General features: G+C 43.7%; 54 protein-coding genes and 2 pseudogenes (2 of these 56 cut by a window edge). 29 read left to right on the forward strand and 27 right to left on the reverse strand.

The genetic code is table 11. The features are described 5' to 3' along the window. The 4 genes in view from AC1DUD_RS15155 to AC1DUD_RS15170 are tightly spaced (at most 44 nt apart) and all read left to right on the forward strand, a layout consistent with a single transcriptional unit that may run on beyond the window. Positions 1-1,765, forward strand: the 3' portion of a protein-coding gene (locus AC1DUD_RS15155) for a DUF4175 family protein (protein WP_477375721.1). Its footprint begins 1,565 nt before the window's first position; only the last 1,765 of its 3,330 coding nucleotides appear in the window; its start codon lies off the left edge, out of view; its stop codon occupies positions 1,763-1,765. A 1-nt stretch (position 1,766) separates the two neighbouring features. Continuing rightward, on the forward strand, positions 1,767-2,189 hold the full coding sequence (locus tag AC1DUD_RS15160; RefSeq protein ID WP_477375723.1) for an ATP-binding protein: 423 nt from the start codon (positions 1,767-1,769) through the stop codon (positions 2,187-2,189). Further along, positions 2,189-2,614: an rRNA maturation RNase YbeY gene (gene ybeY, locus AC1DUD_RS15165; protein ID WP_121232805.1), complete on the forward strand. Its 426-nt coding sequence runs from the start codon at positions 2,189-2,191 to the stop codon at positions 2,612-2,614. Before AC1DUD_RS15160 ends, ybeY begins: the two co-directional genes overlap by 1 nt. Positions 2,615-2,658: 44 nt before the next feature. Further along, the gene (locus AC1DUD_RS15170) at positions 2,659-3,174 is read left to right on the forward strand and encodes a glutathione peroxidase (RefSeq protein ID WP_477375725.1); all 516 of its coding nucleotides are present in this window, start codon (positions 2,659-2,661) and stop codon (positions 3,172-3,174) included. A 448-nt stretch (positions 3,175-3,622) separates the two neighbouring features. Here the strand turns inward: AC1DUD_RS15170 and map are convergent, their stop codons facing one another. Continuing rightward, on the reverse strand, positions 3,623-4,387 hold the full coding sequence (map, locus tag AC1DUD_RS15175) for a type I methionyl aminopeptidase (protein ID WP_477375727.1): 765 nt from the start codon (positions 4,385-4,387) through the stop codon (positions 3,623-3,625). Between the two features lie 366 nt (positions 4,388-4,753). Here map and AC1DUD_RS15180 point away from each other — a divergent pair, with 366 nt between their 5' ends. Continuing rightward, complete coding sequence (locus AC1DUD_RS15180) at positions 4,754-5,626, forward strand: DMT family transporter (protein ID WP_477375729.1); 873 nt, start codon at positions 4,754-4,756, stop codon at positions 5,624-5,626. Positions 5,627-5,729: 103 nt separating this feature from the next. On the opposite strand, the gene AC1DUD_RS15185 is transcribed toward AC1DUD_RS15180, so the two are convergent. Beyond that, positions 5,730-6,173, reverse strand: a complete 444-nt coding sequence (locus tag AC1DUD_RS15185; RefSeq protein WP_477375731.1) for a nuclear transport factor 2 family protein — start codon at positions 6,171-6,173, stop codon at positions 5,730-5,732. A 124-nt stretch (positions 6,174-6,297) separates the two neighbouring features. Between AC1DUD_RS15185 and epsC the strand changes: the two genes are divergently transcribed. Beyond that, on the forward strand, positions 6,298-7,128 hold the full coding sequence (gene epsC, locus AC1DUD_RS15190; protein ID WP_330857730.1) for a serine O-acetyltransferase EpsC: 831 nt from the start codon (positions 6,298-6,300) through the stop codon (positions 7,126-7,128). Positions 7,129-7,152: 24 nt separating this feature from the next. Next, positions 7,153-8,025, forward strand: a complete 873-nt coding sequence (cysM, locus tag AC1DUD_RS15195; protein WP_477375733.1) for a cysteine synthase CysM — start codon at positions 7,153-7,155, stop codon at positions 8,023-8,025. A 404-nt stretch (positions 8,026-8,429) separates the two neighbouring features. On the opposite strand, the gene AC1DUD_RS15200 is transcribed toward cysM, so the two are convergent. From AC1DUD_RS15200 to thrA, 5 genes are all read right to left on the reverse strand, one after another. Further along, positions 8,430-9,035 (reverse strand): HAD family hydrolase, encoded by a 606-nt coding sequence (locus AC1DUD_RS15200; RefSeq protein WP_477375735.1) that lies wholly within the window; start codon positions 9,033-9,035, stop codon positions 8,430-8,432. Beyond that, positions 9,032-9,391, reverse strand: a complete 360-nt coding sequence (locus tag AC1DUD_RS15205; protein ID WP_477375737.1) for a hypothetical protein — start codon at positions 9,389-9,391, stop codon at positions 9,032-9,034. The genes AC1DUD_RS15200 and AC1DUD_RS15205 overlap by 4 nt, the downstream gene beginning before the upstream one ends. A 166-nt stretch (positions 9,392-9,557) precedes the next feature. Next, positions 9,558-10,868 (reverse strand): threonine synthase, encoded by a 1,311-nt coding sequence (gene thrC / locus AC1DUD_RS15210; protein ID WP_477375739.1) that lies wholly within the window; start codon positions 10,866-10,868, stop codon positions 9,558-9,560. A 187-nt stretch (positions 10,869-11,055) separates the two neighbouring features. Next, the gene (locus AC1DUD_RS15215) at positions 11,056-12,054 is read right to left on the reverse strand and encodes a homoserine kinase (protein WP_477375741.1); all 999 of its coding nucleotides are present in this window, start codon (positions 12,052-12,054) and stop codon (positions 11,056-11,058) included. Between the two features lie 49 nt (positions 12,055-12,103). After that, positions 12,104-14,554, reverse strand: coding sequence for a bifunctional aspartate kinase/homoserine dehydrogenase I (thrA, locus tag AC1DUD_RS15220; RefSeq protein WP_477375743.1), 2,451 nt, complete (start codon positions 14,552-14,554; stop codon positions 12,104-12,106). A gap of 538 nt (positions 14,555-15,092) precedes the next feature. Here thrA and rsgA point away from each other — a divergent pair. Next, complete coding sequence (gene rsgA, locus AC1DUD_RS15225) at positions 15,093-16,013, forward strand: ribosome small subunit-dependent GTPase A (RefSeq protein WP_477375745.1); 921 nt, start codon at positions 15,093-15,095, stop codon at positions 16,011-16,013. Positions 16,014-16,206: 193 nt separating this feature from the next. Here rsgA and AC1DUD_RS15230 read toward each other — a convergent pair whose 3' ends face one another. Continuing rightward, a complete protein-coding gene (locus AC1DUD_RS15230) occupies positions 16,207-17,400 on the reverse strand; it encodes a serine hydrolase domain-containing protein (protein ID WP_477375747.1) in 1,194 nt (397 codons plus the stop codon). A gap of 111 nt (positions 17,401-17,511) precedes the next feature. Then, a complete protein-coding gene (locus AC1DUD_RS15235; RefSeq protein WP_477375749.1) occupies positions 17,512-18,750 on the reverse strand; it encodes a cystathionine gamma-synthase family protein in 1,239 nt (412 codons plus the stop codon). Positions 18,751-18,981: 231 nt separating this feature from the next. Between AC1DUD_RS15235 and dtd the strand changes: the two genes are divergently transcribed. Next, a complete protein-coding gene (gene dtd / locus AC1DUD_RS15240; protein ID WP_477375751.1) occupies positions 18,982-19,440 on the forward strand; it encodes a D-aminoacyl-tRNA deacylase in 459 nt (152 codons plus the stop codon). 263 nt (positions 19,441-19,703) lie between these two features. Here the strand turns inward: dtd and AC1DUD_RS15245 are convergent, their stop codons facing one another. Together AC1DUD_RS15245 and AC1DUD_RS15250 are read right to left on the reverse strand one after the other, a co-directional pair. After that, positions 19,704-19,979, reverse strand: a complete 276-nt coding sequence (locus AC1DUD_RS15245; RefSeq protein ID WP_477375753.1) for a hypothetical protein — start codon at positions 19,977-19,979, stop codon at positions 19,704-19,706. A 1-nt stretch (position 19,980) separates the two neighbouring features. After that, on the reverse strand, positions 19,981-20,556 hold the full coding sequence (locus AC1DUD_RS15250; protein WP_477375754.1) for a sigma-70 family RNA polymerase sigma factor: 576 nt from the start codon (positions 20,554-20,556) through the stop codon (positions 19,981-19,983). Between the two features lie 251 nt (positions 20,557-20,807). Between AC1DUD_RS15250 and AC1DUD_RS15255 the strand changes: the two genes are divergently transcribed. Genes AC1DUD_RS15255 through AC1DUD_RS15270 form a run of 4 tightly spaced genes read left to right on the forward strand, consistent with a single transcriptional unit; the run spans position 20,808 to position 24,576 of the window. After that, on the forward strand, positions 20,808-21,644 hold the full coding sequence (locus tag AC1DUD_RS15255) for a DUF1223 domain-containing protein (protein ID WP_477375756.1): 837 nt from the start codon (positions 20,808-20,810) through the stop codon (positions 21,642-21,644). A 38-nt stretch (positions 21,645-21,682) separates the two neighbouring features. Beyond that, positions 21,683-22,390, forward strand: a complete 708-nt coding sequence (locus AC1DUD_RS15260) for a cytochrome b/b6 domain-containing protein (RefSeq protein ID WP_477375758.1) — start codon at positions 21,683-21,685, stop codon at positions 22,388-22,390. Further along, positions 22,362-23,174, forward strand: a complete 813-nt coding sequence (locus AC1DUD_RS15265) for a molybdopterin-dependent oxidoreductase (RefSeq protein WP_477375760.1) — start codon at positions 22,362-22,364, stop codon at positions 23,172-23,174. The genes AC1DUD_RS15260 and AC1DUD_RS15265 overlap by 29 nt, the downstream gene beginning before the upstream one ends. Positions 23,175-23,229: 55 nt before the next feature. Next, positions 23,230-24,576, forward strand: coding sequence for an MFS transporter (locus tag AC1DUD_RS15270; RefSeq protein WP_477375763.1), 1,347 nt, complete (start codon positions 23,230-23,232; stop codon positions 24,574-24,576). A 210-nt stretch (positions 24,577-24,786) separates the two neighbouring features. Here AC1DUD_RS15270 and AC1DUD_RS15275 read toward each other — a convergent pair whose 3' ends face one another. From AC1DUD_RS15275 to AC1DUD_RS15295, 5 genes are all read right to left on the reverse strand, one after another. Next, positions 24,787-25,923, reverse strand: a complete 1,137-nt coding sequence (locus AC1DUD_RS15275; protein ID WP_477375765.1) for an alpha/beta hydrolase fold domain-containing protein — start codon at positions 25,921-25,923, stop codon at positions 24,787-24,789. 290 nt (positions 25,924-26,213) lie between these two features. Further along, the gene (locus tag AC1DUD_RS15280) at positions 26,214-26,744 is read right to left on the reverse strand and encodes a peroxiredoxin (RefSeq protein ID WP_477375767.1); all 531 of its coding nucleotides are present in this window, start codon (positions 26,742-26,744) and stop codon (positions 26,214-26,216) included. 122 nt (positions 26,745-26,866) lie between these two features. Next, a complete protein-coding gene (locus AC1DUD_RS15285; protein ID WP_477375769.1) occupies positions 26,867-27,751 on the reverse strand; it encodes a sugar phosphate isomerase/epimerase family protein in 885 nt (294 codons plus the stop codon). 424 nt (positions 27,752-28,175) lie between these two features. Next, entirely contained in the window at positions 28,176-28,748 is a 573-nt protein-coding gene (gene def, locus AC1DUD_RS15290; RefSeq protein WP_121232833.1) for a peptide deformylase, read from the reverse strand. A gap of 17 nt (positions 28,749-28,765) precedes the next feature. Further along, entirely contained in the window at positions 28,766-29,995 is a 1,230-nt protein-coding gene (locus tag AC1DUD_RS15295; RefSeq protein WP_477376253.1) for a M16 family metallopeptidase, read from the reverse strand. Positions 29,996-30,146: 151 nt separating this feature from the next. Here AC1DUD_RS15295 and hpt point away from each other — a divergent pair, with 151 nt between their 5' ends. From hpt to AC1DUD_RS15315, 4 genes are all read left to right on the forward strand, one after another. Further along, positions 30,147-30,686 carry a hypoxanthine phosphoribosyltransferase gene (hpt, locus tag AC1DUD_RS15300; protein ID WP_477375772.1) on the forward strand — a complete coding sequence of 180 codons (540 nt, stop codon included), beginning with the start codon at positions 30,147-30,149 and terminating at the stop codon, positions 30,684-30,686. A 114-nt stretch (positions 30,687-30,800) separates the two neighbouring features. Beyond that, the gene (locus AC1DUD_RS15305; RefSeq protein WP_477375774.1) at positions 30,801-31,301 is read left to right on the forward strand and encodes a hypothetical protein; all 501 of its coding nucleotides are present in this window, start codon (positions 30,801-30,803) and stop codon (positions 31,299-31,301) included. Between the two features lie 106 nt (positions 31,302-31,407). Continuing rightward, positions 31,408-31,938 carry a hypothetical protein gene (locus AC1DUD_RS15310; protein WP_477375776.1) on the forward strand — a complete coding sequence of 177 codons (531 nt, stop codon included), beginning with the start codon at positions 31,408-31,410 and terminating at the stop codon, positions 31,936-31,938. A gap of 180 nt (positions 31,939-32,118) precedes the next feature. Next, positions 32,119-32,442 carry a transposase gene (locus AC1DUD_RS15315; protein ID WP_477375778.1) on the forward strand — a complete coding sequence of 108 codons (324 nt, stop codon included), beginning with the start codon at positions 32,119-32,121 and terminating at the stop codon, positions 32,440-32,442. Positions 32,443-32,820: 378 nt separating this feature from the next. Here the strand turns inward: AC1DUD_RS15315 and mfd are convergent, their stop codons facing one another. Beyond that, positions 32,821-36,168, reverse strand: a complete 3,348-nt coding sequence (mfd, locus tag AC1DUD_RS15320; protein ID WP_477375780.1) for a transcription-repair coupling factor — start codon at positions 36,166-36,168, stop codon at positions 32,821-32,823. Positions 36,169-36,324: 156 nt separating this feature from the next. On the opposite strand from mfd, the gene AC1DUD_RS15325 reads away from it, so the two are divergent. The 3 genes from AC1DUD_RS15325 to AC1DUD_RS15335 all read left to right on the forward strand — a co-directional run bounded on the left by AC1DUD_RS15325 (position 36,325) and on the right by AC1DUD_RS15335 (position 37,606). Continuing rightward, on the forward strand, positions 36,325-36,735 hold the full coding sequence (locus AC1DUD_RS15325; RefSeq protein WP_477375782.1) for a DUF4199 domain-containing protein: 411 nt from the start codon (positions 36,325-36,327) through the stop codon (positions 36,733-36,735). After that, positions 36,728-37,033 carry a DUF2752 domain-containing protein gene (locus AC1DUD_RS15330; RefSeq protein WP_477375784.1) on the forward strand — a complete coding sequence of 102 codons (306 nt, stop codon included), beginning with the start codon at positions 36,728-36,730 and terminating at the stop codon, positions 37,031-37,033. Before AC1DUD_RS15325 ends, AC1DUD_RS15330 begins: the two co-directional genes overlap by 8 nt. Before the next feature lie 210 nt (positions 37,034-37,243). Then, positions 37,244-37,606: a TM2 domain-containing protein gene (locus AC1DUD_RS15335; protein ID WP_022830459.1), complete on the forward strand. Its 363-nt coding sequence runs from the start codon at positions 37,244-37,246 to the stop codon at positions 37,604-37,606. 197 nt (positions 37,607-37,803) lie between these two features. Here AC1DUD_RS15335 and AC1DUD_RS15340 read toward each other — a convergent pair whose 3' ends face one another. The 5 genes and pseudogenes from AC1DUD_RS15340 to AC1DUD_RS15360 all read right to left on the reverse strand — a co-directional run bounded on the left by AC1DUD_RS15340 (position 37,804) and on the right by AC1DUD_RS15360 (position 43,415). Next, positions 37,804-39,450 (reverse strand): M28 family metallopeptidase, encoded by a 1,647-nt coding sequence (locus AC1DUD_RS15340; RefSeq protein ID WP_477375786.1) that lies wholly within the window; start codon positions 39,448-39,450, stop codon positions 37,804-37,806. Positions 39,451-39,628: 178 nt separating this feature from the next. Continuing rightward, entirely contained in the window at positions 39,629-40,957 is a 1,329-nt protein-coding gene (locus AC1DUD_RS15345) for an APC family permease (protein ID WP_477375788.1), read from the reverse strand. 263 nt (positions 40,958-41,220) lie between these two features. Then, a pseudogene (locus tag AC1DUD_RS15350) lies at positions 41,221-41,349 on the reverse strand (type II toxin-antitoxin system YoeB family toxin); the annotation flags it as partial. A gap of 24 nt (positions 41,350-41,373) precedes the next feature. Continuing rightward, the gene (locus AC1DUD_RS15355; RefSeq protein WP_477375790.1) at positions 41,374-41,577 is read right to left on the reverse strand and encodes a DUF2683 family protein; all 204 of its coding nucleotides are present in this window, start codon (positions 41,575-41,577) and stop codon (positions 41,374-41,376) included. A gap of 83 nt (positions 41,578-41,660) precedes the next feature. Then, on the reverse strand, positions 41,661-43,415 hold the full coding sequence (locus AC1DUD_RS15360; RefSeq protein ID WP_477375792.1) for a M61 family metallopeptidase: 1,755 nt from the start codon (positions 43,413-43,415) through the stop codon (positions 41,661-41,663). A gap of 182 nt (positions 43,416-43,597) precedes the next feature. Between AC1DUD_RS15360 and AC1DUD_RS15365 the strand changes: the two genes are divergently transcribed. From AC1DUD_RS15365 to AC1DUD_RS15400, 8 genes are all read left to right on the forward strand, one after another. Continuing rightward, positions 43,598-44,065, forward strand: coding sequence for a MarR family winged helix-turn-helix transcriptional regulator (locus AC1DUD_RS15365; protein WP_477375794.1), 468 nt, complete (start codon positions 43,598-43,600; stop codon positions 44,063-44,065). Between the two features lie 7 nt (positions 44,066-44,072). Continuing rightward, positions 44,073-45,155 (forward strand): efflux RND transporter periplasmic adaptor subunit, encoded by a 1,083-nt coding sequence (locus AC1DUD_RS15370; protein ID WP_477375796.1) that lies wholly within the window; start codon positions 44,073-44,075, stop codon positions 45,153-45,155. A gap of 6 nt (positions 45,156-45,161) precedes the next feature. Next, entirely contained in the window at positions 45,162-48,314 is a 3,153-nt protein-coding gene (locus tag AC1DUD_RS15375) for an efflux RND transporter permease subunit (RefSeq protein ID WP_477375798.1), read from the forward strand. Between the two features lie 9 nt (positions 48,315-48,323). Further along, on the forward strand, positions 48,324-49,643 hold the full coding sequence (locus AC1DUD_RS15380; protein WP_477375800.1) for a TolC family protein: 1,320 nt from the start codon (positions 48,324-48,326) through the stop codon (positions 49,641-49,643). A gap of 41 nt (positions 49,644-49,684) precedes the next feature. Continuing rightward, entirely contained in the window at positions 49,685-50,065 is a 381-nt protein-coding gene (locus AC1DUD_RS15385) for a response regulator (RefSeq protein WP_477375802.1), read from the forward strand. Further along, positions 50,062-50,928 carry a BadF/BadG/BcrA/BcrD ATPase family protein gene (locus AC1DUD_RS15390; protein WP_477375804.1) on the forward strand — a complete coding sequence of 289 codons (867 nt, stop codon included), beginning with the start codon at positions 50,062-50,064 and terminating at the stop codon, positions 50,926-50,928. Before AC1DUD_RS15385 ends, AC1DUD_RS15390 begins: the two co-directional genes overlap by 4 nt. Positions 50,929-51,273: 345 nt before the next feature. Beyond that, positions 51,274-52,023, forward strand: coding sequence for an SDR family NAD(P)-dependent oxidoreductase (locus AC1DUD_RS15395; RefSeq protein ID WP_477375806.1), 750 nt, complete (start codon positions 51,274-51,276; stop codon positions 52,021-52,023). 106 nt (positions 52,024-52,129) lie between these two features. Further along, positions 52,130-52,711 carry a TetR/AcrR family transcriptional regulator gene (locus AC1DUD_RS15400; RefSeq protein ID WP_477375808.1) on the forward strand — a complete coding sequence of 194 codons (582 nt, stop codon included), beginning with the start codon at positions 52,130-52,132 and terminating at the stop codon, positions 52,709-52,711. A gap of 19 nt (positions 52,712-52,730) precedes the next feature. Here AC1DUD_RS15400 and lnt read toward each other — a convergent pair whose 3' ends face one another. The 4 genes from lnt to rsmI form a co-directional block, all read right to left on the reverse strand. After that, positions 52,731-54,365, reverse strand: a complete 1,635-nt coding sequence (gene lnt / locus AC1DUD_RS15405; RefSeq protein ID WP_477375810.1) for an apolipoprotein N-acyltransferase — start codon at positions 54,363-54,365, stop codon at positions 52,731-52,733. Between the two features lie 35 nt (positions 54,366-54,400). Continuing rightward, positions 54,401-54,691 carry a type II toxin-antitoxin system RelE/ParE family toxin gene (locus tag AC1DUD_RS15410; protein WP_477375812.1) on the reverse strand — a complete coding sequence of 97 codons (291 nt, stop codon included), beginning with the start codon at positions 54,689-54,691 and terminating at the stop codon, positions 54,401-54,403. Further along, the gene (locus AC1DUD_RS15415) at positions 54,685-54,900 is read right to left on the reverse strand and encodes a hypothetical protein (RefSeq protein ID WP_477375814.1); all 216 of its coding nucleotides are present in this window, start codon (positions 54,898-54,900) and stop codon (positions 54,685-54,687) included. Before AC1DUD_RS15415 ends, AC1DUD_RS15410 begins: the two co-directional genes overlap by 7 nt. A gap of 94 nt (positions 54,901-54,994) precedes the next feature. Further along, on the reverse strand, positions 54,995-55,723 hold the full coding sequence (gene rsmI, locus AC1DUD_RS15420; RefSeq protein ID WP_477375816.1) for a 16S rRNA (cytidine(1402)-2'-O)-methyltransferase: 729 nt from the start codon (positions 55,721-55,723) through the stop codon (positions 54,995-54,997). 141 nt (positions 55,724-55,864) lie between these two features. On the opposite strand from rsmI, the gene serS reads away from it, so the two are divergent. After that, positions 55,865-57,136, forward strand: a complete 1,272-nt coding sequence (serS, locus tag AC1DUD_RS15425) for a serine--tRNA ligase (RefSeq protein ID WP_477375818.1) — start codon at positions 55,865-55,867, stop codon at positions 57,134-57,136. 142 nt (positions 57,137-57,278) lie between these two features. Here the strand turns inward: serS and AC1DUD_RS15430 are convergent. Beyond that, a pseudogene (locus AC1DUD_RS15430) lies at positions 57,279-57,671 on the reverse strand (nitrilase family protein) (it continues 570 nt past the right edge of the window).

Here is a 57,671-nt window from a genome sequence, read left to right on the forward strand (position 1 = left end):
CATTAAGCTGGCTGGGCAGGTTGAACGCGATGCGCAGAAGCTAAACCAAAATCTGCTGAACAAAAATACCCTCTCTTTCGATGAGAAAAAACAGGTAGAAGACCTGATGCAAAAACGGAAGGATTTGGAAGATCTGGTAAAAGATATCCAGGCCGATAACAAAAAGAATTTATACAACCGCCAGGAAAATCAGAAGCAAACCGACGAGATCATGGCCAAACAAAAACAGATAGAAGACCTGTTTAATAATGTGCTTGATCAAAAAACAAAAGAGCTGCTTCAAAACCTGCAGCAAATGCTAAATGAGCAGCAAAAGGATGCTACCCGCGACGAGTTGTCCAAAATGCAGATGGATAATAAATCCTTAAAAAAAGAACTCGACCGAGTGCTGGAATTGTACAAGAAGCTGGAGTTTGAACAAAAACTCAATCAAAATCTTGATCAGTTAAATAAGCTGGCCGATCAGCAGCAAAAGCTATCAGAACAAACCAAACAACCGGGGGCCGATCAAAAGAACCTGCAGCAACAGCAGGATAAACTGAAGCAGGATTTTCAGGATGTGAAGAAAGGCTTTGACGAACTACAGAAAACCAACGATCAGGCTGAGCGTAAATCCGACTATCAAAACCCCGAAAAGGAGACAAAAGATATTGAGCAGCAGATGGATCAAAGCGCCGGCGATCTGCAGAAAAAGGATAATTCAAAGGCCTCAAAATCACAGCAGCAGGCAGCCAAACAAATGAAGGAGCTTGCCGCCAAAATGCAAAAGGATAGTGACGAAGGCGAATCAAAGGAGAATGCCGTTGACGCGCAGCAGCTGAGGGAATTGTTAAAAAGCTTGGTTAACAGCTCATTTAACCAGGAAAAGCTGATGCAAACGCTGAAGAACACCAATCCTACGGATCCGTCGTACGTTACTTTATCGCAAAGCCAGAAGGATATCAAAGACAACCTGAAAACGGCCGAAGACAGCCTGTACGCCATCAGCAGGAGGGTGCCGCAGATCCAGTCGACAGTGAACAAGGAGATTGCCAGTATCAACGAGCATATTGACCAGGCCCTTGAGTTTTTGGGCGACAGGCGTACGCTGGAAGCCAACCGCAATCAGCAATATGCCATGACATCTATGAATAACCTGGCCCTGATGCTGAGCGAAGCGCTTGAGCAAATGCAAAAAATGATGAACAAGGGCGGTAAAGGGGGCAAGGGGAAACAGCAGTCGATATCACAACTGGCAAAAATGCAGCAACAGCTTAATCAAAATATGCAGAAGGCCCGAGAGCAGATGCAGCAGCAGGGAAACCAGGGTAAAGGCCAGCAGGGCAATAGCGGCAATATGAGTGAGCAGTTTGCTAAAATGGCACGTCAGCAGCAGATGATCCGTCAGGCTTTGCAACAAATTGACAGGGACGAAAACAAAGACGGGACAGGCGGGTTAGGCAATTTGGATAAAATTTCGAAAGAAATGGAACAAACCGAACGTGATCTCGTAAACAGGAAGATAACAGATGACGCGCTAAAAAGGCAGCAGCAAATACAAACCCGGTTATTGGAGGCTGAAAAGGCCGAGCAGCAACGAGATCAGGATCAGCAAAGAGAGAGTAATGCGGGTAAGGATTTGCCGCCGGGATACATAAAGGCACTGCAGGGGTACCAGCAACAAAAAGCAAAACAAACGGAGCAGATCAGAACGGTATCTCCGGCACTTAATTTGTATTATAAACAAAAAATTAAATCTTACTTTGATCAACTTAATGCCAAATAATATGGAAGAGGCAAATGTTCAAACCAGCGAGCTATATACGTTGCAGCTGCCGTCAAAACCGGAGAGCATAGCGTTGCTTGAGCAGCTGATAGAAGAAATTGCTGATAAATATCATGTTGAAGAAGATACTTTCGCCAACATGATGACCTGTCTTAACGAAGCGGTTATCAATGCCATTATGCATGGTAATAAACAGGACGAGACTAAAAAGGTGATTGTTAATGCTGAAGTTGAGCCCAAGCGTATTATCTGGACTGTTACCGATGAAGGTCCGGGCTTTGACTATAATAACCTTGTCGACCCCACAGCTCCCGAAAACCTCGAGAACCTGACAGGCCGCGGTGTATTTATCATTAAACACCTTGCCGATCAGTGCATCTTTAACGCATCGGGTAACGAAATTGAACTTCACTTTAAGATCTGATGCCCGCTATTAATTTTTTTGAAGAAGACACTACCTTTAAGCCCAAACAAAAAGCACAGTTAAGACAGTGGATCAAGGATACCGTAGTTGCCGAAGGTTTTAAGCTGAAAGAGCTTAATTACATTTTTTGCTCGGATGCTTATCTGCTGCAAATAAACCAGCAATATCTTGATCATGATACGTATACCGATATCGTAACTTTTGATAATTCAGAAGTTGAGGGGGATATTGTTGGCGATATTTTTATTTCGGTAGACCGCATCCGCGAAAACGGCGCCAAATTTAAAACCGGCGAAACCGATGAACTGCACCGCGTTATCATTCACGGGGCCCTGCACCTTTTGGGCTATACAGATAAAAGTGTTGTTACAAAACAAAAAATGACACAAAAAGAAGATGAGTACTTAGCTAAAAGAAATTTTTAGCTTTACTTTTATACTGGATTATTAAAAATCAATTGTAAAAAACCATGAAAACACTGGCACTCATCATCGCCTTATTATTTGCCACCGCACCTTCTTCAGTATATGAATTTAAACTGAAAACTATCGATGGCAAAGATTTTAGCTTAGCTAAATACAAAGGCAAAAAAGTATTGATCGTAAACACAGCTTCAAAATGCGGCTTTACCAAGCAATACGCTGATCTGGAAAAATTGTCTGAGCAATACAAAGGTAAACTGGTAGTTGTAGGTTTCCCGGCCAATAACTTTGGCGGCCAGGAGCCGGGCACTAACCAGGACATCAAAACTTTTTGCAAAGAAAACTTTAATGTTAAATTCCCGATGAGCGGTAAGGTAAGCGTTTTAGGTTTGGATATCGATCCGTTGTTCCAATACTTAACAACAGCTCCAAACCCTGAATTTACCGGCGATATCAAATGGAATTTCGAAAAATTCCTGGTAGACGAGAATGGCAAACTGATCCACCGTTTCAGGTCACAAACCACTCCGTTGTCTGAAGATATCACTAAATATCTGAACTAAGAATATTGTTATTTAATATGAAAGCCCCGGCAATTTGCCGGGGCTTTTTTGTTTGCAAAAGGGTCAATGTTATTAAGTTAAAAGATTTGCAGATTGCACCAGAGGTGCAAAAGGTTTGTAGGAATAAAAACAAATGAATTTTTAGTGTGCCAGAGAAGTTTCTAAAAAAATGTCATTTCGATAGAGCGGCGTAGGCTTAGGCATGGGGGCGAAAGAGAAATCTTGTACGCCCTGTAAAACAGTTTTGCAGGGTTTAGAGCTGAATGTATAAGATTTCTCCTCACCACATCCGCACATTTCCTCACCGGTTCGTTCGAAATGATATCTTCTTTTATTCATGATAATAATTAAAAGATGTGTTTACACGGTTCCCCCTCTGGGGGATTTCCCTTAACTTAATGACAGGTTAGTATTATACCTTCAATAAGGCTCATGCCAAGGGCGATAATTAATCCCAAACACCGTTTTGCGAGGTGAATATCACCGGCTCGCCGCCGGTTACCATAATGGTATGTTCATGCTGTGCAACGAAGCCTCCTTTATTGCCAAGCAGCGTCCAGCCATCAGCTTGTGTCTCGGCGATTGTCGACCGTGTTGAAATGAATGTCTCTATAGCTACTACCGAGTTCTTCTTGAAACGTGCAGTGTTATACCTGTCGCAGAAGTTCGCTATCTCGTGCGGTTCTTCGTGCAGGCTGCGACCAACGCCATGCCCGGTAAGGTTTTTTATTACGGTGTAACCGGCTTTTTTGGCTTCGGTCTCGATCAGTTTGCCTATCTCAGATATTCTGACACCGCCTTTAATGTTGCTGATCGCTTTCCTCAGGATCTCTTTCGACGCTTCTACCAGTTTGCCGTGGCCATGGATATCTTCGCCCAATATAAATGAACCGCCATTGTCGGCCCAATAGCCATTTAATTCTGCAGATACATCAATATTTATCAAATCACCCTCTTTCAGGATTTTGTCCGCAGACGGGATGCCGTGTGCTACTTCCTCGTTAATACTGATACAGGTATACCCGGGGAAACCATAGGTTAATTTAGGTGCAGAATTTGCGCCCATCTGTTCCAGCAATGCGCTGCCGTACTCGTCAAGCTCCTTTGTTGAAATGCCCGGTTTGGCAAACTCACGCATTTTTTTAAGCGTGATAGCAACAGCATCGCTTGCCTGCTGCATTCCGCTTTTTTCGTCTTCGGTTGTTATAGACATTTTAAATATTATCTACAGCAAAATTAACAATTATGCAGATATTGTATATCATGCCCGTGTCTAAGTTGCCGGATGCTTAGATAATCGGAACCTATTAGTCAAAGAAAACTTTTTTCTATCTTTGGCTCAAATGATAACAGGCATTAAATATGGCAACAATGAAAACATCAAATCCCTCATGAGGGTATTTCTTGTTTCGGAGCCCTTTTTTAATGATCCACCATTCTCTCCTTTTTGCTAAGTAAAAAGTACTTCTTTCAGATTTGCTTTTTGGTTCTTCAACATTATTTTCAAAACAATTTATTAAATGCGGGCAGTTTTATAACGCATAGTTATAGGTTGCCCAACCTGTCTTTTTAGCAAAAAATGAAAAAAACATTTGTTCTATTACATATAGCCGTATTGCTTGCCGGGTTTACCGGCGTATTTGGAAAGCTCATTTCTTTAAATGAGTATCTGCTCACCTGTTACCGCACTTTGTTCTCTTTTCTGTTCCTGCTTGTTATTGTTTGGATCAGGAAGCCACAATTTAACCGTTCCTGGGGTGGCATTTGGGAAATGGGTAAAGCGGGCTTATTAATATCCTTGCACTGGGTATTCTTTTATGCCAGTATCAAATACTCTAATGTTTCTGTGGGGGTAGTTTGTTATTGTCTTACCAGTTTTTTTACAGCATTTCTGGCCCCGCTTATTAACAAAAAGCCGTTTAACGTAACCGAACTGCTGTTAAGTACACTCACGCTTGCCGGCATCGGGCTGATCTTTCATTTTGATACTTCATTCCGTACAGGGATCATTCTTGGGGTGATATCATCTTTCCTGGCATCGCTTTACACGATCTTTAACGAACGGTTAGTTAAAAAATACGAATCAACCGTTATCAACATGTATCAAATGCTGGCCGGATGTATTGCATTAATTATAATGCTGCCGGTATATCTTTATTTTTTTCCTGCACAGACAATATTACCGGGAGTTACCGATACGCTTTATCTCCTGCTTTTGGCGCTTTTTTGCACTGTTGGGCTTTATGTGCTGGTTGCAGAAACTTTAAAAAAGATCTCTGCCTTTACGGTTAATCTAACTTTTAATCTGGAGCCCATTTACAGTATTTTACTGGCGATGGTTTTATTCAACGAATCCCGGCAGCTTAATTTATCTTTTTATGCGGGCCTTTTTGTGATCATCATATCGGTTGTTTTACAAGCTGGGATAAGCCGGAGGAAAAGGTTAGGATAAACTATTTGTTTATAACCATGTCATTGAGCGCAGCGCGGCAATCGCACGGAAGCATAGCCGCTCTGTATAGCATGCGATTGCCGCGCTGCGCTCGATGACATCATTAATTTCTCTGTTCAGAAACTCTTGCTGCCGCCTGCGCAGGTAAATCCATATTACCATCCTGCTTAATGAGGTTGAGCTTATGTTTGGTGATGATCCATTTGCTATCGGTTTCAATGAGCTCGGTATCGTAAGTTCCCTCCACAATCCATAGCTCATCGCCAATAAAATGATCGGCTTTGCCATAGTAATGTACAAGCGCTACTGAGCCGTTTTGCATCACATAAAAGTCGGTCAGTTGATGTTGCGTTTTGTCGAAGCCGGGCAAAAAGCCGCGCCAGGCCGTAATGATATTTTCTGAGGATACAAGGCTTGCCGGATTACCGGTCATAGAACTATAATCAAGCTCAACATTTTCGGCAAGGGCGTTTTTAACTTTGGTCCAGTCGCGCTCATCGGCTCCGCCGAACAAGGCAGTTACGGTTTCAATTATTTGGTCCTTCATGAGTTTGATAGAGATGTTTTATAGCTAAATATCAACAATCCGGTTCATTTTACATATAAACAACAATCTTTTATATAAACTTGTACTGTTATTGGTTGTTTTCCCAAAACGGCCGCCATAAAACATGAGTCAGGATTTTTACCAACATATTTTTGCTAAACAGCAAAACCTGGAGGCTGTGCCTTCAAACAGGGAAATTACGGCCTGGGCACTAAAAGTGATCCATTTGCTGTACCCCGAACAAACCGGGCAGCAGTATGCCTCAGTAGAGGAACTAAAGGATGAGTTTTTAAGACTGGAGAACGACCTTTGCGAAATTATGCATGCCACAAAAGCCTGCAGTAATTGTGATACCTCAAAGCTGGCCAAAAAATTCTTTGAAGGCCTTCCCGAGTTGTTCCGCATCCTGAACACGGATATCCAGGCCATTTTTAACGGTGATCCTGCCGCGCGGAGTGAGTTTGAAGTGATCCGTACTTACCCGGGGTTTCATGCTATTTCGCTTTATCGTGTGGCCCATAGTCTTTATATTGATGATATTCCTTTGCTGCCGAGGATACTTACAGAATATGCCCATTCAAAAACGGGGATAGACATTCATCCTGCTGCCAAAATAGACGAGTATTTCTATATAGATCATGGTACCGGTATTGTTATTGGCGAAAGCTGTACAATAGGAAAGCACGTAAAACTTTACCAGGGGGTTACCTTAGGCGCGTTGAGCGTAGATAAAAGTATGGCGAATACCAAACGTCATCCAACAGTTGAGGATAACGTGGTGATCTATTCGGGCGCAACCATTTTGGGCGGCGAAACCATCATTGGGCACAACAGTGTGGTAGGAGGGAACGTTTGGCTTACCAAAAGCCTGCCGCCAAATTCAAGGGTATATCATACCCCCAATCACCGGATATTGAAAAGGCTGAGCATTAAACTGTTCGGCGGAAAAAGATAAAGCATTTACCTAATAAAAAATATAATGGCTGGATTGATAGACCTGATAGGCAACACGCCTATGGTAGAAATAAAAAAGCTTAACCCGAATCCGAACGTACGGATCTTTGCCAAACTGGAAGGGAACAATCCCGGCGGCAGCGTGAAAGACCGTGCATCGCTTAATATGATCAGGAGCGCCATTGAACGCGGTGATATTAAACCAGGTACTAAACTTATTGAAGCCACCAGCGGCAATACCGGCATTGCACTGGCTATGATTGCAAGGCTGTTTGATCTGGAGATAGAACTGGTGATGCCATCCAACTCTACCCGCGAGCGTACACTTACCATGGAAGCTTTTGGCGCTAAAGTTACTCTGCTGGAAGGGATAGAACTTTGCCGTGACTACGCTGAAGAGAAAGCCGCCACCGGCGAATTCTTTCTGTTAAACCAATTTGCCAATCCGGATAACTACATGGCCCACGTAAAAAGCACGGGCCCCGAAATTTGGCGCGATACTGAAGGAAAGATCACCCATTTTGTAAGCGCCATGGGCACCACAGGTACCATTATGGGCTGTTCAAGATATTTGAAGGAGCAAAACGCTGATGTGCAAATTATAGGCTGCCAACCGGTTGAAGGCTCTTCTATCCCCGGTATTCGCAGATGGCCTGAAGAATACCTACCCAAGATCTTTGATGCGACAAGGGTTGACAGGGTAATGGATATCTCACAGGAAGAAGCTACCCAAATGGCCCGCCAGATGGCTAAAGTTGAAGGCGTGTTTGCCGGTATGAGTAGCGGCGGCGCGTTATCCGCCGCGATAAGGCTGGCACAGGAGTTGGAAGAGGGCGTTATTGTATTTATTTGCTGCGACAGGGGAGACAGGTATTTGAGCAGTGAGTTGTTTGGGTAAAACCTAACCACCACGTCATTGCTGTAACCATCAGGGAAGCCCTGAAAAAAACCGTGATGACGTATAAAACATATTTTGGCAACGGTGTGCGAGGGCCGCGTTAGGGATTGCAGTGAAAAGCCCACAGCGAGCGCTGGGTTAGCGTGCAGGCAAAGCGAGGACTTGTAACGGAAAGCCCGGGCCGCAGGCAACGCCCATGTTATAAAATTGATCCCAAAAACACACTTAATAATCAATAGCTTACGGTCACGTCATTATAAGGTACGAAGCAATGACGAACTATACAGAGCGGCTCTGCCTATCGGGGATTATTAATAATTATAATTTGTTTTTTATGGGTATTAATGAGCTCACTTCGGTCGGTTGTCTTCGTACCTCGCAATGACGTGGTGGATAATAGCATGTTACAATACCTCCAACCCTTTTAACTCTTCTTCCAATGCCTCTGCCGAAGTAAAGTGAATGCTTTTAATCCCCATCTTTTCCGCTGCTAAAATATTACGATAGTTATCATCTATAAATAAAGCTTCGGCAGCTTTTACGTCATAACGATCAAGCAAGAGCTGGTAAAAAGCAGGAGCAGGCTTACGCATTTTTTCGGCGCCAGACATTACAATGCCATCAAACCAGTTTAAAAAATCGTAGCGCTCTAAAGCGAAGGGAAAAGTTTCGGCCGACCAATTGGTTAATGCATAGATCTTATACTTGCCGCTTACTTTCAATTGCCTAAAGAGCTCTAAAGTACCATGCAACGGCTCGCCAAGCATCTCTACCCACCGAGAATAAAAGGCGCGGATATTAGCCTCATGTTCCGGATATTGAGCTACAAGCAGGTCTGTCCCATACTGTAAGGCCCGGCCCGCGTCCTGTTCCTCGTTCCAGTCGGAAGTGCAGATATTGGTCAGGAAGTCTTTCATTTCCTGCTCATCGGTAAACAGGCTGCGGTATAGGTAATGCGGGTTCCAGTCAATTAAAACGGCCCCCAAGTCAAATATTATAGTGTTGATCATTTCTTCTTAGCATGTATCTCGTGCACTTCGGCCTTAGTAACTACCGAATCTTTCAGGAAGATAACGAGGCTTGATGATGAGATCAACGTACCTGCTTTGTACTGACGGTCAAGATCATACACCATACTGTCCTTACTGCTTAATTGCGGCCGGTGAAGCAGGTGGATCACCTTTTGATATTTAAGACCATTGAGTTGCTTGCTGGCGATAAGATCTTCAACCATACCGGGGCGGTAGGCAAAGGTAAGTCCATCACCATCGTCCCATTTATCACGATCAAACTTTTGTTTACGGCTGCAGGCAGTTAGGCAAACTGCCACAAGGCAGGTAAATATCAATGAGGTTTTGTTGAGCATTTTATGTTTCGGTATTGAAAGCTATAAAACCACGTTTAATCCACCCGTCATTGCGAGGTACGAAGCAATCCCCGATCAGCAGGTTCGCTCTGTATAGTTCGCGATTGCTTCGTACCTCGCAATTACGTGGTGGTTTGTGGTTTTCCAGCATCTAAAAATACTGAAATTAATCTACCCCTAAAAGGTAGCCTTTAAAATCAGCAAAATCTTTACTGATGGCTACAGCTTGTTTGGTTTTTGATTCCAGTTCTTTTACCTGTTCGGGCACTTCAATTTTGGCTGCTACCTCATCGCTGAAAACATCAGGGAATTTACAAGGGTGCGCAGTTGAAAGGAATACACCGGCAGTATCAACAGCAGCATGGTCCTGTTTGTAATCGGTTAGGGCCTGCCAGGCTATAGCGGTATGAGGGCATGCCACATAATTATAATTATCAAATACCCAGTTGATGGCTTTTACTGTTTCTTCGTCATCATATTTAAAACCAACTACGAGCTCTTTCAGCGCTTCGGTATCGTTTTTAAACAGATCAGCAATGCGTACCCAGTTGCTTGGGTTACCAACATCCATTGCGTTAGATAGCGTTGCTACCGATGGTTTTGGCTGGTAAACGCCGGTTTTTAAAAACTCTGGCACGGTATCATTAACGTTGGTGGCCGCGATAAATTTTTCGACAGGTAAGCCCATTTTCCAGGCTAACAGGCCAGCGCCGATATTACCGAAGTTACCGCTTGGTACCGAGAATACTACTTTTTTGATGCCCTGCCTTAACAGTTGGGCATAAGCATTAAAGTAATAAAAAGTTTGCGGAACCAATCGTGCTATATTGATGGAGTTTGCCGATGTAAGACGGAATTTTTCGTTCAGTTCTTCATCAACAAAAGCCTGTTTCACCAGTGCCTGGCAATCGTCGAAAGTGCCGTCTACCTCAAGTGCACGGATGTTTTGGCCGTTGGTGGTTAGCTGCTGTTCCTGCACGCCGCTCACTTTGCCTTTAGGGTAAAGGATAGTAACACGGGTATTAGGTACGCCCAAAAAGCCAAGGGCTACGGCACCGCCTGTATCGCCGCTGGTGGCAACCAATACGTCAAGCTGTTTTTCACCGGCTTCAAGGAAATAGCTCATTACACGGCTCATAAAACGGGCGCCAAAATCCTTGAATGCCAGCGATGGGCCGTGGAACAACTCCAGTACATAAACATTGTCTTCCAGCTTTACGATGGGGGCCGGGAAATTAATAGCATCATCAATCAGTGCTTTCAGATCAGCTTCTGGAATAGAATCACCAAGCAGGTTTTGGGCTACTTTGAAAGCAATTTCGGGCAAGTTATATTTATCAAGGTTATTGATAAAATCATCATCCAAGCGGGGGATGCTATAGGGCATATACAAGCCTTTATCCTGCGGCATGCTGTTAAAAACGGCGTCTTTAAAAGATACTTCGGATAAGGTGTTATTGGTACTGTAGAGTTTCATTTTTGATTTCGGATTTCGGAATTTCGATTTCGGATTTATTTTTTCTGCACCCGTCATTGCGAGGTACGAAGCAATCGCGAACTATACAGGGCGGACCTGCTTATCGGGGATTGCTTCGTGCCTCGCAATGACGTGCTTTTTATAGTTTTTGACTTAAAACATTCGGCTCCTAACTTCAGACTCAGGACTATCCCAAAACCTTTGGCCCCGCGTCATTGATAGTTGATACGTAACTGTTGGAGCCAATTTTTAAACCGGTTAAATGCTGCTGTAATTTTTGAGTAATGCTTCGGGCTGTTGCTTCATCTCTGGTGAATGCAAAAACAGATGGGCCTGAGCCGGAGATTCCAAAGCTTACTGCGCCAAGTTCCATAGCCATTTCGCGCATTTTATAAAAATCGGGGATCAGCATGGAGCGTACCGGTTCAACAAGTACATCCTTCATGCTGCGACCGATCAGGTCGATATCCTGCATGAACAAGCCACTTACCAAGCCGGCAATATTACCCCACTGGGTTACGGCATCCTTCATCTGGATGTTTTTGCGGATGATCTGGCGGGCTTCCCTTGTAGGTACATCTACATCCGGAAATACAATAGCGCACCACAGGTTTTTAGGGTGCGGCAACCTTACCACATCAAGCGGCTCATAACTGCGGATCAACACAAAACCACCGAACAGGGCAGGGGCAACGTTATCAGCATGACCATGACCGCAAGCCATTTCTTCGCCCTTCATAGCAAAAGGTAACAGTTTTATTGGGTCGGAATCATCGCCCAATAAAGTTTTGATGGCAAACAACCCCGCAACCGTACTGGCCGAGCTTGAACCCAAACCACTGCCTATTGGCATTTTTTTATGCAACTCGATATCTAAACCAATATCAGCACGGCCAACGCTTTGCAGGTAATGCTGTACGCTAACACTCACGGTATTTTTTGCCGGATCAAGTGGCAGGCGACCGTCATCGCCTGTAATTTTACTAATAGTGATGCCAGGTTTGCCGGTCACACGCATGATCACCTCGTCGCCGGGTTCATCAACCGCAAAGCCCAGCACATCAAAACCGCAAACCACGTTGGCTACAGTTGCCGGAGCAAAAACGTGGATGCTGTCGCGCCCCCTGTTCCCCGAAAGGGGAGCCGCTTGCGGGGCTGCTTTTAATTCCTCTAAATTATTTTCCATGTTAAAAATATCAAACTATTGTTCCCTCTTTAGGGGGTTAGGGGGCAACTTAATTCGCGCCTACATTTATTAAATCAGCAAATACGCCTGCGGCGGTTACTTCGGCACCTGCGCCGGGGCCTTTTACAACCAGTGGGCGCTCGCGGTACCTGTCGGTAGTGAATGATATGATATTATCACTGCCCGATAGCATGTAGAACGGGTGATTTTCATCAACCATTTGCAGGGTGATAGTCACCTTGCCGTTTTCCAGTTTGCCAATGTAGCGCAATACCTTTCCGTCTTTTTCGGCCGCATCTTTTAGTTTGGCAAAATGCGCGTCTTCGGTTTTTAATGTTGCGTAAAAATCTTCAACGGTTTTGGCTTCAAGGCTGGCTTTTGGCAATACGCTTTCTATTTCAACGTCGGCTTCTTCCATTGGGTAACCAGCATCGCGGGCAAGGATGAGCATTTTGCGCATAAAATCCTTACCGCTCAGGTCATCGCGTGGATCGGGTTCGGTATAGCCTTTTTCCTGGGCCTCTTTAACCACATCGTGGAAACTGGCATCACCCTTAAAGTTATTAAAAATGAACGAAATAGTGCCCGAAAGTATTGCCTCGATCCGTTGTACCCTGTCGCCGCTGTTCATCAGGTTTTTAAGGGTATTGATGATAGGCAGACCGGCACCAACGTTGGTTTCATAAAAGAAATCAACACCATGCGCACGTGCGGTATCTTTAAATGTGCGGTATTGTTTGTAACTGCCCGAGTTGCCTATTTTATTACAGGTGATCACCGAGATGTTGGCTTTAAAGATCTCCTCATAAAAACCTATTGGAACCGGACTTGCCGTATTATCAATGAACACACAGTTGGGCAGGTTCATTTCTTTCATCCGGTTGATGAACGATTGCAGATCGGCCTCGTAAGGAGACGATTGTATGTCATCCTGCCAGGTATCTAAAGAAATACCATCACTGTTAAAAGTCATTTTGCGGGTATTGCTGATGCCGGCTATTTTAACCTGGATGCCGTTATTATCTTTTAAGTAATCGCTGTGGGCATTTAATTGGTTGAACAACGTTTTGCCAATGTTACCGGTACCTAAGCAAAATGCATGCAGGGTTTTGGTAAGCTGTACAAAGAAGGCATCATGCACGGCGTTCAGTGCTTTTGAAAGATCATTTGCGGAGATGATCACCGAGATATTATATTCTGACGAGCCCTGTGCTATAGCTCTTACGTTAACACCATTACGGCCAAGCGCGTGGAACAACTTGCCCGACATACCCGGCGTTTGTTTCATGTTTTCGCCTACTATAGCGAGGATAGCAAGGCTTTTTTCGATAACCAGATGCTCCAGTTTTTTGGCAGCAAGCTCCAGTTCAAATTCCTGTTCTATAACCTGCTTTGCACGTTCTGTATCCTGCGGTTGTACCGCGAAGGTAATGCTATGTTCAGATGATGATTGGGTGATCAGGATCACGTTGATCTGCTCGCGGGCAAGTAGGGAGAACAGCCTGCCGCTAAAGCCCGATTTACCAACCATGCCGCTGCCCTCTAAGTTGAGGATGCTGATATTGTTGATAGATGAAATCCCTTTGATTGGCAGGGTAGAGGCCTTGCAATCATGACGGATCACGGTACCTTCAAACTCCGGCTCGAAGGTGTTTTTGATCACGATAGGAATTTTCTTTAAAAATGCCGGGATCATGGTTGGCGGATAGATCACCTTGGCACCGAAGTAGGATAGTTCCATCGCTTCGGTATAAGTAAGCTCAGTTAACGAGAACGCTTTTTTTACCATGCGGGGATCGGCAGTCATCATACCGTTAACGTCTGTCCAGATCTGGATTTCCTGGGCGTTTAATGCAGCGCCGAAAATGGCAGCAGTATAATCTGAACCACCACGACCTAAAGTGGTGGTTTGTCCGGCATCATTACCTGCAATAAAACCAGTAACAATGAGGGTTTTGCCTTTGTTTTCTGTGTAAAGGCCTTGTATCAGTCTTTCTGAAAGTTCGGTGTTTACTTTGGCGTTGCCGAAGGCACTGTCGGTTTTGATCACATCGGCGGCATCAACAAAAAGTACATCGCCAAAATGCTGGGCCGCAATTTTGCTCACCATCAGGGTTGAGCAGCGCTCGCCAAAGGCCAGCACCTGGTCGCGTGTTTTCGGGGTAAGCTCGCGGAGCGTAAGTACGCCCTGCAGCAATTCTTCCAGTTGGTTGAAGTGAATTTTCAAGCGGGTGAGGGCCGGGTTTTGATTTTGCACATCAAGCAAAGCTTTCACGGCATCAAAATGGCGTTTTTCAAGCTCGGCAAGCCCGGCGGTAAATTCAATACCGTTGGCTGCGTCTTCGGCCATAGCCGAGAGCAGATTGGTTACACCGCCCATGGCAGATAATACCACCACTGGTTTTTCATCATTTTTTACTTCATCCTTCAGGATGCTTAACAGGGTTTGGATGCTGCTTACAGATCCAACGGAAGTACCTCCGAATTTTAAAACTTTCATTTATGGGTTTAGTATCAAGCTATAACAAAAAAGCCTTCCTCTTTGCGGAGGAAGGCTTTCATCTGGTTTTCATTTTTTATGTTTTACACCATACGATTATCTTCCTCCGAGGTTTATGCCGGTGGTAATAATAGTTGTAATAATGGTGTTGTTAATTGTCATATATAATGTCTGTAAAGTAAGTAGATTATTTTTGAATACGCAAGGATTATTTTACAAATTATGATTTTCGCAATAATTATCAGGCGACCGGGTGGGTAAATGATGGGTTTGATAATGAGGAGAATAAGTAAAAGGTTTTATCAGTAGCCGTATATTTAAGGCTTACGAAATTTAAAAAGCTTCGTAAGTCTGGATTCTAATTAAAAAATAGAATCGTCATTGCAAGGCACGAAGCAATCCCCGACTGTACAGAGCGAACCTGTATAGTGGCTCTGCCTATTGGGGATTGCTTCGTGCCTCGCAATGACGGTAGAATAAGTGTCTGATGCCAAAAATCCGCAATGAATTTAATTTGCTACTTTTGAACCTTGATAATATGCACGGACTAATAACAAAATCAACCGGAAGCTGGTACCAGGTACAAACACCCGATGGGCAAAAGATAGATTGCCGCATCAAGGGCAAGTTTCGTATAAAAGGTATCACCACCACCAATCCTATTGCTGTTGGCGATATCGTTGATTTTGAAATGGAGCCTGATCGCGAAGATGGTATTATCACCAACCTGCATCAACGCAAAAACTATATCATTCGCAAGTCTATTAACCTGAGCAAGCAGGCGCAAATCATTGCCGCCAATCTTGATCAGGCCATTCTGGTAGTTACGCTGGCCTCGCCACGTACCTCCCTTGGTTTTATCGACCGCTTTTTGGTTACTGCCGAAGCTTACGATATCCCTGCAAGATTAGTATTTAATAAACTTGACTTGTTCAGCGATGAAGGCCTGGAAGTATTGGCCGATTATAAAGCTATTTATGAAGATATCGGCTATCCCTGCTTTGAGGTATCGGCCATTGAGGGTACTAATATCAGCCAGGTACAGGATTTGTTGAAGGATAAGGTAACCCTGTTCTCCGGTCACTCGGGCGTAGGCAAATCAAGCCTGATCAACGCGCTGTTGCCCGAACTGGAACTGCGCACCAATATGGTATCCGACTGGAGCGATAAGGGCATGCACACCACCACCTTTGCCGAAATGTTCGAATTGCCGCAAGGCGGTTTCATCATCGATACCCCCGGCATCCGCGAACTGGGTGTTATCGACATTGAGAAACAGGAGCTTGGCCATTTCTTCCCCGAAATGCGCGAACGCATGAACCAATGCCGTTTTAACAATTGCCGCCACATCAATGAGCCCGGCTGCGCCGTGCTCGAAGCTTTGGAAGAAGGAGAGATAACCCTGTCCCGCTATGAAAGTTACCTGAGCATTTATCATGGTAATGATACAAGAGCCTAAGTAAGAGTCAAGACTTTTAGAATCAGGAGACAAGAAAAAACGCAACTCTTGTCATTTCGATAGAGCAGAGGTGGATAGTGTGTCGGAGCGAAAGAGAAATCTTATACACCATGTAAACCGACTGTATAGTTCGCTCAGCATGATGCATAAGATTTCTCCCGATGGTCGAAATGACAAATTTTTATTGATACTCTTACTTCTTCGCCGCTTCCTTTACCAGCACATCAACAATAGCCTGTTTATTAGGTAAATACTTATTGCATAAAAACAAGCCGCCTTTACCTGTGGTCGTGTTAAAGAATAAATAAGTACCAACACCCGGATCATCACCGTCATGCCCTATAGTACCATTGGTGTATAAATTCCAGAAAATGCCTTTATTGCGGTAGCTTAAATTAATGTTTTTAGGTGGATGTTCTTTGCTGAACTGCGCGGTAAACATAGCCTGGTACGAAGCTTCGGTCAGCAACTTTTTATCATGCCTGCTGATGGCCACTAAATATTTGCTCAAATCTTCGGGCGAAGTTTTTAAGCCGCCATCGGGATAGGTAACCAGGTCATATAATGGGAATCGGTTTTTTGGGTCAAGATATAAATAGGCGTGTTTCTTTAAATCTATATCTGAAATATGCCAGCCTGAATGATCCATCTTTAACGGTTTCAGAATATATTTTTGGGTAAAATCCGCGTACGAAAGTCCGGATTTGAGCTCGATCAGATAAGCAACCAGTGCCGAACCAATATTACTGTATGATGAAGTGCCACCTGCCGGCCCGTCGCCAAAATTGGCCTTGCTGTAATATTGGCCTTGCGGAGCCAGGTAATTGTACATGAACTGCGCTACGGTAGTATCCTTTAGTTTATCGCCAAAGCCCATCTGGTTTAGGGTGCTTATTGATACACTGTCGTACGCTCGTAGTTTAGGGTAAAAATGGTAACAATAGCGATAAATTTCAGGGTTATCGATAATACCCGATGTGTGGTTGGTTAATTCCCTGATGGTTATTTTGCCATTTGGGTCGTTCGGGTTGTTTACTTTGAAAGGCAAAACGTCATTAATATCGGTTTCTAAAGTAAAATATTTTAGTTCGATGGCTTTCATCAATGCAACGGCAATAAATGTTTTACTTACCGAGCCAATGTTTTGAATTGTACTTGCCGAATAGGGAACCTGGCCAGCAATATCAGCATAACCAAAACTATGTGAATAGGTAGTTTTGCCGGCATCGGTCATGATTACATACATGCCGGGGAGGCTTTCCTGCGTAAATGCCTGTTGTAGTTTAATGGTTAATGAATCCGAGGTGGTTTGCGCTTTAATGGCGTTTGATAACAGCGCGAAGGTTACAGCTAAAAGAAGTGTTTTCAAGGTTTTATAGGTTTTCATATATCTATATTACAACAAAGAATATATAAACCCCTATTGATCAATCAAAATTATGTTTTTAAAGTTCCTTTAAATAAAAAAGGCCTTGTGATATTCACAAGGCCCTGATACTTATTCGCCTAAAGCGGTCTTGAAATCCTCAAGCAAATCCTCAAGGTCTTCAATTCCAATAGACAGACGGATCATGCTTTCGGGGATGCCCATTTCGGCGCGGCGCTCGGCACCAAGCTCAAAGAAAATGGTTTGCGCAACTGGGATAGCCAGCGTACGGGTATCGCCAAGGTTACTTGATTTCACAACCAGTTTCAGCTTGTTTAAAAATGCCAGGCAATCAATACTTTCGTCAAGCTCGATGCTCATGAGTCCACCATAACGAGAAAACAGCTCGCCTGCCAACGCATGCTGCGGGTGCGATTCAACACCAGGATAAAATACTTTTTTCACTTTTGGGTGATTGTCGAAATATTTAGCCAGCGCCAATGCGTTGCTGCAAGCGCGGTCAAGGCGCAGTGCCAGTGTTTCGGCTCCAACAGAAATGCTGTGCGCAGCTTCTGGCGATAAAGTACCGCCGGCATCACGCAAGCCCTTCTTGCGGATCTGGGTCATGCCCAGGGCATCGGGTTTTACGGTTGCTTTGAAGCCGGGAAAAATGTTGGGATAATTTGACCAATCAAACAAGCCTGTATTGGTTACAGCACCACCAAGGGCATTGCCGTGACCGCCAATATATTTAGTTAACGAGTTAATAACCAAACTGGCTTTCACGTTAACCGGATTAAATAGGTATGGTGAGGTCATGGTATTATCAACCACGTATAAAATTCCTTTTTCCTCGCACAGGTCGCCAAGGTTTTTAAGATCGGCAATTTGAGTGGCGGGGTTGGCAATGGTTTCAACAAACACCATGCGGGTGTTTTCTTTTATTGCTGCGCGTACATTATCAACAGAGGTAGCATCAACAAAATCAATGCTGATACCCATATCAATAAACGTTTGAAAAATGCTGCGGCTGTTACCAAACAGGAACGAGCTGGCCACAATATGGTCGGTACCTTTAATAAGTGCCATTACCGTTGCCGAAATAGCGGCCATACCGGTTGAGAAAGCGATGCTGGATACACCATGTTCCATTTGGGTTACCTTTTGCTCCAAAGCGGTAACGGTAGGGTTACCCTGGCGCGAATAAGCATAACCGCTCTTTTTGTTCTGGAAAATATCAACCAAATCCTGTACATCTTCGTGCCCGTAGGTTACCGAAGTGTGGATAGGTTTGTGTAATGAACCATGCTCGGGTTTGCCAAGGCGGTCGGCATGTAATATGGTAGTAGTGAAGCCTCTTTTGGTACTCATTTTTTATCCTATTAATTAGATATACATAATAGCGGTTGCGAACTTAATTAATTACACACTAATTACACGAATGGAATTGACACTAATTGCACGAATGATATCGATTTGACACGAATGCTTTTATGAGGGTTACAATATGATCCGATCACACAAAATATATTGCATCAGAGATGGGATTGGTGAAATTCACCTAAATTGTGGCCGATATAAATGGAATTCGTGTAAAAATATATGAGAGCTGTACTACAACGTGTTACCCAGGCAAGCTGTACTGTTGATGGAAATGTCACAGGTGAAATAGCCGCCGGCTTTTTGGTGTTATTGGGAATTGAAGATGCCGACACCGCAGAAGATCTGCAATGGCTGGCCAATAAAATAGTTGGTATGCGGATTTTTGGCGATGAGAACGGCCTCATGAACAAAGCCCTTGCCGATGTTGACGGGAGTATATTGCTGATTTCCCAGTTTACCCTTTTCGCACAGACCAAAAAAGGAAATCGTCCGTCTTTTTTAAGGGCCGCTAAGCCTGATAAGGCTATTCCCATATATGAGCAGATGATCCAAACGCTTGAAACATTAACCGGCAAAAAAGTGGCCACAGGTATTTTTGGTGCGGATATGAAGATCAATTTATTGAATGACGGGCCGGTAACTATTATAATGGATACGAAGGATAGGGATAATCATTAGCATTTTTAACGAGATGTTTTTAGATGGTTGTTGTCATTCTGAGGAACAAAGGATCTTCTTCGATAAGCAGAGCTGTTATAGAAGGGAAAGAAGAAACTTCGTTCAATTAAAAATGGGTGTCATGCTGAGCCTGTCGAAGCATGGTGGGCAGGGCCTCTGTGCGCGACCCTTCGACAGACTCAGGGTGACAGGCCGTTTTTTGTCATTCATCTTCCGAGACCAACGTATTTAAACAACTCGCACGACAGCTGCTTTTAACCAATCTACTTACTACCCAACCCCTCTTCAATCCTCGCTTGCAAATCAGCTTTAAAAGCATCATCCAATTTCAACTCATTCTTCAGCGAATCCTGAAATAGTTGCTGCACCATATGATTAATAACACGGCTTTGCTTGTTGTATAATACGCACATACCACAACCGGCCAGGTGAATCCTCAGTTCCATTTCCTCGCGAAAGCTAAGTCGGTCAAGCTGCTTTTTTTCGATCAGGAAAGTAGCTTTCTTGCAGTTATATATGATTTTATTTAAGTAGCTCATTTTAATTCCAGTTTTTTTGAAGGCATGCCCTCAGGTTAACCTTTGCCCGGTGAATGATAACCCAAAAGTTGGCCTGGGTAACATGCAGTTCGGTGCAGATATTTTCGGTAGCCACATCATCAATGTGTTTCATGGTAAAAACCGCGTTCCATAGCGCAGGTAGCTTTTGCAGGCACTTTTGAAGTATGCCGTTCAATTCTTTTTTTAATAAGGGATCCTGCTCATCCATCCCGGCAATTGGTTGCGGAGCGTACGCTGCTTTCCAGTGACCGTTATCTTCCTCAAAAAACTCATCCTGCTCCTGCGCCGCTTTGCTGGCCGAAGCTATAGCCAAACCCGATGACTTTTTGCGGTATACATCTACAATTTTGTTTTTAAGGATGGCGGTAAGCCACGTTCGTTCGGTGCTTTTGCCCTCAAACCTGTCAACCTTTTCAAGTGCCGCCAGGAAAGTTTCCTGCACAAGGTCTTTAGCTATGTCCTTGTCATTAATACGCACAATGGCGTACATGTACAGGTAATCGGCGTAGGAGGACACCCATTTATGAGGGTTTAATACGGTAGTTTCGGTTGTCATGAAATGTAGTATGCCATTATAATAGCTTTGTTAGTCGGGCGCAAGTCTTAATCCTTACAAAAATAAGCTCAGAAGGAGCATTTTTTTTAAAAAGATGCCTTTATATTAATGATGAATTTGCATTATATGTGTTGATAATGAGATTATTGTGTAGGTATTTATATCAGCCAAGAAAAAGTTAAATTTGTTGTAAGGTTATCCCCATAAACCCGACAAAGGCATAAAAATGTATATCATTCAATCTGGATAAAATGAAAAAGATCAAGTTATTGGCACTTGTGCTGTTTTTTATATGTTCGATAATTATTTCAGCGGCTTTTATTAGCTGTAAAAGTGCGGCTAAAAACGGTAAAGAAGATGATTTTAAATACAATAATAAAGGCTTCGCGCTGGTTGAATTATTTACTTCCGAGGGTTGTTCAAGCTGCCCGCCGGCAGACGAGCTGGTAGCTAAAGTTCAGAAAGAAGCTGGCGATAAACCCATTTACATTTTGGCCTATCATGTTGATTACTGGGACCGCCTTGGCTGGAAAGATGCTTTTAGCAGTGCCGATTATTCAAAGCGGCAAAATGAATACGCCCGATGGCTAAAGCTGTCGCAGGTTTACACGCCGCAGATAGTGGTTAATGGTAAAACAGAATTTGTAGGCTCGCAGGAGGGCGCTTTGCGGAACGCTATCAAAAATAACTTACTGGTAAACAGTAATGTTCGGTTAAATCTTAGTATTATCCACAATGCCAATAATACCACATTAGTACAATACAGAACTGAAGGAAATGTCGGAAACGCACATAGCGTAATATCACTGGCCCTGGTACAAAAACAAGCGGTGATAAAAGTTAAAGGCGGTGAAAATGGCGGCCGCACACTTATCCATGCACAAATCGTTCGTAACCTGCAAACTTTGCCACTGATCAAAAGCACCGGCAGCGCAACTATTATCTTGCCGGCAGGGTTTGATGGTCCGGGTTGGGAAGTAATAGGCTTTATTCAAAACACTGATAACGGTGTAGTGTTGGCCGCATCAAAAAGTCAGTTTGAAGTGGCAGCAGCCGGGAGCCAACAGGAAGCTAAAAACATACAATAATTAAAACTGTCTGTGCCGAACAGCATAAGATCAATTAAATGAAAGCAATTAAAGAAAAACACCCCCTGTTAATGCGCTGGACGCATTGGGTAAATTTCCCAATCCTAACCATTATGATCTGGAGCGGGCTGCTCATTTACTGGGCTAATGATACTTATACGTTTACCATTTTCGGCGTTACATTTATCCGGTTTTTTCCGCAGGGTTTTTATGACGCGTTGCATATTCCCAGGCGGCTGGCCGAGGGTATGGCCTTCCATTTTTTGTTTATGTGGTTTTTTGCGCTCAACGGCTTTTTATATGTAATGTACACCATTATATCAGGCCAGTGGCGTGAGCTGGTACCAAACAGGCATTCGTTTAAAGAAGCCTGGCTGGTTGTACTGCATGACCTGCACATCCGCAAAATGGCGCCTCCTCAAAATAAATATAACGCGGCCCAGCGTATCGCTTATACGGCCATTATAATAATGGGCTTTGGCTCGCTGATAACCGGGCTGGCTATTTACAAACCGGTACAGTTTAATTATCTGGCATGGATCTGCGGAGGGTACCACCTGGCCCGCATCTGGCATTTTGTGCTCACTATTGGCTATGTGCTGTTTTTCTTGGTTCATGTTGTTCAGGTAGTACTTGCCGGCTGGAATAATTTCAAATCGGTGATCTCTGGTTTTGAGGTAATTGATGAAAAGTCACAACCCCTTATTCAAATTCAAAATGATGAAACTAACCAAAAAGCCGAGTAAGGTTTTTAGTAAAAATAAAGCTCCTAAAAAGGAGCTTACTGTTGAACAGAAGATCAGCCGCCGCAATTTTATCTCTTTCGGCAGTTTCCTTGCGCTGGGAAGTGCCGCTTATGGCGGATGGCGATGGCTTTACACCTCGCCGGAGGAAGTGCCAGGTATCACGGCAGAGGCACACAGGCCGTTACGTGCCGTGCTTAATGCCAATGAAAAGGTGGTACGGCAGTTATACAGCAATAAAAACCTGGTAAAAACCTATCCTAAAGAAATGGCCGCTAAAGTAGTGCGCCATAACAGTGATATCGGTTCGGAGGGGTTGATTGATGTAGATGCCTGGAAACTGTCTGTCAAAAAAAACAATGGCGAAATATTGCACATCAGTATTGACGAGATAAGAAAACTTCCCAAAACAGAGATCATTTATGATTTTAAGTGTGTAGAAGGCTGGGACCAGATTTCGCACTGGGGCGGCGTAAAATTCAGCGATTTTATTACGCACTTTAAGCTCGATGCGGAGACGGAGTTTGGATATGTGGGCATGGAAACCCCGGATAAAGAATATTACGTTGGCGTTGATATGCCAAGTGCTATGCACCCGCAAACCCTGCTGGCTTATGAGGTAAATGAAAAGCCTTTGCCGCCAAAACACGGCGCGCCGCTGCGGCTTATTATCCCGGTTAAATATGGAATTAAGAATTTAAAGCGGATAGGGAGCATCAACTTTAGCAATATCCGCCCCCGCGACTACTGGGCCGAGCAAGGGTATGATTATTATGCAGGGTTGTAAAAATTGAGGTTGAGAACAGCATTATATGTAATGTAATATTTGCATATTGCATTAGATGCCAGCCGACAAACTACCACTTTCCAAACAGCTTGCTTATGCCTGCGGAATGATAGGGTGGAGCATCATGACCAATATTATCATCGTGATGTTGCCTTACTTTTACCTGCCGCCAAACAATGCAGGGCTTACACCGCTGGTACCTCAACTGTTACTTTTTGGTCTGTTCAACATCATGTCTGTAATTACAGCTTCCGGCCGTTTGGTGGATGCTTTTTTTGACCCCTTTATTGCCTCGCTAAGTGATAAGAGCGAAAACCGGCGCGGGCGGCGTATCCCCTACATGCAATGGGCTATTTTGCCTGCCGTTTTATTTTGCGGCTTAACTTTTTGCCCAATGGTAAAAGGCGAAAGTATCCACAATGCTTACTGGCTTACATTTACGCTTATTTGTTTTTTTATGGGTGCTACTGCCTATATTATCCCATATAATGCCTTGCTGCCCGAGCTTACCCACACAGGCCGCGAGCGGGTTAAACTATCGTCATTACAGCAGGTGGGGTTTGTGATCGGTATTATCTTATCGGCCATGGTCAATAACTTTGCCGACTGGGTACAGCGCTTTGCCGGGATAGCCAATCGTGATACCGCTGTGCAATATACCATTTGGGGGCTTGCTGTTTTTGCCGGGCTGGTAATGCTGGTACCTATATTTGCACTTGACGAAAAGCATTATTCCAACGGTCACCCTTCGCACTTATCGCTATGGCCTGCTATACAAAAGACTTTTCAGAACCGGAATTTCAAATACTATCTGATATCTGATTTTTCATACTATATGGCATTAAGCATTATATCAAGCGGTTTGTTATTTTTTTTGAAATCGTTGTTAAACCTGCCCGAATCTATGGGAGGGGAACTTATGGCTACTATGGTATTGGTATCGTTGTTGTTTTACCCGCTGGTTAATTACCTGTCACAAAAGATCGGCAAAAAACCTATTGTACTTTTTTCGTTCGGGTTATTGAGTTTGATTTTTGTGGCGATATTTTTCCTGGGTAAACTTCCACTGACACCGGAGCTGCAGATCTACACCCTGGTTATTAGTGCTTCATTTCCGTTGGCATCGCTGGGTATTTTGCCTAACGCCATTCTTGCTGAAATTGCCCAGAACGATGCCAAGCGTACCGGCGAAAACCGGGAAGGCATGTTTTTCGCAGTTAAATACCTGTTTGTAAAGCTTGGCCAAACACTGGGGATTGCATTGTTTGCCTTTTTAACGGTTTACGGCAAAGACCCCGGCAATGATTATGGCCTGCGCCTGAATGGTATTTGCGGCTGCATACTTTGCTTGATGGCTATTGTTTTTTTTAGCAGGTTTAGGGAGGGTGAGGAGAATGGTTGATCAGGATCGTTAGAAAGAATCGCTTCATTTCTTCAGTAACATAACCATTCCTTTTCTTAGCTCAAGTTTTACGGAATGCAAAAGATCGTTGGGTGACCTTGGGTTCACGGAAGCTACAAGCCAGCACCGCCCCATCCTGCACATAAGACTTTCGCCAAAGGGGTTTGAACGCTTGCTATGCGTGTGCCTGTGATTGCTGTTTTTAACATATTATTTCGTTACCGTGTTTAAAAAGCGTTCCACAGTATAGGTGGCCAGCTGCCCGCCGGGCCCGTTCAAATTAAAATCGAAACCGTGGGTTGCCCAGGGTAGTTTAAGCAGGAAATGTTTGATACCATTTTTAGCCAGTTTTTCATTCATGCGTCGGCTGTGCTCGGGCGATACCAGCACATCGTTGTCTCCATGAATGATCAATGTTGGGGGTGATTGATGATCGATAAACTCCAATGGTGAACTTGCCGCAAATTTTTCCGGAACCTGCTCATAGCCGCCGCCAATATAATCACGCATTACCTGGCGCGAATCCATAATGAGTGGACTTGACGGAATAGAATACCCCCAAACCATATCGGCAGGGCCATAATAATCAATTACGCCTTTGATGTTTTTTTCGTGCATGGTATAAGCCGCCATCAAGGCTATTTGAGCCCCGGCCGAGCGGCCGAGTAATACAAAATTATTGGTATCGATATGAAGTTCGGGAGCGTGTGTTTTTAAATAGTTGAACGCTGCGCGCAGGTCTTCAGGCGGAGCCGGAGCCTGGTATTTTGGTGCAAGCCGGTAATTGATAGCTGCCACGTTATAACCCCGTAAGGCCAGATAACTATTCAATTCGGGAAGCTGTTTATTATCACCCTTATTCCACGCTCCGCCGTGAACAACAATAACACATGACCGGTTCCCAACTATCTGCGATGGATAATAATCCATAGAAAGCGTTGTGCCATCGGGATAAGAAACATAATTTATTTGTTTGCTATTTACGGTTTTACGACTCGGAAATATTTTCCAAAAACTAAATGGCTGCTGATTATTGTCACCATTGATAATGGTACTGCCCGTCCCAAAGGCGGCGCTAAAATTTTGTTTTAAACTGCCGGCAACAGCGTAAGCCCTAAATATAGGCGAAGCGAAGAGCACCAAAGCTATCAGCCCTAAAATAGTACCTGCAAGCTGGTATTTGCTCACATAAAAACCGCTTAATATGGCTATGGAAATTACAACAATGAAAAACCATGAAAACTCGGTTACCACGATGGAAAGCAGCCACATGTAGTATTCAAATGCTTTGAAAATAGTAAGCAGCGATAACAGGAATAAAATAATTATGATAATTAAACGGATCATGTAGTAGTTTTATGAAATAAGTTGTGGCGTACTATCCACTCGTTACCATTTTAAAAATTTTAATTTAGGCACAATCCATAAAACAGGTACAATAATATACCCTCCCTTTTTGGTCTGATTTTTAGTATAAGCTTGTTCAAAAGTGTTTACCACTCGCTGTTCTTTTCCTTGTAGCCGGTCCACACATAAATAACTATGGCGCTGACGTTAAACTACAAAAGGTAGCCAGCATCAGGCTATGGAGCCAAGGTAATCCCAATACCAAAAAGGATTTTTAAGGGGCTTATCATCTATTTGGCTTTAGCAGAGTTGATAAATGCCAAAGCATCGTCGGCATGTTCCTTACCTTGCAGCATGGCCTCGTGGGTATAAACTATTTTGCCTTTCAAATCAACCACAAAAGTTTCCCGGCCCGACATAAAAAACTTCTTTTTTACGCCGAACATATCGTAAACCTTGTTGTCTGGGTCACTCAGCACTGTAAAGGGCAGTTTATAATGATTGGCAAAGGCCTTGTGGCTTGCTACCGTGCCGCTGTTTATGCCGATAACCATAGCGCCAGCTTTAGTAAATTTATCAAAGCTATCCCTGAAAGCACAGGCCTCTTTGGTACAAACCATGCTTTCATCCTTTGGATAAAAATAGATAACCAGTACTTTTTTACCCACATATTCGGCAGTGTTAAAAGCTTTGCCGTTTTGATCAGTAAGGGAAAAAGATGGGATTTTATCTCCGGTAACAAGTTGTTTTCCGGTTTGTGCTTCGGCAGCACAGGCAAACAGGAAAGAGGCCAGTAAAATGGCTATGAGGTATTTGATCATGGTTGGGCTCATTTTTCCTTACTTACGTTAAATGTGTTATACTCCGATTGGTGCTTTTAAAATAAAAAAGGCTTGCAATTTGTTTTAATCGCAAGCCTTTAGCATTCAGTGTAAAAACAATATTACACGAGGTTCTTTTTAATATAGCTGATGCTTTGTGTAATGCTGTTAAAAGGATCGCCTGGGCAAACATCCTGCTCAACAAAGAAGTATTTAAGGCCAGATTTTTTAGCCTGGGTAAAGATCTTCTTAAAGTCGATGGTGCCGTTACCAACCTCAGTAAATTTCTTTTCGGGGGTTTTATCCATATCCTTAACATGCCACAGCGGGAAACGACCGGGGTGTTTATCGATAAGCGCGATAGGGTCCTGGTTGGCCTTGGTTACCCAGTAAAGGTCCATTTCCATTTTCACCATGTCCTTGTCGGTATTTTCCAATAAGATCTCGTATGGGTATTTGCCGTTTTCCTGTATAAATTCAAAATCATGGTTGTGGTAGCAAAGCTGGATGCCTGCGCCTTTACAGGTTTCGCCGGCGATATCAAGCATGTTGGCCACGTTTTTATAATGGTCGAGATTGCCGCGTTCTGATTGGGAGAGGTAGGCGCAAACCATGTATTGCACACCTGCCTCAGCAGCATCGTCAACCGCTTTTTTCCAGTCGTTCATGATGGTACCTTTCTGATGTTCGCCATTAACCAGCTCTTCACCTAAACGGTAGTGCGCACTTGGCATAATGAGGCCGTTCTGTTTTAAAACATTTGCAAAATCAGTGGGGCGCATGCCATAAAATAATTCGGTACCTGTATAGGTTGCACCTTCAACAGAGGTATAGCCTGTTTTGGCAACTTTTGCTAATGCAGCAACGGGATCAGCGGCCATGGCATCACGTACGGTATATAATTGTAAGCCGATATATTTTTTATCATATGCAAACAAATTAGGAGCTGCCAGCAAACCTGCTGAAAGTAGCGCCGAAGTTTTTAGAAAGGAGCGTCTGGTAGTCATTGGTTTATGTTTTATTAATTGGTTGTGTAAATATAACGCATTAAAAATGCCAAAACAAAGACCGAAGTTACGTTGATTGGTTTAATGCAGAGATATAGTATTGTAATTTTTACAGGCGTGGCTAAGGAGTATAGAAAAGAAAAAGAGGCTGTATCATAAATCAAATTGATCACCCCTTGGTGTTGTGTTACCTATAAATTGAAATTTAGCCGATAATATTTATACAAAAAGGGGGGTAACATGTTTTTCACATAAAAAACATTAAATAGTTTGATTATTAACTATATAAGTAAATGTTAACCCTGTTAACCCCCTTTTGTTAGTAGAGTCAATCCAACTCAAAACCATATATCGCTTAAGTGGCTGAATAGGTCAAAAAAAAGAGGCTGATGATATAGCCTCTTTTCGTATACTTTAACAAGGATTATCTTCCTTTTTTAATGTTTGGAAATTTCATTTTATAATCCACATCAACCATGCCTTTCGAAATCTCATTGAGCTTTTTTTCGATAAGGCGTTTACGCAGCGGGCTTAGCTTATCGGTAAATAGCTTGCCTTCAATATGATCGTACTCATGCTGGATAACGCGGGCGGCCATACCTTTAAAGGTTTCTTCATGATGCTTCCAGTGCTCGTCATAATATGACATGCGTACAACAGGCTTGCGGTACACATCCTCGCGGATATCCGGTATGCTCAGGCAGCCTTCGTTAAAGCCCCATTCCTCGCCGGTTTCTTCGAGTATGGTAGCGTTGATAAATGCTTTTTTAAAATCCTTCAGTTCCGGTTCGTCATCATCAAAAGGTGTGGCATCAACCACAAACAAACGCATTGACATGCCCACCTGTGGCGCAGCCAGGCCAACACCACGGGCCGCATACATGGTTTCAAACATATTATCAACCAGTTCTTTTATATGCGGATACTCGTCGGGCTCAATGGCTGTTGCTTTCTTTCTTAAAACAGGATCACCGTAGGCAATGATAGGGTACTTCATCGTGCAAAAATAAAGGATTATTGCTTAGGCTCAAATAGCAAAGTGATCAAGCGGTTATTATCAAAAATTTCATTGCTGATCTCCAGCAATTGCTCGGCACTTACCTGGTTAATTTTAGCAAAGATCTCTTCAAGCGTGTCGATGCGATTAAAATCAACCATGCTTTTGGCCATGGCAATAATGAGGCTCATCCGGTTCTCTTCGGCTAATGCTATCTGCCCGATAAATTTTTGCCGGGCCTGGTGCAATTGTAACGTGCCCAGCTTTTGGTCGCGCAGTTTTTTTAGTTCTTTATGAACCAGCTTGGATGCTTTGCCGGCTTTTTCTGTATCGGTACCAAAATAAATGGAGAAGATACCGGTGTCGGTTAAGGGAGTATAGTTTGATTCGACGGTATAGGCTATGCCATGTTTTTCCCGGATCTCAAGATTAAGCCGGCTGCTCATACCAACGCCACCCAGCAGGTTGTTAAGCAATAGTAAGCCCCACTTATGCTCATGCCCTGATGAATAGGCCTGCGTACCTATCATGCAGTGTGTTTGCGAAATTGGTTTATTAAAAAGGTGGATACCGGCAGGGCTCAATGCGGGCTTTATCCTGTTTTTTTGAAGCTGATTAAAAGGCACATGCCCAAAATATTTTTCGGCCATGGCTACCAGTTTTTTGAAGTCATAATTGCCGTGTACGGCAAAGATCATTTCCGTTGTATTATAGTTGGCAGCTATGAACCTGCGGATATCATCCCCGTTAAGCCGGCCAACCGTTTCGGGCGTACCTAAAATGTTTTGCCCCATAGGGTGTTCTTTGAACAGCAGTTCTTCAAAATCGTCCTGGATGGCTTCTTCCGGCTGGTCAAGATAGGAGGCTATTTCATCTAAAATAACTCCCCGTTCCTTTTCCTGCTCATCATCAGGGAATGTGGAGTGAAATAAAATATCCTCAAAAAGATCCATAGTGCGGTCAAGATGCTGGTTAAGCAGCGATGCATGGATGCAGGTATACTCTTTAGTGGTATAAGCGTTCAGGTCGGCACCAACAAGTTCAAGCCTGTTGAGGATCTGGTTGGTGTTACGCCGTTCGGTTTCTTTAAACAGCAGGTGCTCAATGAAATGCGCAAGTCCTTCCTGTCCCGGAATTTCATCGCGTGAACCCGCGTTTACAATAAAGCAGCAATGTGTAATTGCAGATGGCCAGTGCTTGTATAGTATACGAATGCCATTGGGCAAAGTATAAAGTTGATAGTCAATCATTCGACTGCAAAGATAAGCTTATATGTCACAATTATTTTTCATGTTATTGTAAGTGATTTATAGTATTTTAGGACCTTAAAAACAAGTTTCGCCACGGTTAAACTACAAAAGCGAGATCATACTACCTTTAAAATCGAACAAAAACCAAATGAAAAAACAAATAGCCGACCTTGAATTTGAAATACTGATAACTGCCGAAAAGATTGAAGAACAGGTGAAAGCCATTGGAGCGCAATTAAGTGAAGATTATAATAACAGCGTGCCGGTTTTTATTGGCGTACTAAACGGAAGTTTTTTGTTTATTGCCGACCTGATAAAACAAGTGAGCATTCCCTGCGAAATTAACTTCACCAAATTAGCTTCATACTACGGCGGTACTACCAGCACACTAAAAATACGGGAGGATATTGATTTAACGGTTGATATAAAAGGACGAGACGTGCTTATTATTGAAGATATAGTAGATACCGGCAATACAGCTCATTACCTGATTGAAAAACTGAAGGAAAGAGGTCCGGCCTCTTTGAAGTTATGTTCGTTATTGTTGAAGCCTGCCGCTTTGCAAAAAACGATAGACGAGCTTAAATATGTAGGCTTTGAAATTGAGAATGAGTTTGTAGTTGGGTATGGCCTTGATTACAAAGAAATGGGCCGGAACCTGGCAGATATTTATAAAAGGGTAGGTTAAAAGCAATATTTGTTTCATAAAGTACCAGCCGTTCAGGTTGGTTTATAGGGCCTTGCGAGCAATTTTTTTAACGGTTGATTAAAACATTAACACCCCTGCTTCGTTTTAGGATTTATGAAAAATACATCTTTACTTTTATCAGGCTGCATGGCAGCTTCGTTCTTGTTCTCTTCATGTGATAAAACCACGCCAACTACTTCAACTGTTGCTATTACCGTAACGGATGGGCTAACCGGCGCTGCTTCAGCAGGTGCAACGGTAAGGTTGTACGACGATGTAAATAAGCCCAATACCGGCGAAGCTCCTGCTTATACGCTTACGGCAGACGCTTCAGGAAAAATCACGGCGTCAGTTGCATATATCGGCGGATATTATATTGTTGCTGAGAACGGCACCCGCAAAAGTTATTATGGCGGGCTAATCCCGATAGGTATTTTTAAATCACAATCAGACATAGACAGCAGCCCAAAGCAAACGCCGGCCGCAACAATAGGCTCGGTGAAGTTTAAGGACACCAATGGCGATGGCGTTATTAATGATTCTGACAAAACGCATGCACCAAACTTGTTTTTAGAAGCCGGGCAAACACTTACTTATAGTACAGCGGTTTATTAATTTTAGGAAAGGAATATTTTTATAATAAAGCTACAGGTGAAAACCTGTAGCTTTATTATTTAATTGAAAAGGCTAATTTTTTTAAGTAATCAATATTTCTCTCTTAATGAAAAGGATATTTATCAGCCTGGTCACTATCCTGCTTTTAATAGCTGTGGTTATGTCATTAACCGGCTACACCCTCGCTATTCCGTTATCGCAAATTAATAATGATAGGCCCAACCACTTATTACCCAAAGGAAAGCCGGGCGAAAGTTTACAGCTGTTTTCAGGTTGTGATTTTTCCAAAGGCGATTGGACTGCCTATATTGTAATTGCGCCCGAAGATTTTGATGAGCTTAATCCTAATGTCGGAAAAAGGATTTGCTGGAAAACAAATAGCAGAACCTTGCTCGCTCAAATGAAAAAAAACTGGGTTTTTAAATATCGTGAAAATGATGACATGGCTACAGTAAACAGTTCTTTTTACCTTGTACGGGATGGGCATATAGTTTTTGAATCGGGAATAGTACTGGATAAAAACATCCAAGGCTTACAGAACTCAAATTACGGCTGGATGCAGCCGGTAGATGGGGGCGCTTTTATAAATGTTTGCAAGGGCTTTGAAAAAGTATACTGGCCGGTTGTGTTTTTTTAATTGCGCGATATGTTGCCGTGGGGAGATAGCAACGGGGGAGTGATTATTATAAACGATAAAAGCATTCCCGGTAAACAACAAACCCTTTCCCCGGTTGTCGTGTCCTCACGACAACATGCCTGATAAATTATATTCTCCAAACTGCTATCGTTATCTCCAAATTCTTGTTACGTTTATTTAATGGAATTTGATGAGATCTATTTTTATACAGCTACAATTAACAACTGGATCCCGCTGCTTCAGACTGATAAATTTAAACACATAGTATTAAATAGCCTGATTTATTTGGTTAAGCAGAAAAAGATAGAAATCTATGGTTTTGTTATTATGCCCAATCACATTCACCTGATTTGGTCTGGATCGAAAATGAATGGCAAGGAAAAGCCTTTTGCCAGCTTTATGAAGTTTACCGGGCATCAGTTTTTAGACGAATTGCAAGCGACAGAAGAACAGCTACTGACCAAGTTCAAAACCGATTTGAAAAACCGGAATTACCTGTTTTGACAAACCAACTCATTGCCGATAAAAGTACTCGACCGAAAAATGTTAGAACAAAAGTTGGATTATATCCATCTCAACCCCTTACAGGCACATTGGAATTTAACTGATGATCCCAATAAATATTATTTTTCGTCGTGTTCATTTTATGAGCAGGAGGATAAAAAGTTTGATTGGTTAACGCATTATATGGATGCGATGTAACTTTACGTGCGTGTTGCTTGGCGTGTGCGTTGCCGTGGGGACACGGCAACCTGGACTTTTTTTCCGAGGTTTGTGTCTCACAAACCTCGTTTTTATTTCCCCGTTGTCGTGTCCTCACGACAACTCGTCAATGTCTTATAAAAAGGATATGTTGCCGTGTGGATACGGCAACGGAAAGAATTACCCTATCCCGGCAACCTCGCTTAACATCCTCACCGCCTCATCAACACTATCAATCCCCTCAATGCCTAACCTAAGCGTGTTTTTCACTTCTTTAAGATTAGTGCGCCTTGGATTGGACTGCACAAAGCTCAACACATTCCTGAAAGCTTCCGTTTCAAAATAAGTTGATTGCTGGTTGGTGATAAAGTAACCTCTCAAAACGTTTTTCTTGAGCGAGATCTTTTCAAAACCTATCGCCTTGCCCAGCCATTGCAGGCGTAAGGTATTAAGCAGGCCATTAACCTGCGCAGGTACCGGGCCGAAACGGTCATGGAGTTTTTGCTGAAATGCCTGTAGCTCCACTTCGTTTTCCAGTTTGGAAAGTTCAGTATACAGGTTATACCGTTCGGAGATATTGGTTACATACTCATCGGGGATGAGAATCTCCAGGTCGGTATCAATTTGGGTGAAGGATATGTAGGGGCGAGGCTTATCCTCTGGGAACACGCCTTTAAACTCATCTTCCTTAAGTTCCTGTATGGCTTCGTCAAGGATCTTGTGGTACATTTCAAAGCCTATTTCGGCAATGAAACCACTTTGTTCGGCGCCAAGCAGGTTTCCGCTGCCGCGGATGTCAAGATCGCGCATAGCCACGTTAAAGCCGCTTCCCAGATCGCTGAATTCTTCAATAGCGCTAAGCCGTTTGCGGGCCTCGCTGGTTAGGGTTGATAATGGAGGGCTTAACAAATAACAATATGCTTTTTTATTGCTTCGCCCCACACGGCCGCGCATCTGGTGCAGATCGCTAAGGCCAAACATATGGGCGTAGTTGATGATGATGGTATTGGCGTTAGGAATATCCAAACCGGCCTCAATGATGGTTGTGGCTACCAGAACATCGTACTCATGGTTCACAAATTTGAGCATCACATCTTCCAGGTCGTCACCTTCCAATTGGCCGTGGGCAATGCCGATACGGGCTTTAGGTACCAATTTACGGATCATGCCGCCCAGTTGGGGCAAGTCGGCAACACGGTTGTGGATAAAGAAGATCTGTCCGCCGCGGTCTATCTCAAACTCAACAGCCTCCTTGATCAACTTATCGTTGAATACATGCAGCTCGGTAACAACCGGCTGGCGGTTAGGTGGTGGTGTTGATATGATAGAAAGGTCACGCGCGCCCATCAATGAAAAATGGAGCGTACGCGGGATTGGCGTAGCCGTTAAGGTGAGCGTATCTACATTAGCGCGCATCTGTTTCAGCTTTTCTTTGGTTGATACGCCAAACTTCTGCTCTTCGTCAATGATCATGAGGCCAAGATCCTTGAACTTCACATCCTTACTCACCAAACGATGGGTGCCGATAATGATATCAACTTTACCTTCCTTCAGTTTCTCAAGCGTATCCTTGATCTGCCGGGTTGATTTAAAGCGGTTAACGTAATCAATATTGGCAGGAAAGCCCTTGAGCCTGTCGGTAAAGGTTTTGTAATGCTGTGCTGCTAAAATAGTAGTTGGCACCAGTATCGCAACTTGTTTGCTATCGGCTACCGCTTTGAAAGCTGCCCGAACGGCAACCTCGGTTTTACCAAAACCTACGTCGCCGCAAATGAGGCGGTCCATAGGGTGGGGCGATTCCATGTCCCTTTTAAAGTCGGCAGTAGCTTTTTCCTGGTCGGGGGTATCCTCATACAGAAATGATGCTTCCAGCTCGGTTTGCAGGTAACTATCGGGCGAAAAGGCATTGCCATGCTGAGCTTTACGGACTGCATAAAGCTTGATCAGGTCGCGGGCTATGTCCTTAACTTTTTTTTTTGTTGTTTTCTTAAGGCGTTCCCAGGTATCGGTACCCAGTTTATTCATTTTTGGAACTGAGCCTTCTTTGCCGCTGAATTTGGAGATGCGGTTAAGCGAGTTGATGTTTACATACAACAGGTCGTTATCAGCATAAATAAGGCGGATCATTTCTTGTTGTTTGCCATTTACATCTACCTTTTCCAGACCTGCATATTTGCCTATGCCATGGTCTATATGAGTAACATAATCGCCTGGCTTAAGGTCACGGAGCTCTTTAAGGGTGATGGCCTGCGAGCGCTGGTAGCCCTTGCGGGTTTTATATTTATAATAACGGTCAAATATCTGGTGATCTGTGTAGCAGGCCAATTTTTGCTCATGGTCAATAAAACCTTCACGGACCGAGATACTAACCGGGGTAAATTTTACCGTTTTATCCAGGTCGTCAAGAATAGCATACAAGCGCTCAACCTGTTTGGCCGAATCCGTAAAAATGAAATTCTCTATCTTATCGGCTTCGTTATTTTTAAAATTATGGATGAGCAGCGTAAAATCCTTATTGAACGATGGCTGGGGCCGCATATCAAAATTGATGGCGGTAGCATCGTTATAAAAAAACTGCTTGCCGAACTCCACTACCGGAAAATCATGCAGCTGATCGCCGATCAGTTTTTCGTCGGTAAAGCCAAATTTAGGATCTATCCAATCGGGATTTTGTGCTTTTTCATCAGCAGAAAGAGCCTTCCACAGGTTCACGGCTTTTTTATAGCCTGTTTGGATAATATCCAGCGTAAACTGAACGTCTTTGATCCATACCTGCGTGCCTGTTTCTACGTATTCGAGCAGGGAGATATTGTTTTCGGTTAAAAATTTTGATTGTACGTTAGGTACAATGGTGATGCTTTTAACCCGCTCAGCCGAAAGCTGGCTCTCAATCTCAAACGTACGGATCGACTCGATAAAATCGCCAAAGAACTCAACCCGGTAGGGAAGTACATGCGAAAAAGAAAAAATATCAACAATGCCGCCACGGATGGAGAACTGCCCCGGTTCGTACACAAAATCAACGCGTTCAAAATCATACTCTACCAAAAACTCATTGATAAAATCAATGCTGAGTTTGTTGCCAACGGCAATTTCGAGGGTGTTTTTTTCGAGGGATAAACGGTCTATCACCTTTTCGGCCAAAGCTTCGGGGTAGGTAACAATCAGCTGTCCATATTCGGTACTGTGGTTAAGCTCGTTTAAAACCTCGGCACGGGCAAGCACATTGCTGCTGTCGGGCTGGGTAAATTCAAATGGCTTACGGTAGGATGAGGGGAACAGCAGAGCTTCTTTGCCGGTAAGGTTTTCCAGGTCGGCCTGGAAGTAACCTGCTTCTTCGCGGTCGGGCAGTACAAACACCATGTGCTTGTGCTGCAAAAAATACAATGCTACCGCCATGGCCGAATCACTTGATCCCACCAAACCACGTAGCTGTACCCTTGGATTTTTTGATGCGTTAAGCGCGGTAGCCAACGCTTTTATCCGGTCATCAGCCTTGTACCTGTCTAATATATCGCGGATGTTCAAATTGCGGCAAAGATAAACAAAAAAGGAAAACCCAATTAAAAAAGCATCAGGCTAAAATTAATGCAAACAATATAGCTGCTTATTTACTTTTAAATGATAAATTTATGTATGTAAACAGGCATACCAATTTATAAACTCAACCTTAATTTTATAATTATGAAGAATGCAGTTTTATTCGGGGGAATTGTGGGCGTACTAAGCTTAGTATGGGTTTTTGCCATGCCAAAATTCGGTGTTATGCCCCAAAAAGATGTAGTATCCCCAGCCGAATACTTTTCATTTGTTATACCGGCCGTAGGTCTTTTTCTTGGTATCATGAGTTATAGAAAAAACGACTGCAAAGGTCAGATGGGCTTTTTGGAGGCTCTTTTTCAAAGCTTTAAAATATTAATTGTAGGCGGCATCATAGCCGTTTTTGGTTCTATCCTTTATATCAGCTACATTTCATCATCGGGCGATAATATACAGGATTTTTCAGAGCGGATTTTTGGGGCATTGATAGTTGGCGTACTGCTTGCCTTCGCGGTATCATTGTTATTTACCAATAAGGCAAACAAAGTTGATTAGGCGTTATTTTTCAAAATATTTTGAACTATTGTTCTGGACAGCCGCGATGCTTTCACTGGCGATGACCTCGCCAACTGAAGCGTCGCATTTTACACTGTGTCCTCTTAAGCTGATGGGCATAGGCTGGTGCCCCGGCTGCGGTTTAGGACATAGTATTATTTATCTTTTCCATGGCGATATCAGCAATTCGTTTCGTGCTCACTGGCTTGGCATCCCTGCCGCAGCTGTGATATTTAACCGGATTTATGTGCTTTTAAAAGCGCGGCTGGTTGAACGGCAGTTTAAAGGAGTTGTGTGATTTTCTTAAATCTTCTATAATTTCTCTACTCCCGTCATTGCTTCGTACCTGGCAATGACGGGAGTAGAACAGAAGTGTTCTCCCTTTCACCGCCAAAACCCATCAATTCACCGACTTCTTATCTCTGCTAACCTATCTCTCATAGGCGTTTTAAAGAACCCGCTATACCTTTATATCATAAAACAATCGCAAACTTTAAAACTTACTGAGATGAACACTTATCAAAACCCATATATGTCTTTCGACGGTATCACTCCCGAAGAATATACATTTCTGCAACAGGCTACTGCCTCTTTAACGGAAAATCAGGCACGTACTTTTATGTCATTTTATGCCAGCAAAAGACGTAACCCTCAAGACATCATGTTTGCTACGCTGGCCGGTTTCCTTGGTGTATCAGGCGTACAGCGTTTCATGACCGATCAAATCGGTATGGGCATTCTTTATTTTTTCACCGCAGGCTTTTGTTTCATCGGTACCATTGTCGACCTGATCAATTACAAAACCATCGCCAACGATTACAACAGGCAAATGGCCTACGAAAGCTTCAACATAGCTAAAATGAGCAACTAAATCCCTTTAAGGGTTAGTTTCACTATATATCAATAAAAAATCCACCTTCTGTTACGGGGTGGATTTTTTTTTCAAATTTAATTATAAACGTCATGCCGAACTTGTTTCGGCACCCCATCAGAAGGGTATAAAGCCTGCATTGCACACGGCTTAGCAAATGGGGTGCTGAAACAAGTTCAGCATGACCAAATTTTGTCTTACTTCATCGATTTATCCCTTACACCTTTAAACTCCGATCCATTTTTCCAGCCAGGGAAGGTTGTTTCGTTGCTTAGCTTAGTGCCAACTTCGTAAAGGATGTTGGCTATCTGGGCCATGCCGGTAGCGTCCATGGTATCGGTGTAGTTATCGGCCTGCTGGTGATAGCGGTTATCGCCGTAATCTTTTTGTTTAGCCTCACCATAGCTGCCATCATGTATTACACTGATGCTGCCATTGTTAATATCAAGCGCCGGCACACCAACTTTAGCAAAGTTAAAATGATCTGACCGGTAGTAGCTGCCTGCACCGGGGTGCCTGTCGCCAACTGTCCTAAGGCCCTGCGCTTTGACTATTTCGTCGACGTAATCTTCCAGATCATTCTGACCTTTGCCTGTTACAGCTATGTCCTTGGTTTCGCCATAGTCGCCAAGGGCATCCATGTTAAGGTCGGCCACGGTTTTGTTAACCGGGTAAATAGGGTGGGTGGCATAATATTCTGAACCCAGTAAGCCCTGCTCTTCGGCGGTAACGGCTAAAAATACGATAGAGCGTTTAGGCTTTTCTTTAGCCTTGTTGAATGCATTGGCTACGCTGATGATAGCGGCAACGCCATCGGCATTATCAACAGCGCCGTTATAAATGCTATCTCCTTTGGCATCAGGTTTGCCTACACCCAGGTGGTCCCAATGTGCAGTGTATAGCACATATTCGTTAGGTTGAGAACTGCCTTTAAGCGTACCGATAACATTGTGAGATGTTGAATATTTTAGCTGGTTGTTGATAGTTAAAGTGACCGATTGTTTAAGTGGGATTGCTTTAAAGTCTTTTTTACGGGCTAATGCACGGAAATCGCCGGTGATGCCTGCTTCTGCCAATAGTTTTTTGCCTATATCTTCGGTGATCCAGCCTTCAACCTTGCATCGGTTCATATGCTTATCTTTTTGCTGCAGGTAAAGTTTGGCGCCAGTGTTACTGTTTGATACCACTTCCCAGCCATAACTTGCGGGCTCTTTTTGGTGGATGATAAGTACACCAGCAGCACCCTGGCGGGCGGCTTCTTCATACTTGTAGGTCCACCGGCCGTAATAGGTCATGGTATCACCTTTAAAAAAGGTTGGATCGCCGTTTTTAAAGCCCGGATCATTCACCAGTACTACTACTGTTTTGCCTTTTACATCAAGACCGGCATAATCGTTCCAGTGATATTCGGGTGCGACAACGCCATATCCTGCAAAAATTAGCGGCGAGTTTTTAAGCGTTACGGAATCGACCTCGCGGCGACTGAATGTTACAAAATCGGTGGTAGAGTGCAGGCTGAGCGGGGTTTTGCCGCCGGAGATCTCCATTACGGGAAATGGCGTGCTGGTGATCTGCACCATAGGCACATCCTGGAAATAGCTGCCATTGTTGCCCGGCTCAAGTCCGGCTTTTTTAAACTGCTCGGAAATGTATTTGATGGCCTTGTCTTCGCCGGCGGTAAAAGGCTTACGGCCCATCATGGAATCATTGGCCAATGCCGAAATGTATTTCTTTATTTCGGCGGCAGTAACAGCCTTTTCGGCGGGCACGCTTTTATTATTCTGGCAGCCTGCAAAAATAGCAAGACCACCAATAAGCATCAGGTATCGGTGTTTGATTTTCATATTGATAGAAATTTTGCGAAAGAACCGAATTTACATAAATCCCCGGCAATTATCCAATCAGCAATGCGTTGAAGAAATTTTTGCCACAAATCTTTCAGCATTAATCGAATCATACTTTACGGAAAATTCGTGTAATTCGAATTAATTGTATGCTACTGCGAAGGCAATTCGTATATAATTATCTTTTCGTCTTCAACTCAGGTCTGCTTAGTTTGATAATTTGCCATGCTACCTCTGCACTTGATAATGCTACCAGCGCAAAAATAGCTGCCGAAAGGGCTTTTGGTGTCGAGCTTAAAGCTCCGCCCAGCGCTACACCGTAAACAATAAATGGCAGCAGCAAAACAAGGCACAAGCCGGTAACACTAAGCGGAATGCGGAAAGGCCGCTCTTTCAGCGGTTCTTTGATGCGGAGTTTTACAAGGGCAACATACTCCAAAGAAAGGCCGGCACCGTAAACGGTTACATCGATGATGAGCAGGTCGGCAAAGGTCCACAATACCATAAAGCTTACTACTATGGAGCAGATAATAATGGAAACGAAAGGTGTTTTGAACCGCGGGTGAAGCTTGTTTAGTCCTTTGGGCAGTAAATTATCTTCGGACATCACCTGCGGTACACGCGATACTGATAACAACACAGCTGTATAAATCCCCAGGGTACTGGCCATGCCGCCTGCGGCCACTACTATGCCCAGCCAATGCCCGCCAATGAGTACGCCTAACGCGGGGAAGCCGCTATCGGTTAATGTATCATGGTTAATGCCCGATTGCTGGGCTACCCAAATAGCAAAAAAATAGATCACCATTACAAGCGCGAATGCTGTAAAAATAGAAATGAGATAGGAGCGGACAGGCTTTTCAACCTCTTCGGCATAGGTGGTCACGTTATCCCAGCCCAGGCAGTTCCACATCACGGTATACAAAGCCATCCCGAACGACGGGAAACTAAGCCCTTTTAATGAAGTTGTAGGAATGTGCATCGCCCCGCTATGGTGATAAATGCCTAATACGATCAATAAAATAATTGGGGCAAGCACGGCGGCGCTTAAAAATACCGAAACCTTACCCACCGGCATAATCCCTAAGATATTTAATCCTGCCGAGGCCCAGATTACCACCAAACAAACGGGGATCTGAAAGTTTAACAGTTCAGGGAAAAAGAAACCTGCATATTGCACAAACAGCACGGGGTAAATAGCCAGGTCAACAAAAGTATAAAGCCAGGTCCACCAGCCTTCAATAAAACCCCAATGCAGACCGAGAGCGTATTTTACCCATTTATAATAGCCGCCGGTTATAGGCATCATGCTATTAAGCTCAAGTACCGTGAATATGGCCGGTACATCCCACATTAGCGGGGTTATAAGTAAGATGAGTAAAGCCCCATGATCGCCGGCATAACTCAATAGCGGTTCGAGACCATAAGGGCCGCCGGATACAGTAAAGAAAATAACAGCAACAAGCTGTATTGGGCGTATTTTTTTTAATGAGGCTGCAGAGGGCATAAGCTATAAAAATATAACTTATGTGTTAATATTTTAATTTTTTGTTGATGTCCTTGCGTCGTGCTGAACTTGTTTCAGCATCCCACGCGCCAAGTAACACACATGCTAAGCAATCAGCAGCTTGTCCGGGGGGACTTAACAAAAAGGCCAGCTTTGCAGCCGGCCTTCGTTGATCATTCATAACGCCCTCGTAAAGAATAAACATTAATGGTTTCATCAACCACGTCATAGATAATACGGTGTTCGGAGTTTATTCGTCTCGATCACTTGCCTGTTAATTTATATTTGAGAGGCTCCGGTTTTCCTATTCCTTCAAAAGGATGGGCTTTCATATTATTAAATATCTGCGAGATCTTTTTTTGAACAGCCTTATTGCCGGATTTTTTCCAATATTCAAAGTCCCTTCTCGTATAAGTCTATTTCCATAGGTCGTCGGTATTTACCCTAACGCCTTTTTTGCCAGCTTTTCGTGCCGCTTCGCCTGCTAATACCTGTTCAACAAATTCGACATTATATGAGCCTTTATCGTGTTTCTCAAAATTGATTTTGAGCGCTTTTAAAAAAGCTTTTATTGCTGCTGATTGTTCTTTGTTTTCAGGATATACAATGAATGTTTCCATATACAAGTTTAATCAATAATATTTAATTGGCTATAACAAAGAAGGCGCCGTGATAGGCGCCTTCTTTGTTATAGAAAACAATCTTACAAGCTTAGCCACTTTTTCCTTGCAGCCAATTGCTGCTCGCTCGGACTGTCAACAGTTACAATATTGTATTTAACACGGGTGCTTTTCAGCAAGGTGACCGGGAGGATAATGGCTTGCCCATCGCGGGTTACGGTTACCTGGATCTTGTCGCCCGGGTTTTTACCGGTGATCAGTGCCGAAGCATCGGTAACCGGTGTGCCGTCAATTGCTGTGATCTCGTCGTTTACGTTAATGCCATCTATGTAAGCAGCAGTACCGCGTTGTACACCGGTAACAATGATTTTTTTGTTGACGGTTGTCGCGGTAGTGACACCTAAAGCCGCATCGGTTTTATCGGCCAGTTCGTCAACTACCTTGTAACCGGCATAGCCTAAGTATTTGTTATAATCAACCGCGGTTAGGCCATTGATGTATTTTGCATAAAAATCATCCAGCTTTTTACCTGCAAATTTTTCAAATGCGGCTTTAAATTCAGCATCGGTATAGCCGCGTTTTTTGATCTTGTAGTACTGGGTGTACATATACTTCATGGCATCATCCAATGAATATTTGCCTTTGCTATCGTTGATGATTTCGAGGTCAAGCATCATACCAATGATCGCACCTTTATTGTAATATGATATAGTGGTATTGTTTGAGTTTTCGTTAGGGCGATAAGCTTTGATCCAGGCGTCGAAACTTGATTCAGCAACGGTTTGTACATCTTTACCGGGCAGGTTTTCAAGGATATTGAACTCGCTTTCCAAAACATCAAAGTAGTTTTGAACCGGGAACAGCTGCGTACGGCGAACAATGATGCCCTGGTAATATTCGGTAAAGCCTTCAGCTATCCACAGGTTGGTAGTGTAGTTTTCGGTATCATAATCAAACGGACCTAAAACTACCGGGCGCAGGCGCTTTACATTCCATAAATGAAAGTGTTCGTGCGCAACCAGGCCCAAAAAGCTTTGGTAGCCTTTGTCATTAGCATAGTTATCACGTGATGCGCCTAAAACGGTTGAGCTCAGGTGCTCCAGGCCGCCACCGTTACGCTGGCGGTTGTGTACTATAAATACATAGTGCTTGTTGGGGTTCTCGCCAAAAACGGCTGCTTCCTGATCTACAATTTTATGGATATCGGCTTTTAATTTTTCCTTGTCATAATTACCGCCGCCGTACATGCATATTTCATAATGAACGCCCGATGCATCAAAGCCAAAAACGTCCTGGTTTCCCACTTCAATAGGCGAATCGAAAAGGATGTCAAAATTTGGCGATAAACGGGTAAAGGGATCATTATTTACCATTTCGAGGCTGGTTGAAACTTTATCCCAGTTTTTGTATGGTTTAATATGGATGGTAGCTGGTGAGTGCAGCATATTAGCCGGATAAATGAAAATACCGGTGGTTGAAAGGAAGCCATGCGATGCATCGATAAAGCTGGTGCGTACAGAAAGTTCAAAGGCGTAAACCCGGTATTTTACCGTTACTGATGAAATTCCTTTTGTAACAATTTGCCAGGTATTCTTATTGGTTTTGGGTGCCGCAACAGGTTTGCCGTTAGTTTGGGCAGTTAATGATTCAATGTTTTTTGCAAACTCGCGTACAAGGTATGAGCCGGGTGTCCATACCGGCATTTTAAGCTCGAGGGTGTTTTGCTGAAGGCCAGTAATATGCATTTCAATATCAGCATAATGGGCCTGAGCTTCAGGAAACGAAACATTGTAGGTAATTTGAGCGTTGGCGGCCGCCTTGCTGATGATAGTACTCATAATAAAGATCGTTAGAAAAAATAACGTGCGTAGGTTGGTCAGTTTCATGGCCGCAATTTATAAAAATTCTATAATCAGTTATGTATGTGGCATTACTGAGCCCAAAAGGTAGTTGTAAAATGGTTGATACATGCAACTATTGTTAATATTATGCTGTTAGTTTTACATCGATTTTTAAGTCAATGGAACTGATTGAACCTATTTCGCGCAAGCTGATACGCTTAGGTAAACTGTACCTGGATGTACTGGTAAAGCATACCGTTCACCTGGATGTTACCCGGTACCATTATATACTTTCGCTTATTTACATTAATGACGGGCAACTTACTCAAAACGTGCTGGCGCATATGTTGGGCAAGGATAAATCGGCTATGGTGAACATCATCAACCTGCTTACTTTAAAAGGTTTTGTTTATCGCGAAAATAACCCGAACGACAGGCGGCAGCAACTGCTCCGCATTACCGAAAAAGCAAAACTGGCCGTGCCCCAGATCATCGAAACTTTTAAAAGTATTAACGCCGATATTACCGAAGGCATATCCGAAACCGATATGCAGGTATTTGAAAGTGTACTTACCCGCATGCATAAAAATTTAAACCCATTAATATCACCCGAAACAACCCTACAAGCTAAACCACACACGGATTAAACGAAGTATGAAAACGAAATATATTATTTACACGGCGCTGGCCCTGCTGGTTGCCTATTTAATTTACAACAAATTTTTTAGCGAGGGGGCAAAGAAATCGGCCGCGGTTATGGCTTCGGGCAAGGGTGATAAGAAAAAAGGAGGCGGTCCGGTGGGGGTTAACGTAATGATTGTTAAAGATACCGCCGTAAATAACATCATTGATATTACCGGTACCATTGATGCCAATGAAAAGGTAAGCCTGATAAGCCAGACAGCAGGAAACATTACAGGGATCTATTTTAACGAAGGCACTAAGGTAACAAAAGGACAACTGCTGGTTAAGGTTTACAATCAGGATTTAGAAGCATCACTGCAACAAAACCAGTACCAGGTAGCGTTGGCCAAGCAGCAGGAAAGCCGCAACCGTCAGTTACTTCAAAAAGAGGCCATAAGCCAGGAAGAATATGATACCTCGTTAACTTCATTAAACTCATTAAAGGCTGCTGCTGATGTGATCAAGGCGCAGATAGCCCGTACCGAGATCCGTGCACCGTTTTCGGGCACTATCGGTTTAAGGAATGTGAGCCCCGGCAGTTATTTGTCACCATCATCGCCTATTGCCAATTTGGTGAATATCGATCCGGCTAAAGTAACGTTTGCGGTGCCTGAAAGATATCTTTCTATACTGGGTCCCGGCAGTAAGATCAGGTTCAAGACTGAAAGTTCGATGGAGAACTTTGTGGGTACAGTATACGCTATCGACCCGTCAATTGATGCCGGCTCACGCACTATAACAGTACGCGCCAAAGCGCCAAACCCTAAAGGAGTCCTTACTGCGGGTAGCTTTGCCAAGATCAATTTAACACTGGATCAAATTCCTAAAACTATCCTGTTGCCAACAGAAGCAGTCATACCCGATCTGAAAAGCAGCCTGGTTTGGATCTATCAAAATGGCATAGCTGTATCAAAACCGGTAAAAACAGATATGCGCACCGATACTAAAATTCAGGTTATTGACGGTTTAAAACCCGGCGATAGTGTAGTGGTATCGGGCCTGATACAAATGCGACCAAAAGTGCCTTTGAAAATTTTAAAAGTTATTAAATAAACCAATATGAGTTTATCCTCAGTAAGTATTAAACGGCCGGTATTGGCAACAGTAATGTCTGTGGTTATTGTTGTGTTTGGTATTATCGGCTATAAGTTTTTAGGGGTAAGGGATTTTCCTTCGGTCGATCCGCCTATCATTTCGGTATCCACCAGTTACTCCGGCGCCAATGCCGATGTAATTGAATCGCAGATCACGGAACCACTTGAAAAATCAATAAATGGTGTGCCGGGTATCCGCAACATATCGTCAACCAGTTCTGTTGGGCAAAGCAACATCACCGTTGAGTTTGACCTTGATGCCGATTTGGAAACCGCCGCTAACGATGTGCGGGATAAAGTGGGCCAGGCCCAGCGCCAGCTGCCGCAGGATATTAACGCCCCGCCGGTAGTAACCAAGGCCGATGCCAGCGCCGACCAGATCATTACCCTTACCGTAAGTAGCAATACACGTAATATAAACCAGTTGGATGATTATGCCGAGAACGTACTGCTGGAGGGATTGCAAACCATCCCGGGAGTAAGTACCATTAACGTGCAGGGACAACGCCAGTACGCTATGCGCCTGTGGATAGATCCTAACAAACTTTCGGCCCTTGGTGTTACGGCAACCGATATTGGTGCCGCATTAGCTAAAGAGAACGTGGAGCTGCCTGCCGGTAAAATTGAAGGCAACAATACCGAGGTTACCATCAGGGCACTGGGTAAACTGGCAACAGAGAAAGATTTTAATAACCTTATTATCCGTGCTGATAGCAGCAGGGTGATCAGGCTTAGCGATATAGGTTATGCTGTATTGGGATCGGCAAACGAGGAAACCATATTTAAAGAATCGGGTGTGCCGATGGTTGCGTTGGCTCTTGTTCCTCAACCGGGCGCCAACTACGTACAGATAGCTAAGGATTTTTATGCCCGTTTAGAGCAGATCAAAAAAGATCTTCCTCCCGATATTTCGGTGAAAGTGGCTTTGGATAATACCAGGTTCATTAACCAGTCCATATCCGAAGTGCAGGAAACGCTGATCGTTGCGTTTGTATTGGTGGTAATTATCATCTACCTTTTCTTCCGCGACTGGCTCATAGCTTTCCGTCCGTTGATAGATATCCCGGTATCATTGATCGGTGCATTTTTTATCATGTACATCTTTGGTTTTTCCATCAATATATTAACCCTTTTGGGCATAGTACTGGCAACGGGCCTGGTGGTGGATGACGGTATTGTGGTAACCGAGAACATCTATAAAAAGGTAGAGGCTGGTATGGCTATCCGTAAGGCAGCTTTTGAAGGTTCGGCCGAGATCTTTTTTGCGGTAGTATCCACATCAGTTACGCTGGCAGCAGTGTTTTTACCCATCGTGTTTTTACAGGGCTTTACGGGCCGCTTATTCCGCGAGTTTGCGGTAGTGGTAGCGGGTTCGGTTTTAATATCGGCGTTCGTATCATTATCGTTAACACCGATGCTTAACGTAAAGCTGATCCGTAAAAATCAGAAGAAATCTAAGTTCTACGAAAGAACGGAACCGTTCTTTGTAAATATGATCAACTCATATTCTGAGTCGCTCGTTAAATTTATGAAGCGTAAATGGATCTCGTTTGTTATCCTCGCCGCCTCTATAGTTATTATCGGGGTCCTGGTAAGGGTTATCCCATCGGAGCTTGCACCACTCGATGACCGTAGTTTGCTTCGTTACAGTGTTACCGGTTCAGAAGGTGCGACTTATGAGTACATGACCAGGTACATGGATAAGGTATCAAACCTTGTTGAAGATTCAATTCCGGAGGCTAACGTTAATCTTGAAATTGTTTCGCCATCATTTGGCGGCGGCGGCGCATCAAATACAGGTTTCGGCAGGGTAGGGCTTGTTGCCCCTGATGAGCGGAAGCGGACACAGCAGGAGCTTGCCGACTGGCTCAATGCCAAGCTAAGGAAAATGCCTGATGCACGTGCTATTGTAGTGCAGGAACAAACCATTAGTGGTGGCGGCTCTGGTTCAAAAACATCTCTGCCGGTACAGTATGTTATCCAGAACCAGGATTTTGAAAAGATCCGTAAGGTGTTGCCAGAATTTTTTGCCGAGGTATCAAAGAGCCCCGTTTTCCAGGGAACAGATGTTAACCTGAAATTTACCAAACCCGAACTGCGCGTGGTTACCGACCGTGACCGGGCACGTGATTTAGGTGTTTCGGTGGATGATATTGCCCAAACCCTGCAACTGTATTATAGCGCCGGGCGTTTAGATTATTTCCTGATAAACGGCAAACAATACCAGGTGATAGCACAGGTCGACCGCGCCAACCGCGATCAGCCGCTTGATCTGAAATCTGTGTATGTACGCAGCTCCAAAGGGGCTTTGGTGCAGCTGGATAACGTAGTTAAAACTACTGAAGGCGCTACGCCACCGGCTATTTACCACTTTAACCGGTATAAGTCGGCAACATTATCAGCCGGTCTTGCTCCGGGTTACACTGTTGGCGATGGTATTAAGGAAATGGACAGGATCTCCAAAAGCCTGCTTGATGATACCTTCAGTACCGCGCTAAGCGGCCCGTCACGTGACTATGCCGAAGGGTCGTCAAATATTCTTTTTGCCTTTGGCTTTGCCTTGTTGTTGATCTACCTGGTACTGGCCGCCCAGTTTGAAAGCTTTATGGATCCGTTTATAGTGATGCTTACCGTGCCGCTGGCTATTTCGGGGGCGTTTTTATCATTGTGGTTGTTTAACCAAACCCTCAATATTTTCAGCGAGATAGGGATCATCACCCTGGTAGGGCTGGTAACCAAAAACGGGATCTTAATTGTAGAGTTTGCCAACCAGCGGATGGAGCAGGGGGTGGCCAAATACGAGGCTGTTGTTGAAGCTGCCACGGCGCGTTTACGTCCTATTTTAATGACAAGCTTAGCTGTGGTGCTGGGCTCTGTGCCTATTGCTTTTGCGCTGGGTGCGGGAGCAAAAAGCCGTGTATCATTAGGTATCGTTATTATGGGCGGGATGCTGTTTTCATTGGTACTAACACTTTACATTATCCCGATGATGTATTTACTGCTGGCCGCCAAAACCCGTAAAGACCATGACCACGATCCGGAAGATATGGCTGCCGAAGCTGAAATGGCCGAAGCTCATCATCACCATCATGAACCTAAACTGATCGAAAACCTGTAATTTAATATGATGATCAAGAAAATAACCTGCCTGGTCTTTTGTTTCGCAATGGCATCAACTATTGCCATGGCCCAGCAGGGTGCACCACTGCTTACTTTAAAAGATGCGGTAGAAATAGCGCTGAAGAATAACTATAATATCAAGTTGTCGCAAAACAACTCAACTATTGCGTCAAATAATGTTACGCTTGGTAACGCGGGGATCTTACCGGTGGTTACCGGCGACTTTAACGATAATAACAGCCGTCAAACTACCAAGCAAACCCGTAATGACGGCACGGTTAATAATATCCGTAATGCCAAAAACTCCAATAACAACTACGGTGTAAACCTTAACTGGACAATTTTTGACGGCTTTGCCATGTTTGCAAATTATGATCAGCTGAAGCAGGTAGATAGGTTTGGTGTACTACAATTGCAGGATACCGTACAAAGAACAGTGGCCAGTGTTATTGATACCTATTATAACCTTATCAGCCAGAACGAACAGGTAAAGGCCTTAAAAGGAGCTATAGACATTTCGCGTACGCAGTTACGTATTGCTAACGATAAGTTTGCTGTAGGAAGGGCTTCAAGATTAGAAGTGTTGAATGCCCAGGTAAACCTGAATACTGATACCGGCAACCTGGTGATCCAATATCAGCAATACAGAACTACTAAAATACAGCTTAATCAATTGCTCATCCGCGATCTGCAAACTGATTTTTCAGTTGCTGATACCATTGTAGTTGATGAGAAACTGGCACTTGCTGATGTGATCAACAACGCCCAGCTGCAAAATCCGGCTATCCTGTCGGCGCAGATAAATCAACGCCTGGCCGAGATCAATCTTAAACAAGTGCGCGCCACAAGATACCCGCAAGTAGGGCTAACATCGGGTTATACATTTACCAACAGCAAAACGCCGGCTGGTTTTACCTTGTCACAAAACGTACATGGGTTTAATTACGGGCTTACCGCAAGCATCAATATTTTTAACGGCCTTAACCAAAACAGGCGCGAAAAAAATGCAAAGATCCAGATAGACAATGCCGGCATTGCTGCCAAACAAACAAAATTGAATATTGAAAGCCAGATTAGCAGCCTGTTTGTAGCATACCTGTCAGGTCTTGATTTGGTTAAATTGGAAGAAGCCAACGTAAACCTTAACAAAAAGAACCTGGACATTACGCTTGATAAATATAAGTTAGGCAATATTACACCGCTTGAAGTAAGGGAAGCACAGCGCAATTATCTTGATGCGCAGTCAAAGTTTTTTGCGGCGCAGTATCAAAGCAAACAGGCCGAGATCATGTTAAAACAGATAACCAACAGCATTAACATCAATTAAAAAATATTTTAATAATAAGTTTAAAAACTTATTTTTGAAACATGACCACCCCTTTTAAAACCTGCCTGCTTATTGATGATAACTACATTGATAACTTTATAACGCGCAGGGTTTTAGAGAACAGTAACTTCGCAGAGAATATCATTGTGCGCCAGTCGCCGATGGAGGCCATTGAATCATTAAAAGACGGATCGGTAAACCCTGATGTTATTTTTTTAGATATCAGGATGCCAATGATGAGCGGTTTTGAGTTTCTGCAGGAGTATGATGGTTTGGAAATTGCTAAAAAAGGAATTAAAATATATATGTTATCATCATCACTTGACCCTACCGATATGAGGCAATCAAGCGATAATAAGCATATTACACAGTTTATTCATAAGCCACTTACTGTTAAAGCGCTCGAGGAAATTTGTCAATGATCTTAGTTGCAGATAGCGGATCATCAAAAACTGATTGGTTGTTGACCATTTCAGACCAGGAAACCCGCTCGTTCCTTACTGCGGGGTTAAATCCATATTTTTTAACCGAAAAGGAGATAGCCCGTATTATACAGGATCAGGCCCCCGAAATGGTAGCCCTTGCTGCCGAGATCTCTGAGATTTACTTTTTTGGCGCGGGATGCAGTAGTCCCGACAGGCACGAGATCGTATCAAACGCCCTGAGCACACATTTCAGCAAAGCCTATATCAGCGTTGACAGCGATCTGCTGGGATGCGCGTATGCAACATGCGGCCAGGAAAAGGGAATCTGTTGCGTAATGGGGACAGGTAGCAATATCTCTTTTTTTGACGGCGAAGAAATTTATGACGGGCAGCACGGCCTTGGTTTTGTTTTAGGCGATGAAGGCTCGGGCACCTGGTATGGTAAAAAATTGATCACCGATTTTCTATACGGCAACATGCCATATGATATCAGCCAGAAATTTGATAAGGCCTACCACCTTAACAAGGAGATCGTGATCAAAAATGTATATCAAAGGCCTAATGCCAACACCTACCTGGCATCGTTCAGTAAGTTTGTAAGCGAAATAAAAACAACCGAATACGGGCACTCCATGCTGGTTGACGGCTTGGTTGAATTTATTGAGAGTAATATCAAATCATACCCCGAATACCATAAATACAAATGCCACTTTGTTGGTTCTATTGCCTATTCATTTTCTGAAGAGTTGATCTCATTATGCCACCTCCACGGCGTAAAAACCGGCAAGATCATCAAACATCCCATAAATGACCTGATGGCTTTTATCCTGAAAAGGAACGAAATGGCAACGGAAGAGTAAGGACCCTAAGGACTCGCTCTAAAATACCCCACGTCATGCCGAATTTATTTCGGCATCTCACCATGCAGGTAGTCACAGGATAGGTCTACCAGAGACAAGGCGAAGACATCGCAGGCGTAAACATCTTATGAGCTGCCGAAATAAATTCGGCATGACATCCTCTTTTAACTTATGAACTACATCAGCCTAACGAAAAAGCTACGATAAATTTAAAGTAACTCCCCGAATGAGCACCTATGCTTTTGTCATCCCAGCATAATAAAAAAACAATTTAGGAACGATTGTTCCAAATCGAATATATATTTGCGGAACGATTATTCCAAAATTAAACGAATCTTCCAGAAAATGAAAAAATTAGAGAACAAAGTAGCAGTAGTAACAGGGGCATCAAAAGGTATTGGTGCTGAGATAGCAAGAGGTTTGGCAGCGGAAGGAGCTGCTGTAGTGGTAAATTATGCATCAGACAAAACAGGTGCAGATAAAGTAGTGGCCGATATCACCGGTAATGGTGGTAAAGCTATTGCAGTACAGGGCGATGTATCAAAAAGTGCGGATGTAGACCGTATTTTTGCTGAAACTCATGAGGCTTATGGCGCAGCTGATATCCTGGTAAATAATGCCGGTGTATACCTGTTTACCCCGATTGAAGACGTAACCGAAGAAGAGTTTCACCGCCAGTTTAACATCAATGTGCTTGGATTGTTATTAGCAACCAAAGGCGCCGTGGCCAGCTTTGGTGAAAAAGGCGGCAGCGTGATCAACATAAGCTCGACTGTAACCCGCATCACACCTCCGCAAAGCGCTATATATACTGGTACCAAAGGTGCAGTGGATTCTATCACACAGGTATTGTCAAAAGAGCTTGGCCCTAAAAAGATCCGTGTAAATGCAATCAACCCAGGTATGGTTGAAACAGAAGGTACACATACTGCAGGCTTTATCGGCAGTGATTTTCAAGCGCAGTTAGTAAGCACCACACCGCTTGGCCGTATTGGTCAGCCGGACGATATTGCGCCTGTCGCCGTATTCCTGGCATCAGATGATTCACGCTGGTTAACCGGTGAGATCATCATCGCAAGTGGTGGTGTAAGATAATCATACAGGCAAAGCCCGGTCAAAACAAGCGGGTACGGTATATAGGATTAAACAATTAATTAAAAATGAATAGCTTTGCCCGCAAAACGGGTAAAGCTTTTCTGTTATGGCAAGAACTAAAGATTTTGATGAAGCCGAGGTATTGAGCAAAGCCGTTTGCATTTTTTGGCATAAAGGCTACAATGGTACATCCATGCAGGACCTTGTGGATGGCTTGGGTATAAGCCGTTCAAGCCTGTACGATACTTTTGGCGATAAGCACGCTTTATATATTAAGGCCCTGGATAGCTATCAGCAAACCGGGGGTAGCCAGATGTGCGATATTATCAATAATACTGCATCGGCAAAAGAGGCAATAAAAAAGCTTTTGGAGCTTACCATGCGCGATCTGTTAAATGATGAACAGCGTAAAGGCTGTTTCATGGTAAATGCCGAAATTGAACTGGCGTCGCTCGATGCCGAAGTTAAAAACCTGATATGCCGGAATGAGCAACAGTTTGAAGGCGCGGTTCTTCGGGCTATAAAGAAAGGACAAGACAGTGGTGAGATCCGCAACACCCAGGATCCCCTCGCGCTTGCCCGCTTCATTATTAACGCGGTACGTGGTATGCAGGTATCGGCCAAGGCAACTGCCGACAAGGCTTTTTTTGATGATATCATCAAAACCACCCTGTCGGTACTTGATTAAAAATTTATTAGTTGAGCTCTTAAGCCGTTAAGGTTTGTTTCTTCCTCAATCTCATTCCCACTAAAAACAAAATTCCTACGCCAGCCAATATACTTCCTGCCTGCGGAATATAATCGCCGTGTTTAACGTAGAATGTAAGCTCGCTGTTGAGGTTGATGTCCTGTTTAATGGCGGTTTTAACCCACCATTCGGTATGTTTAACTACATCGCCACGTTGGTTAATAAAACCAGAGATGCCCGTATTGGCCGATTGGCAAACCCAACGGCGGGATTCGATGGCGCGAAGTTTGGCATAATCTAAATGCTGGTCTTTACCCGAGGTGTTTTCCCACCAGCCATCGTTAGTAATAATGGCGATAAACTGCGCTCCTTTTTTAACCGAGCGGGCAATATACCCTCCCCATATTGATTCATAGCAAATAACAGGATCAACCCCGATACCGCTTTGCGAGTAAAGTACTTTAGCATCCTTTTCTGGCGCATAATTGCCGGTGGCTCCACCTAAATGCTCAAATACTGGTTTTAGGAATGAAAGCGCGTTGCCAAAAGGTAATGATTCGGCACCGGGCACTAACCGCGATTTGTGGTAGGTTTGGATCCGGTCGCCATTTTCAATATTAAGTGCAGTGCTGTAAAAATCAGCGTACTGATCGCCGCCCCATGGCGAAGGAACTGCCGTTGGTGTGGCCCTGTTGTTATATAGCCTGAATGTTTCGGCACCGGTGATCAGGTTGCCATTTGGATATTTGCGTAAAAAGAACTGGGCCTGTTTAATAAAATTGTTTTGCCCTATCTGCTCTTCATCGATATAGACGGGAGCCGGGATAGCTGTTTCGGGCCAGATAAAAAACTCGGTATTAGGTTGTGCCACCTGTCTCGAAAGGTGGATGAGGATATCAAGTTGCAAGGCCGGAGGGATGGTGCCATCTTTCTCGTAAGGATCGATATTGGGTTGGGCGACAACTACGTTTGATGGGTTTACCTCTTCTACATAATTATGATAAACCGATAACGAATAACCCAGAGGGGCTGCTATAGCAATCACAAACGCAGTGATCAGTACCATTCTTTGACGTTTGGTTTGAGCCTCACGTAAGCCGGTATATATTAAAAAAGCCAGGATATTCACTACCCAGATCCAGATTGTGCCACCATAAACACCGGTATACTCATACCATTGAATCCACTGATGGGCCACGGCAAAACCATTGCCAAGTGTCATCCAGGGGAAGTACAGGTCCCAGCTTTGGTGCAGGTATTCATAACCTATCCAAAAACAAACCAAGCCAAGGAATGCAATCCAGCGGGGAGCAACCAATCTTAAACGGTAATATAACCAAAAGGCAGTTGCCATAAGCAATGGGCCAAGCGAGTAGGGGATTAGCGTGATAGGTATAGCGACAACTTCACCTACTATTTTGAGCGCATTGTAAACCCAGTAAACAGATAATGAATTCCAGATAAAAAAGCCTATGAAAGTTACGTTGAACACCCGCTTTCCTTTTTTGGGATTGTCGTCTTTAATAATGTTTTCAATAGCCAGCAGCATAGGCACAAAGCCTATAAAAAGTAAAAACGTAGTATAAGGGGTAGGAGGCCAGGCTATCCACAAAAGTAAGCCTGATAGTATGGCTAATGGTAGGGTTTTTTTCATGTAGGATGACAATGTGTATTAAACCGTCATAATAATTAAAAAGTTAAAGGGGAGCGACTGGTATGCCTTAGTCGAACAATTCGGATTGCCTGGGGAGTTACTCTGTATGAAACGCGATAATGGTGTTTTTCAAAGGCACGCCATGTGCCGTCATTGTTCTTTTTAAATTTATCCAAAGGATATTTTTCAGGATGGCGAGGTAGCGCTATGGTAATGTCGATGATTTCATCGCGGACTATCTCTGCATTTTGAACAGAATCGAGTTGTATATAGTTATAAGCTTTTCGTAATTCGGACATAGCCGTTTTACTCCAAATGGTTACCATTTCCGAGCTTGCGCCTTTAAATCTTCGGCGGTTATGAAATTTCCATTGCTAATTTCAGCATCGCCAGTTTCAAGATCTCGGTTATACTCCTCTATGGTCTGCGGCTTTTCAGTTGCCTGAAAATCAATCTTCATAAGCTTCAAAGTGTGTAAGAGCCACTCCTTTTTGCTTTTGTCTTTAATTTTATCAAAATCAATGATCAATTCCATAAGTCATGTTTTTAGCCGTATTAACAAATATACTAAATATGCTTTTTGAGCGCGGCGTTTTCAGGCCTTTTTCCTTTAGAAACCAGCGATGTTCTTACTCTTCCTCCTCATCCCTATCATACTTCCCTTTTGCAGGCTTAGCCGGAGCCCCGGCAACACACATTACAAATTCGCCTTTCATAGGGTGTGTTTCAAAGTACTGTTTTACTTCAACTACAGTGCCCCGTACGGTTTCTTCAAACATTTTGGTAAGCTCACGCGATACCGAGATCTGCCTGTCGGCACCAAAATAGGTTGCCATTTCATCCAGCGTTTTTAACAAACGGTGGGGCGACTCATATAGTATGATGGTCCGTTCCTCTTCGGCCAAAAACTTGTACCGGGTTTGACGACCTTTTTTCAACGGTAAAAATCCCTCGAAGCAAAACTTATCGGTAGGGAAGCCGGAGTTAACCAGTGCCGGTACAAAAGCTGTAGCGCCAGGTAGACATTCAATAGCAATATTAAACTTCAAAGCTTCGCGAACAAGAAAAAAGCCCGGGTCGGAAATAGCTGGTGTACCGGCATCAGAAATGAGCGCGATATTTTTCCCTTGCAGCAAAAATTTAATGATCTCGTTGCTTGATTGATGCTCGTTATGCTGATGATGTGCAAATACTTTTTGATGGATCTCGAAGTGCTTCAGCATTGGGGCAGAAGTGCGGGTATCTTCAGCAAGTATCAGGTCCACCTCCTTCAGCACGCGGATAGCCCTGAAGGTCATATCCTCCAGATTGCCTATGGGGGTGGGGACTAAGTATAATTTACCTGTTGGGTTGTTCATGGTTGTTTTTGGTCGATAGTCAATGGGCCATAGTCCATGGATCTTACGTTATTTCAGTTCGTATTCCTATAACGTAAATTACTATGGACTATCGACTATGGACTATGGACTTATTTATATCTTTGCCTAAAAAATAAAATAATGCTGCAAGTTAGTTATATCCGTGATAACCGGGAACAGGTTTTGGAACGTTTGGCTGTAAAAAATTTTAAACAGCCCCAACTGGTTGATGAAATAATTGAACTGGACGACAAGCGCCGCTCCACTCAAACCAGTATGGATAATGTTTCGGCCGAGGCCAATGCAGCTGCAAAACAGATTGGCGAGCTGATGCGCGCCGGTAAAAAGGAAGAAGCCGAAGGCCTTAAAGGCAAAACCGGAGCATGGAAAGAAGAGATCAAGAAATTGGGCGACATACTTACCATAACCGAAGAAGAACTATATCAGAAACTGGTATTGTTACCCAATCTGCCGCACAGTTCAGTACCGAAAGGCTTAACCCCTGAGGATAATGAAGTGGTGTTAGAGAACGGCGTAAAACCCGAGTTGCCTGCCGATGCTTTACCACACTGGGAGCTGGCCGCTAAATATAACCTGATTGATTTTGAACTGGGTGTTAAAATAACCGGTGCAGGTTTCCCCGTATATAAAAATAAGGGTGCCAAACTGCAACGTGCGCTTATCAATTATTTTATTGATGAAGCAGAAAAAGCAGGTTACAGTGAGGTAAGCGTACCACTGATGGTGAATGAAGCTTCAGGTTTCGGTACATCACAACTGCCTGATAAAGAAGCACAGATGTACCATGTAGGTATCGATAACCTGTACCTGATACCTACTGCCGAAGTGCCTATTACCAACCTGTACCGTGAAGTGATATTGAAAGAAGATCAGTTGCCGGTGCGTAATTGCGGTCATACGCCATGCTTCCGCCGTGAGGCTGGATCATATGGTGCGCATGTGCGCGGACTTAACCGCCTGCACCAGTTTGATAAAGTGGAGATAGTAACCATAGCTCATCCTGATAAATCGTACGAGATATTGGAGCTGATGAGTGCCCATGTGCAGGGCTTGTTGCAAAAATTAGGCTTGCCATATCGTGTACTGCGTCTTTGCGGTGGTGATATGGGTTTTGGCTCTGCCTTAACTTATGACATGGAAACCTGGAGCGCGGCACAACAACGCTGGCTGGAAGTTTCATCAGTATCAAACTTCGAAACATTCCAGAGCAACAGGCTTAAACTCCGCTTCCGCAATGCTGACGGTAAAACACAGCTGGCGCACACTTTAAATGGTAGCGCGTTAGCCTTACCGCGTATTGTAGCCACCTTGCTGGAGAATAACCAAACTGAAAAAGGTATTAAAGTACCAGAGGTACTTGTGCCTTATACTAAGTTTGAGTGGATTGATTAAATTTTCTTAATCCGAATAAGAATATACGCGTCATTGCGAGGTACGAAGCAATCCCCAATTGGCAGGTCTGCCCTGTATAGTTTGGGATTGCTTCGTACCTCGCAATGACGTTTTTGGTAATATGTATATTAGGGGCTCAATATCAAAGCCAAACCACTTTCTGAAAACTTTCATGTTCGCGACCGATGATATCACGGTATAAATCAGGTTTTCTGGCCTGGATGTAACGATAGCCGCCGGCTTTTGTCAGCTTATCAAGAGTTAGTTCGGCCAAAACAATCTCATTGTCCAGTGACCGGCATTCGGCCATTATATCGCCATATGGATCAATGATCATGGAGCATCCGTTTTTTAGCTGATCGCCGTCCATGCCTATTGGGTTGGAGAATATGGCATAAACCGCGTTATCATAGGCCCGAGCTGGCAACCATTTCATCAGCCATTGCCTGCCCTTAAGGCTGTCGAACTCCTTCCGAAGTAGTTGTGCATTTGCCTCTTTATTTTTCCATAGTTCAGTGTCAACAAAACCGGCTCC

The sequence above is a fragment of the Mucilaginibacter sp. P4_A11 genome (assembly GCF_056402535.1).

Excerpts from the sequence above, each read along its gene's own strand:
- AC1DUD_RS15160 (WP_477375723.1), top strand. The coding sequence starts at position 1,767 with ATGGAAGAGGCAAATGTTCAAACCAGCGAGCTATATACGTTGCAGCTG.
- ybeY (WP_121232805.1), top strand. The coding sequence starts at position 2,189 with ATGCCCGCTATTAATTTTTTTGAAGAAGACACTACCTTTAAGCCCAAA.
- AC1DUD_RS15170 (WP_477375725.1), top strand. The coding sequence starts at position 2,659 with ATGAAAACACTGGCACTCATCATCGCCTTATTATTTGCCACCGCACCT.
- map (WP_477375727.1), bottom strand. The coding sequence starts at position 4,387 with ATGTCTATAACAACCGAAGACGAAAAAAGCGGAATGCAGCAGGCAAGC.
- AC1DUD_RS15180 (WP_477375729.1), top strand. The coding sequence starts at position 4,754 with ATGAAAAAAACATTTGTTCTATTACATATAGCCGTATTGCTTGCCGGG.
- AC1DUD_RS15185 (WP_477375731.1), bottom strand. The coding sequence starts at position 6,173 with ATGAAGGACCAAATAATTGAAACCGTAACTGCCTTGTTCGGCGGAGCC.
- epsC (WP_330857730.1), top strand. The coding sequence starts at position 6,298 with ATGAGTCAGGATTTTTACCAACATATTTTTGCTAAACAGCAAAACCTG.
- cysM (WP_477375733.1), top strand. The coding sequence starts at position 7,153 with ATGGCTGGATTGATAGACCTGATAGGCAACACGCCTATGGTAGAAATA.
- AC1DUD_RS15200 (WP_477375735.1), bottom strand. The coding sequence starts at position 9,035 with ATGATCAACACTATAATATTTGACTTGGGGGCCGTTTTAATTGACTGG.
- AC1DUD_RS15205 (WP_477375737.1), bottom strand. The coding sequence starts at position 9,391 with ATGCTCAACAAAACCTCATTGATATTTACCTGCCTTGTGGCAGTTTGC.
- thrC (WP_477375739.1), bottom strand. The coding sequence starts at position 10,868 with ATGAAACTCTACAGTACCAATAACACCTTATCCGAAGTATCTTTTAAA.
- AC1DUD_RS15215 (WP_477375741.1), bottom strand. The coding sequence starts at position 12,054 with ATGGAAAATAATTTAGAGGAATTAAAAGCAGCCCCGCAAGCGGCTCCC.
- thrA (WP_477375743.1), bottom strand. The coding sequence starts at position 14,554 with ATGAAAGTTTTAAAATTCGGAGGTACTTCCGTTGGATCTGTAAGCAGC.
- rsgA (WP_477375745.1), top strand. The coding sequence starts at position 15,093 with ATGCACGGACTAATAACAAAATCAACCGGAAGCTGGTACCAGGTACAA.
- AC1DUD_RS15230 (WP_477375747.1), bottom strand. The coding sequence starts at position 17,400 with ATGAAAACCTATAAAACCTTGAAAACACTTCTTTTAGCTGTAACCTTC.
- AC1DUD_RS15235 (WP_477375749.1), bottom strand. The coding sequence starts at position 18,750 with ATGAGTACCAAAAGAGGCTTCACTACTACCATATTACATGCCGACCGC.
- dtd (WP_477375751.1), top strand. The coding sequence starts at position 18,982 with ATGAGAGCTGTACTACAACGTGTTACCCAGGCAAGCTGTACTGTTGAT.
- AC1DUD_RS15245 (WP_477375753.1), bottom strand. The coding sequence starts at position 19,979 with ATGAGCTACTTAAATAAAATCATATATAACTGCAAGAAAGCTACTTTC.
- AC1DUD_RS15250 (WP_477375754.1), bottom strand. The coding sequence starts at position 20,556 with ATGACAACCGAAACTACCGTATTAAACCCTCATAAATGGGTGTCCTCC.
- AC1DUD_RS15255 (WP_477375756.1), top strand. The coding sequence starts at position 20,808 with ATGAAAAAGATCAAGTTATTGGCACTTGTGCTGTTTTTTATATGTTCG.
- AC1DUD_RS15260 (WP_477375758.1), top strand. The coding sequence starts at position 21,683 with ATGAAAGCAATTAAAGAAAAACACCCCCTGTTAATGCGCTGGACGCAT.
- AC1DUD_RS15265 (WP_477375760.1), top strand. The coding sequence starts at position 22,362 with ATGATGAAACTAACCAAAAAGCCGAGTAAGGTTTTTAGTAAAAATAAA.
- AC1DUD_RS15270 (WP_477375763.1), top strand. The coding sequence starts at position 23,230 with ATGCCAGCCGACAAACTACCACTTTCCAAACAGCTTGCTTATGCCTGC.
- AC1DUD_RS15275 (WP_477375765.1), bottom strand. The coding sequence starts at position 25,923 with ATGATCCGTTTAATTATCATAATTATTTTATTCCTGTTATCGCTGCTT.
- AC1DUD_RS15280 (WP_477375767.1), bottom strand. The coding sequence starts at position 26,744 with ATGATCAAATACCTCATAGCCATTTTACTGGCCTCTTTCCTGTTTGCC.
- AC1DUD_RS15285 (WP_477375769.1), bottom strand. The coding sequence starts at position 27,751 with ATGACTACCAGACGCTCCTTTCTAAAAACTTCGGCGCTACTTTCAGCA.
- def (WP_121232833.1), bottom strand. The coding sequence starts at position 28,748 with ATGAAGTACCCTATCATTGCCTACGGTGATCCTGTTTTAAGAAAGAAA.
- hpt (WP_477375772.1), top strand. The coding sequence starts at position 30,147 with ATGAAAAAACAAATAGCCGACCTTGAATTTGAAATACTGATAACTGCC.
- AC1DUD_RS15305 (WP_477375774.1), top strand. The coding sequence starts at position 30,801 with ATGAAAAATACATCTTTACTTTTATCAGGCTGCATGGCAGCTTCGTTC.
- AC1DUD_RS15310 (WP_477375776.1), top strand. The coding sequence starts at position 31,408 with ATGAAAAGGATATTTATCAGCCTGGTCACTATCCTGCTTTTAATAGCT.
- AC1DUD_RS15315 (WP_477375778.1), top strand. The coding sequence starts at position 32,119 with ATGGAATTTGATGAGATCTATTTTTATACAGCTACAATTAACAACTGG.
- AC1DUD_RS15325 (WP_477375782.1), top strand. The coding sequence starts at position 36,325 with ATGAAGAATGCAGTTTTATTCGGGGGAATTGTGGGCGTACTAAGCTTA.
- AC1DUD_RS15335 (WP_022830459.1), top strand. The coding sequence starts at position 37,244 with ATGAACACTTATCAAAACCCATATATGTCTTTCGACGGTATCACTCCC.
- AC1DUD_RS15340 (WP_477375786.1), bottom strand. The coding sequence starts at position 39,450 with ATGAAAATCAAACACCGATACCTGATGCTTATTGGTGGTCTTGCTATT.
- AC1DUD_RS15345 (WP_477375788.1), bottom strand. The coding sequence starts at position 40,957 with ATGCCCTCTGCAGCCTCATTAAAAAAAATACGCCCAATACAGCTTGTT.
- AC1DUD_RS15355 (WP_477375790.1), bottom strand. The coding sequence starts at position 41,577 with ATGGAAACATTCATTGTATATCCTGAAAACAAAGAACAATCAGCAGCA.
- AC1DUD_RS15360 (WP_477375792.1), bottom strand. The coding sequence starts at position 43,415 with ATGAGTACTATCATCAGCAAGGCGGCCGCCAACGCTCAAATTACCTAC.
- AC1DUD_RS15365 (WP_477375794.1), top strand. The coding sequence starts at position 43,598 with ATGGAACTGATTGAACCTATTTCGCGCAAGCTGATACGCTTAGGTAAA.
- AC1DUD_RS15370 (WP_477375796.1), top strand. The coding sequence starts at position 44,073 with ATGAAAACGAAATATATTATTTACACGGCGCTGGCCCTGCTGGTTGCC.
- AC1DUD_RS15375 (WP_477375798.1), top strand. The coding sequence starts at position 45,162 with ATGAGTTTATCCTCAGTAAGTATTAAACGGCCGGTATTGGCAACAGTA.
- AC1DUD_RS15380 (WP_477375800.1), top strand. The coding sequence starts at position 48,324 with ATGATCAAGAAAATAACCTGCCTGGTCTTTTGTTTCGCAATGGCATCA.
- AC1DUD_RS15385 (WP_477375802.1), top strand. The coding sequence starts at position 49,685 with ATGACCACCCCTTTTAAAACCTGCCTGCTTATTGATGATAACTACATT.
- AC1DUD_RS15390 (WP_477375804.1), top strand. The coding sequence starts at position 50,062 with ATGATCTTAGTTGCAGATAGCGGATCATCAAAAACTGATTGGTTGTTG.
- AC1DUD_RS15395 (WP_477375806.1), top strand. The coding sequence starts at position 51,274 with ATGAAAAAATTAGAGAACAAAGTAGCAGTAGTAACAGGGGCATCAAAA.
- AC1DUD_RS15400 (WP_477375808.1), top strand. The coding sequence starts at position 52,130 with ATGGCAAGAACTAAAGATTTTGATGAAGCCGAGGTATTGAGCAAAGCC.
- lnt (WP_477375810.1), bottom strand. The coding sequence starts at position 54,365 with ATGAAAAAAACCCTACCATTAGCCATACTATCAGGCTTACTTTTGTGG.
- AC1DUD_RS15410 (WP_477375812.1), bottom strand. The coding sequence starts at position 54,691 with ATGGTAACCATTTGGAGTAAAACGGCTATGTCCGAATTACGAAAAGCT.
- AC1DUD_RS15415 (WP_477375814.1), bottom strand. The coding sequence starts at position 54,900 with ATGGAATTGATCATTGATTTTGATAAAATTAAAGACAAAAGCAAAAAG.
- rsmI (WP_477375816.1), bottom strand. The coding sequence starts at position 55,723 with ATGAACAACCCAACAGGTAAATTATACTTAGTCCCCACCCCCATAGGC.
- serS (WP_477375818.1), top strand. The coding sequence starts at position 55,865 with ATGCTGCAAGTTAGTTATATCCGTGATAACCGGGAACAGGTTTTGGAA.